The organism is Streptomyces sp. NPDC016469, assembly GCF_040632905.1.
Lineage (GTDB): Bacteria > Actinomycetota > Actinomycetes > Streptomycetales > Streptomycetaceae > Streptomyces.
Map to the genome: position 1 here is coordinate 1 of NZ_JBEYCQ010000041.1, position 51,079 is coordinate 51,079.

41 protein-coding genes and 6 pseudogenes are annotated in these 51,079 nt (G+C 67.5%); 31 read left to right on the forward strand and 16 right to left on the reverse strand.

What is annotated here, in order from left to right; genetic code table 11:
- Positions 1-221 precede the first annotated feature (221 nt).
- The 6 genes from ABZ565_RS31635 to ABZ565_RS31660 all read left to right on the forward strand — a co-directional run bounded on the left by ABZ565_RS31635 (position 222) and on the right by ABZ565_RS31660 (position 10,786).
- Complete coding sequence (locus ABZ565_RS31635) at positions 222-872, forward strand: hypothetical protein (protein ID WP_361034545.1); 651 nt, start codon at positions 222-224, stop codon at positions 870-872.
- 56 nt (positions 873-928) lie between these two features.
- The gene (locus ABZ565_RS31640; RefSeq protein ID WP_361034548.1) at positions 929-3,589 is read left to right on the forward strand and encodes a Helicase associated domain protein; all 2,661 of its coding nucleotides are present in this window, start codon (positions 929-931) and stop codon (positions 3,587-3,589) included.
- Positions 3,590-3,767: 178 nt separating this feature from the next.
- Complete coding sequence (locus tag ABZ565_RS31645; protein WP_361034551.1) at positions 3,768-4,475, forward strand: TnsA-like heteromeric transposase endonuclease subunit; 708 nt, start codon at positions 3,768-3,770, stop codon at positions 4,473-4,475.
- A gap of 53 nt (positions 4,476-4,528) precedes the next feature.
- The gene (locus ABZ565_RS31650) at positions 4,529-6,679 is read left to right on the forward strand and encodes a Mu transposase C-terminal domain-containing protein (protein WP_361034554.1); all 2,151 of its coding nucleotides are present in this window, start codon (positions 4,529-4,531) and stop codon (positions 6,677-6,679) included.
- Positions 6,673-7,692 (forward strand): ATP-binding protein, encoded by a 1,020-nt coding sequence (locus ABZ565_RS31655; RefSeq protein WP_361034557.1) that lies wholly within the window; start codon positions 6,673-6,675, stop codon positions 7,690-7,692. The genes ABZ565_RS31650 and ABZ565_RS31655 overlap by 7 nt, the downstream gene beginning before the upstream one ends.
- 106 nt (positions 7,693-7,798) lie before the next feature.
- The gene (locus tag ABZ565_RS31660; RefSeq protein ID WP_361034560.1) at positions 7,799-10,786 is read left to right on the forward strand and encodes a helicase associated domain-containing protein; all 2,988 of its coding nucleotides are present in this window, start codon (positions 7,799-7,801) and stop codon (positions 10,784-10,786) included.
- A 934-nt stretch (positions 10,787-11,720) separates the two neighbouring features.
- Here ABZ565_RS31660 and ABZ565_RS31665 read toward each other — a convergent pair.
- The gene (locus ABZ565_RS31665; RefSeq protein WP_361034563.1) at positions 11,721-12,596 is read right to left on the reverse strand and encodes a nucleoside triphosphate pyrophosphohydrolase family protein; all 876 of its coding nucleotides are present in this window, start codon (positions 12,594-12,596) and stop codon (positions 11,721-11,723) included.
- An 88-nt stretch (positions 12,597-12,684) separates the two neighbouring features.
- On the opposite strand from ABZ565_RS31665, the gene ABZ565_RS31670 reads away from it, so the two are divergent.
- From ABZ565_RS31670 to ABZ565_RS31685, 4 genes are read left to right on the forward strand one after another with little or no spacing between them, the layout of a single operon-like run.
- Positions 12,685-12,978 carry a phosphopantetheine-binding protein gene (locus tag ABZ565_RS31670; protein ID WP_361034565.1) on the forward strand — a complete coding sequence of 98 codons (294 nt, stop codon included), beginning with the start codon at positions 12,685-12,687 and terminating at the stop codon, positions 12,976-12,978.
- Positions 12,975-13,388, forward strand: coding sequence for a helix-turn-helix transcriptional regulator (locus ABZ565_RS31675; RefSeq protein ID WP_361034568.1), 414 nt, complete (start codon positions 12,975-12,977; stop codon positions 13,386-13,388). Before ABZ565_RS31670 ends, ABZ565_RS31675 begins: the two co-directional genes overlap by 4 nt.
- Positions 13,385-14,278: an ImmA/IrrE family metallo-endopeptidase gene (locus ABZ565_RS31680; protein WP_361034572.1), complete on the forward strand. Its 894-nt coding sequence runs from the start codon at positions 13,385-13,387 to the stop codon at positions 14,276-14,278. Before ABZ565_RS31675 ends, ABZ565_RS31680 begins: the two co-directional genes overlap by 4 nt.
- 50 nt (positions 14,279-14,328) lie before the next feature.
- Positions 14,329-15,117 (forward strand): hypothetical protein, encoded by a 789-nt coding sequence (locus tag ABZ565_RS31685; protein ID WP_361034575.1) that lies wholly within the window; start codon positions 14,329-14,331, stop codon positions 15,115-15,117.
- A gap of 6 nt (positions 15,118-15,123) precedes the next feature.
- On the opposite strand, the gene ABZ565_RS31690 is transcribed toward ABZ565_RS31685, so the two are convergent.
- Entirely contained in the window at positions 15,124-16,146 is a 1,023-nt protein-coding gene (locus ABZ565_RS31690) for a nucleotide kinase domain-containing protein (RefSeq protein WP_361034578.1), read from the reverse strand.
- Positions 16,147-16,194: 48 nt separating this feature from the next.
- On the opposite strand from ABZ565_RS31690, the gene ABZ565_RS31695 reads away from it, so the two are divergent.
- From ABZ565_RS31695 to ABZ565_RS31705, 3 genes are all read left to right on the forward strand, one after another.
- A complete protein-coding gene (locus ABZ565_RS31695; RefSeq protein ID WP_361034581.1) occupies positions 16,195-16,485 on the forward strand; it encodes a hypothetical protein in 291 nt (96 codons plus the stop codon).
- A 571-nt stretch (positions 16,486-17,056) separates the two neighbouring features.
- On the forward strand, positions 17,057-17,614 hold the full coding sequence (locus tag ABZ565_RS31700) for a sigma-70 family RNA polymerase sigma factor (RefSeq protein WP_361034584.1): 558 nt from the start codon (positions 17,057-17,059) through the stop codon (positions 17,612-17,614).
- Positions 17,611-18,531, forward strand: coding sequence for a hypothetical protein (locus ABZ565_RS31705; protein ID WP_361034587.1), 921 nt, complete (start codon positions 17,611-17,613; stop codon positions 18,529-18,531). The genes ABZ565_RS31700 and ABZ565_RS31705 overlap by 4 nt, the downstream gene beginning before the upstream one ends.
- Positions 18,532-19,266: 735 nt before the next feature.
- On the opposite strand, the gene ABZ565_RS31710 is transcribed toward ABZ565_RS31705, so the two are convergent.
- From ABZ565_RS31710 to ABZ565_RS31720, 3 genes and pseudogenes are all read right to left on the reverse strand, one after another.
- Complete coding sequence (locus tag ABZ565_RS31710; RefSeq protein ID WP_361034662.1) at positions 19,267-20,079, reverse strand: helix-turn-helix domain-containing protein; 813 nt, start codon at positions 20,077-20,079, stop codon at positions 19,267-19,269.
- Positions 20,080-20,283: pseudogene (locus tag ABZ565_RS31715) on the reverse strand (helix-turn-helix domain-containing protein); the annotation flags it as partial.
- A gap of 68 nt (positions 20,284-20,351) precedes the next feature.
- Complete coding sequence (locus tag ABZ565_RS31720) at positions 20,352-20,570, reverse strand: hypothetical protein (RefSeq protein ID WP_361034590.1); 219 nt, start codon at positions 20,568-20,570, stop codon at positions 20,352-20,354.
- A gap of 922 nt (positions 20,571-21,492) precedes the next feature.
- Between ABZ565_RS31720 and ABZ565_RS31725 the strand changes: the two genes are divergently transcribed.
- From ABZ565_RS31725 to ABZ565_RS31745, 5 genes are all read left to right on the forward strand, one after another.
- Positions 21,493-21,966 (forward strand): hypothetical protein, encoded by a 474-nt coding sequence (locus ABZ565_RS31725; protein WP_361034593.1) that lies wholly within the window; start codon positions 21,493-21,495, stop codon positions 21,964-21,966.
- Between the two features lie 225 nt (positions 21,967-22,191).
- Complete coding sequence (locus ABZ565_RS31730; RefSeq protein WP_361034596.1) at positions 22,192-23,961, forward strand: hypothetical protein; 1,770 nt, start codon at positions 22,192-22,194, stop codon at positions 23,959-23,961.
- A complete protein-coding gene (locus tag ABZ565_RS31735) occupies positions 23,958-25,199 on the forward strand; it encodes a hypothetical protein (RefSeq protein ID WP_361034599.1) in 1,242 nt (413 codons plus the stop codon). The genes ABZ565_RS31730 and ABZ565_RS31735 overlap by 4 nt, the downstream gene beginning before the upstream one ends.
- Positions 25,200-25,591: 392 nt before the next feature.
- A complete protein-coding gene (locus ABZ565_RS31740; protein WP_361034602.1) occupies positions 25,592-27,133 on the forward strand; it encodes a hypothetical protein in 1,542 nt (513 codons plus the stop codon).
- An 817-nt stretch (positions 27,134-27,950) separates the two neighbouring features.
- The gene (locus ABZ565_RS31745; RefSeq protein ID WP_361034605.1) at positions 27,951-30,881 is read left to right on the forward strand and encodes a tetratricopeptide repeat protein; all 2,931 of its coding nucleotides are present in this window, start codon (positions 27,951-27,953) and stop codon (positions 30,879-30,881) included.
- A gap of 180 nt (positions 30,882-31,061) precedes the next feature.
- Here ABZ565_RS31745 and ABZ565_RS31750 read toward each other — a convergent pair whose 3' ends face one another.
- From ABZ565_RS31750 to ABZ565_RS31760, 3 genes are all read right to left on the reverse strand, one after another.
- Positions 31,062-31,541, reverse strand: a complete 480-nt coding sequence (locus tag ABZ565_RS31750; RefSeq protein WP_361034665.1) for an HIT family protein — start codon at positions 31,539-31,541, stop codon at positions 31,062-31,064.
- 91 nt (positions 31,542-31,632) lie between these two features.
- Entirely contained in the window at positions 31,633-31,809 is a 177-nt protein-coding gene (locus tag ABZ565_RS31755) for a hypothetical protein (RefSeq protein WP_361034608.1), read from the reverse strand.
- A gap of 285 nt (positions 31,810-32,094) precedes the next feature.
- A complete protein-coding gene (locus ABZ565_RS31760; protein ID WP_361034611.1) occupies positions 32,095-32,721 on the reverse strand; it encodes a hypothetical protein in 627 nt (208 codons plus the stop codon).
- 534 nt (positions 32,722-33,255) lie between these two features.
- Between ABZ565_RS31760 and ABZ565_RS31765 the strand changes: the two genes are divergently transcribed.
- On the forward strand, positions 33,256-33,543 hold the full coding sequence (locus ABZ565_RS31765) for a DUF6355 family natural product biosynthesis protein (protein ID WP_361034614.1): 288 nt from the start codon (positions 33,256-33,258) through the stop codon (positions 33,541-33,543).
- Positions 33,544-33,596: 53 nt separating this feature from the next.
- Here the strand turns inward: ABZ565_RS31765 and ABZ565_RS31770 are convergent.
- Together ABZ565_RS31770 and ABZ565_RS31775 are read right to left on the reverse strand one after the other, a co-directional pair.
- Positions 33,597-33,919 (reverse strand): annotated as a pseudogene (locus ABZ565_RS31770) (transposase); the annotation flags it as partial.
- Between the two features lie 165 nt (positions 33,920-34,084).
- Positions 34,085-34,765, reverse strand: a complete 681-nt coding sequence (locus ABZ565_RS31775) for a DUF5701 family protein (RefSeq protein ID WP_361034617.1) — start codon at positions 34,763-34,765, stop codon at positions 34,085-34,087.
- 251 nt (positions 34,766-35,016) lie between these two features.
- Here ABZ565_RS31775 and ABZ565_RS31780 point away from each other — a divergent pair, with 251 nt between their 5' ends.
- The gene (locus ABZ565_RS31780) at positions 35,017-35,418 is read left to right on the forward strand and encodes an AMP-binding protein (RefSeq protein ID WP_361034620.1); all 402 of its coding nucleotides are present in this window, start codon (positions 35,017-35,019) and stop codon (positions 35,416-35,418) included.
- A 237-nt stretch (positions 35,419-35,655) separates the two neighbouring features.
- Positions 35,656-36,459: a class I SAM-dependent methyltransferase gene (locus ABZ565_RS31785; RefSeq protein WP_361034623.1), complete on the forward strand. Its 804-nt coding sequence runs from the start codon at positions 35,656-35,658 to the stop codon at positions 36,457-36,459.
- A gap of 1,066 nt (positions 36,460-37,525) precedes the next feature.
- On the opposite strand, the gene ABZ565_RS31790 is transcribed toward ABZ565_RS31785, so the two are convergent.
- Positions 37,526-38,623 carry a relaxase domain-containing protein gene (locus ABZ565_RS31790; RefSeq protein WP_361034626.1) on the reverse strand — a complete coding sequence of 366 codons (1,098 nt, stop codon included), beginning with the start codon at positions 38,621-38,623 and terminating at the stop codon, positions 37,526-37,528.
- 335 nt (positions 38,624-38,958) lie between these two features.
- Between ABZ565_RS31790 and cspE the strand changes: the two genes are divergently transcribed.
- A complete protein-coding gene (gene cspE, locus ABZ565_RS31795; RefSeq protein ID WP_361034629.1) occupies positions 38,959-39,168 on the forward strand; it encodes a transcription antiterminator/RNA stability regulator CspE in 210 nt (69 codons plus the stop codon).
- A gap of 582 nt (positions 39,169-39,750) precedes the next feature.
- Complete coding sequence (locus tag ABZ565_RS31800) at positions 39,751-40,626, forward strand: IS5 family transposase (protein ID WP_361034632.1); 876 nt, start codon at positions 39,751-39,753, stop codon at positions 40,624-40,626.
- 18 nt (positions 40,627-40,644) lie between these two features.
- On the opposite strand, the gene ABZ565_RS31805 is transcribed toward ABZ565_RS31800, so the two are convergent.
- The gene (locus ABZ565_RS31805; RefSeq protein WP_361034635.1) at positions 40,645-41,130 is read right to left on the reverse strand and encodes a DUF1877 family protein; all 486 of its coding nucleotides are present in this window, start codon (positions 41,128-41,130) and stop codon (positions 40,645-40,647) included.
- Between the two features lie 158 nt (positions 41,131-41,288).
- Here ABZ565_RS31805 and ABZ565_RS31810 point away from each other — a divergent pair, with 158 nt between their 5' ends.
- The gene (locus ABZ565_RS31810) at positions 41,289-41,714 is read left to right on the forward strand and encodes a Tn3 family transposase (protein ID WP_361034638.1); all 426 of its coding nucleotides are present in this window, start codon (positions 41,289-41,291) and stop codon (positions 41,712-41,714) included.
- A gap of 245 nt (positions 41,715-41,959) precedes the next feature.
- Here ABZ565_RS31810 and ABZ565_RS31815 read toward each other — a convergent pair whose 3' ends face one another.
- The 3 genes and pseudogenes from ABZ565_RS31815 to ABZ565_RS31825 all read right to left on the reverse strand — a co-directional run.
- The gene (locus ABZ565_RS31815) at positions 41,960-42,763 is read right to left on the reverse strand and encodes an NAD(P)-dependent oxidoreductase (RefSeq protein ID WP_361034641.1); all 804 of its coding nucleotides are present in this window, start codon (positions 42,761-42,763) and stop codon (positions 41,960-41,962) included.
- A 307-nt stretch (positions 42,764-43,070) separates the two neighbouring features.
- On the reverse strand, positions 43,071-43,763 hold the full coding sequence (locus tag ABZ565_RS31820) for a hypothetical protein (protein WP_361034644.1): 693 nt from the start codon (positions 43,761-43,763) through the stop codon (positions 43,071-43,073).
- Between the two features lie 118 nt (positions 43,764-43,881).
- Positions 43,882-44,068 (reverse strand): annotated as a pseudogene (locus tag ABZ565_RS31825) (hypothetical protein); the annotation flags it as partial.
- A gap of 217 nt (positions 44,069-44,285) precedes the next feature.
- On the opposite strand from ABZ565_RS31825, the gene ABZ565_RS31830 reads away from it, so the two are divergent.
- The 3 genes and pseudogenes from ABZ565_RS31830 to ABZ565_RS31840 all read left to right on the forward strand — a co-directional run.
- Complete coding sequence (locus ABZ565_RS31830; protein ID WP_361034647.1) at positions 44,286-46,076, forward strand: hypothetical protein; 1,791 nt, start codon at positions 44,286-44,288, stop codon at positions 46,074-46,076.
- 34 nt (positions 46,077-46,110) lie between these two features.
- Entirely contained in the window at positions 46,111-46,356 is a 246-nt protein-coding gene (locus tag ABZ565_RS31835) for a HEAT repeat domain-containing protein (RefSeq protein WP_361034650.1), read from the forward strand.
- Between the two features lie 119 nt (positions 46,357-46,475).
- Positions 46,476-48,515, forward strand: a pseudogene (locus ABZ565_RS31840) (Helicase associated domain protein); the annotation flags it as partial.
- 52 nt (positions 48,516-48,567) lie between these two features.
- On the opposite strand, the gene ABZ565_RS31845 reads toward ABZ565_RS31840, so the two are convergent.
- The gene (locus ABZ565_RS31845) at positions 48,568-48,747 is read right to left on the reverse strand and encodes a hypothetical protein (protein WP_361034653.1); all 180 of its coding nucleotides are present in this window, start codon (positions 48,745-48,747) and stop codon (positions 48,568-48,570) included.
- Positions 48,748-48,900: 153 nt separating this feature from the next.
- On the opposite strand from ABZ565_RS31845, the gene ABZ565_RS31850 reads away from it, so the two are divergent.
- The 4 genes and pseudogenes from ABZ565_RS31850 to ABZ565_RS31865 all read left to right on the forward strand — a co-directional run.
- On the forward strand, positions 48,901-49,104 hold the full coding sequence (locus ABZ565_RS31850) for a cold-shock protein (protein WP_361034656.1): 204 nt from the start codon (positions 48,901-48,903) through the stop codon (positions 49,102-49,104).
- A 244-nt stretch (positions 49,105-49,348) separates the two neighbouring features.
- Positions 49,349-49,882: pseudogene (locus ABZ565_RS31855) on the forward strand (helicase associated domain-containing protein); the annotation flags it as partial.
- 142 nt (positions 49,883-50,024) lie between these two features.
- Positions 50,025-50,369, forward strand: a complete 345-nt coding sequence (locus tag ABZ565_RS31860; protein WP_361034659.1) for a hypothetical protein — start codon at positions 50,025-50,027, stop codon at positions 50,367-50,369.
- A 43-nt stretch (positions 50,370-50,412) separates the two neighbouring features.
- Positions 50,413-51,079, forward strand: a pseudogene (locus ABZ565_RS31865) (transposase); the annotation flags it as partial.

A 51,079-nucleotide genomic window follows, 5' to 3' on the forward strand; every position in this document is an offset into this window, starting at 1 on the left:
ATGCCCTGATAGGCAGCCACTTCGTGGCTGCCTATCAGGGGTTCCGCTTCGCTCCACCCCGGTCCGTCCGCTTCGCTCCCGGACCAAGAAGCCCGCTTCGCGGGCGGCTGGCTACGGGGAGGGGTGGCCGCTCGTTGGTGTGGCTTCCAATGTAGTGAGCGCATCAGAGTGATGCAGCATGTAGGTTTGGTGGAAACACGAGGGATGCTGAGGTGGGTGTCATGGTGATCGATCAGGAAATACCGGCAGGCATCACGCGCAGGGCGCGATACTTCATTCGAGCCCACGGTCATTGGGCTGGCCGTACTGACATTGAGCAGTACAGAGCCAAATGGATGGAGCACGGCGTCCCCAAGGCGCAGATCGACCGGGTGTCCGCCTATGAGGCCGTCTGGGGTGGCCTCGTGCTTCCTCCTTCTCCCCACTACGACGGTGGGCCTCGGACTCTCAGCGGAGACGTACCTGAAGGGCCTGAGCCGGACTGGCACTTCAGCGCCGGCCAGCAGCGCACTGCGCTCCCCTACGCCTTCATGATCGGGCCCAGCGGAGAGTTCGGGCTCCATGCCGGTACTTGGGCCCCCCTGCACGCCAGCATCGAAGGGTGGGTGGAGGCACTGGCGCTGGCTGACCACGCCCGCCGGTGCGCTCGCAGCACCACCACGTTGACGGGTGAAGAGGTGGACGGCCTCGATCTCGACAGCTTCGATGCCGTCCCCGAGGTGGCCGGCATCGCGGACACCTGGTGGCGCGGCACCGACTCGCTCATCGCCATCTACCGCGGCGAAGCCGAAGTCATGCACGCACCCCCATGCCGGACCGCCACGATCTACGCCGGACTCGACGCCTGGGGACTCAGAGGACTCGACACATAAACAGACCCAGATGACCTCACCACCGAAAACCGTGCCCACAAGAAAAGGGACCCGATATGTCGAGAGTCTCGCTCAGGGAACATCAAGTCGACCAGAAGTCGGCGTTCAGAAAATGGGTGGGATTTCCTGCAAGGTCATCCGTGCCCCCGCAGGGTGCCCGAGGCACGATCGTGTCAGCGACCGGCTCGGGCAAGACAATCACGGCCGCCGCGTGCGCGCTGGAGAGCTTCGCGGACGGCCGGATCCTCGTAACCGTGCCGACCCTGGACCTGCTCGCGCAGACCGCCCAGGCGTGGCGCCTGGTGGGCCACCGAGCCCCGATGGTCGCGGTGTGCTCGCTGGAGAACGACGCGGTGCTGAACGAGCTGGGGGTGCGCACCACCACCAACCCGATCCAGCTCGCCCTCTGGGCCGGAACCGGGCCGGTCGTCGTGCTCGCCACGTACGCCTCCCTCGTAGACCGCGAGGACACCGACACACCCGACGAAGGCCAGCGGAAAGTTCGCGGGCCACTGGAGACCGCTCTGGCGGGCGGAGAACGCCTGTACGGGCAGCGCATGGACGGCTTCGACCTCGCAATCGTCGATGAGGCACACGGAACCGCTGGTGATCTTGGCCGTCCGTGGGCAGCGATCCACGACAACCAGCGGATCCCCGCGGACTTCCGGCTCTACCTCACCGCAACCCCGCGCATCCTCGCCGCTCCCCGGCCCCAGCGGGGCGCGGACGGCCAGGAGCAGGAGATCGCGAGCATGGCCGACGACCCGGACGGCACCTACGGGGCGTGGCTCGCGGAGCTCGGTCTGAGCGAGGCCATCGAGCGCGAAATCCTTGCCGGATTCGAGATCGACGTGCTCGAAATCCGCGATCCCACGCCGGTTCTCGGGGAGTCGGAGGAGGCGCAGCGGGGCCGGCGACTGGCCCTGTTGCAGACCGCCCTGTTGGAGCACGCGGCGGCGTACAACCTGCGTACGGTCATGACGTTCCACCAGAAGGTCGATGAGGCACGCGCGTTCGCTGACAAGCTCCCCGAAACGGCCGCGGAGCTGTACCTCAACGACGCCTCCGATGAGGACCTGGCGAAGGCGGACAAGCTCCCCGCATCCTCAATCGACGCGGAGTTCTACGAGCTGGAGGCCGGCCGCCACGTCCCCCCGGACCGGGTCTGGTCAGCGTGGCTGTGCGGCGACCACCTCGTCGCCGAGCGGCGTGAAGTGCTGCGGCAGTTCGCCAACGGCATCGACGCCACCGGCCACCGGGTCCACCGCGCCTTCCTCGCCAGCTGCCGCGTCCTCGGTGAGGGGGTCGACATCACCGGCACACGGGGAGTCGACTCGATCTGCTTCGCCGACACCCGCGGCTCCCAGGTCGAGATCGTCCAGAACATCGGCCGCACGCTCCGCCTCAACCGCGACGGCTCCACCAAAGTCGCCCGGATCATCGTCCCGGTGTTCCTGGAGCCCGGGGAGGATCCGAAGGACATGGCCGCCTCGTCTTCATATGCCGGACTGGTCGCTGTGCTCCAGGGCCTACGCTCGCACGATGAGCGCCTGGTCGAGCAGCTCGCCTCCCGCGCACTCACCAGCGGACAGCGCAAGGTCCACGTCCAGCGTGACGAGGACGGGCAAATCGTCGGCGTCAGCGGCGAGAACGACGTCGACGGCGAGGCCCAGGAGCACGAGGGCGCCGACGCCGCTGCCGAGTCCGCGCTGCTGCACTTCTCCAGCCCCCGCGACGCGGCCACCATCTCCGCGTTCCTGCGCACCCGGGTCTACCGCCCCGAGTCCCTGGTGTGGCTGGAGGGCTACCAAGCCCTGATCCGCTGGCGAGCGGAGAACGAGATCACCGGCGTCTACGCCGTCCCGTACGACGTCAAGGTCGAGGTGGGAGTCACGAAGGACTTCCCGCTTGGGCGGTGGGTGCACCAGCAGAGAAAGGCACTGCGGGCCGGGGAGCTGGAGGAACGGCGCAAAACCCTCCTGGACGCGCCGGAGGCCGGAATGGTCTGGGAGCCCGGCGAGGAAGCCTGGGAGAACAAGCTCGCCATGCTCCGCTCCTACCGGCGGACCATGGGACACCTCGCGCCCCGCCAGGACGCGGTGTGGGGCGAGGGCGAAGCCATGGTGCCCATCGGCCAGCACCTCGCCAACCTCCGACGCAAGGGCGGCCTCGGCAAGGACCCGGACCGGGCTGAGGAGCGCGCGCAGCAGCTGGCGGCGGTCGATGAGGACTGGAATTGCGCGTGGCCGCTGGACTGGCAGCGGCACTACCGCGTACTCGCCGACCTCGTCGACGCCGACGGCCACCTGCCGACCATCGAACCAGGTGTCGTCTTCAAGGGCGACGACATCGGACGGTGGCTACAGCGGCAGAAGAACCCGGGCACCTGGGCACACCTGTCGACCGAGCAGCAGGAACGACTGACCAAGCTGGGCGTGGAGCCCGCCGAACCCCCCGCCCCCGCCCCAGCAGCCGAGGGCGCTGGGAAGGCGTCATCCTTCCAGCGCGGTCTGGCAGCCCTGGCTCAGTACATTGCGCGGGAAGGAAGAACTGTTGTCGGAAGAGCACACGTTGAAGAGCTGCCGGACGGTTCGCTGATCAGGCTGGGTGTGTTTCTGAGCAACCACAAGGCCAGACGTGACCGCCTGGATGTTCAGCAGCGAGCAGCCTTCGTCGAGCTCGGCTACGCCTGGGCAGCAGATCCCGAAGACGACTGATGGCGGTCGCCCGCCCCCGTGGTCACGGACGCCCGGGCAAAGCCGGCGGACGGGCCTGCGGCTGGCGCGCCCGGTTGGCTTGTTATGCCCATTACCGGATGAGCCGATAAGCGTTTGGCCCTGTGTGCGAAACGTGGAGTGGGATGCGACAGGAGCGGGGCCGGGCGATATCGGGGCCGTGGACGTGCGGTTCATGGCTGCGGGCGGCACGACGGAGTGTTCGCCGTGGTCCGCGGCGGCCGCCGAAGTGCCCTTCGAGCAGTGTCCGCCCCTGAAGCCCTTTCCTGTCCGCAAGGGCAAGCACACGGCGCCGGGATGGTGGTGGTCGGCGACCACCGGACGGCTGGTGCACTACGGCTCCGGGCCGATGCGGCTGCATGTGATGCTGCTCGACCGCGACCCACGCGTGACGTATCTGGCCAGCCAGCCACTGGAACTGCGATGGCGGGAGCGGGACGAGGTGCGCACACATGTCCCGCAGATGATGCTCCGGCTCACTGACGGCCAGGGGGTCTTGGCGGACTGCATCGCCGGCGAGGAGCTTTCGCCACGGCAGCGGTCCCTGGCAGCGGTGCTCGGCGAAGTGTGTGCTGCAGTGGGCTGGCGGTACTGGGTGCTGGGGCCGGTCGATCCGGTGTACCGACGCAACGTGGCCTGGCTGGCCGGGTACCGGCATCCGCGGTACTACGGGGGACAGCAGCTGGCGGCGGCGTTGGGGGAGTCGTTCGCCGGGCGTACGCCGCTGTGGGAGGGAGTGCGCAGGACCGCCGGGGATCCGATGGTGGTCCTTCCTGCGCTGTTCCATGCGCTGTGGGCGGGGCGGCTGTCTGCGGATCTGGGCGCTCCGATGCATGAGCGGATGCCGGTGTGGGCGCGGTCGGCGTGAGGAGGGCAGGAGGCCGGGGTGTTGCCGGGCCGGTGGTCGAGGTGGGGTCGCGGGTGCGTTTCGAGGGCCGGACCTGGACGGTGGCCGCCCTTATTGGCGGGCAGGTGCGGCTGACCGCGGAGAACGGTGAGATGGCAGCGCTGCTGCTGTCGCTGTTGTTCGCCGGCGAGGGCTTCGAGGTTGTGGATGGGCCCGGCGCTCACCGGGTAGCGCCGCTGGGCCTGCTGGATTCGTTGCCTGCGACGGTGCGGGAGCGAGCGCTGGCCTGGGAGGGGCACGTGCGGGAGGTGGAGACGGGGCACCCGGGCGGATCGAATGAGGTCGACCCTGCGCGGGCCGAGTACGACCCGGAGGTGCGGACGCTGGCGCAGCGGGAGGAGGCGAAGGCGGCGGAGCTGTCAGCGGCGGGCTTGCCGACCAGTGCGGTGACGGTGCGGCGGATGCGGGCCCGCTACCGCGACGGCGGGGTGTGGGGGCTAGTGGATCAGCGGACCGTGCGGCCCCGGTCGGCGCTGGGGCGTGCGGACGAGCGGGTGGTGGCCGCTCTGCGGGAGGTACTGGAAGCCGGGCAGGAACGCTCCAACGGAACGCTGGGGCGGCTTCGGATGTACACCGAGCGGCTGCTGGCCGAGCGGTACGGCCCAGGGGCGGTGGCGCTGCCCTCGACTGCGACGTTCAACCGGCTGGTGCACGCCCTGGCCGACGGGCGCGGGCTGCTGGGCAGTGCGCGACAGCGCCGCTGGCACTCGGCGCGGCCGGCTCCTCCGTTCGTGCCGACGACGGTAACGGCGCCGGGTGAGCTGGTGATGATGGACAGCACCGTGCTGGATGTCTTCGTGGTGCTGGACGACGGGGTGGTGGAGCGGCCCGAGCTGACCATCGCGCTGGATGTGGCGACCCGCAGTATCTGCGCTGCTGTGCTGCGGCCGAAGGGGACCCGCAGTGTGGACGCGGCGCAGTTGCTGGCGCAGATGATGGTTCCCGCGCCGATGCGGCCTGACTGGCCCGAGGCGCTGGCGATGGAACGCTCGGTGATCCCTTACCAGCGGCTGCAGAGCGTGGACGCCCGTCTGGAAGGGGCCGCGGCGCGGCCGGTCATCACCCCGCAGACCGTCGTGGTCGATCAGAGCAGGGTGTTCGTCTCGTCCTCGTTCGTCGCCGCCTGCGGATCGCTGGGCATTTCCCTGCAGCCGGCGCCGCCTGGCAACGGGCCGGCCAAAGGGCAGGTGGAGCGCACGTTCTCCTCGATCAACACGCTGTTCGCCCAGCACGTCGCCGGCTACACGGGCTCGCACACCGGCGAACGCGGCCGGGACGCGGAAGGCGAGGCAGTTTGGACGCTCGCACAGCTGGACGAACTGCTGCAGGAGTGGATCGTCTGCGGGTGGCAGGAGCGCGAGCACGACGGGCTGCGGCACCCGATGATGCCCCGCCGCGCCCTGTCACCGAACGAGATGTGGGCGGCGCTGGTCGCCGTATGCGGGTACGTCCCGGTACCGCTGGGGCGCGAGGACTACATCGAGCTGATGCCCGTCAAACGGCAGAAGATCAACGACTACGGCATCCGCATCGACTACCGCACCTACGACCACAAGATCCTCAACCCTTACCGAGGCGAGGCCTCCCCCACGGCGGACGGCCTGTGGGAGATCCACTACAACCCGCACGCCCCCGGCCAGGTCTGGGTGCGTCTGCCGGATGCCGACCTGCCGCAGGGATACCGCTGGGAGGCGGTGCCCTGGATCCACCGCACCCTGGTCACCGCCACGTTCACCGACTTCACCTGGCAGCACGTCAGGCGCACCGTCGCCCAGCGCGGCAGCCGCGTGAGCCACGAACACGACCTGGCCCTCGCCCTGCGCGAACTGCTGGAACGCGCAACCGCCGGACACGGCACCCGCCGGGAGAAGATCGTCGCCGCCCGGGCCCGCGCCGGTGCCGCCGCGAACGAGGACGGCGCAGTATGGGGGATCCTGTACGGCCAGCAGCCGCCGGCCGGGGTGCTGGAGCCTGATGGTGAGGATGTCTTCGCCGATGACGGCGAAGACAAGGAGGCTTGCGCCGGCGACGGTGGCGTGGGCATCGGGCCGGCTGACGGCGCGCTGTTGAGCGGCCCTTCGGCCGGCCTGGCGCAGGAAGCCGATACGCCTGTGCCTCCCCGGGTCACGGTCTACGACCCCGTCGAGGAGTCCCTGCGATGGTGAGCCTGTCCCCCAACGACACCGCCGGGTTCGCCCCGCTGGCCCCTCCGACCGTATGGCAGGGCTGGGACGCCTTCGTTCACCGGACGCCGGCCCCCGCCCGGGATGCCGCCGACCCGGTCTGGTCGCAGACGGAGCGCGAGGACTACCACTCCGAACTCGCCGTCATGCGTACCCCGGCCATGGACAGTGTCTTCACCGCCGTGCGGCGGCTGCTGCTGGTCAACCGCCGCCAGCAGGCCGGCGCCCGCCGCGGTCTGATCATCTCCGGCCCGGCCACCACGGGTAAGACCACCACGATGATGGCGCTCGGGCGGTCCTTCCAGCTGGCCGACGCACGCCAACACCCAGGGCAGGCCGCGCGCAGGCCTGTGCTGTTCATCAGCGTGCCGCCGGCCGCCACCCCGAAGATGCTCGTCAGCGAGTTCGCCCGGTTCCTCAACATGCCCATCACCGACCGCCTCAACCAGACCCAGATCACCGGCGCCGTGTGCGACCTGCTGGGCGAGCTGGGCACCCAGCTGGTCCTCGTCGACGACGTCCACCTCCTGGACACCCAGCGGCGCGCCGGCGCGGAAACCTCCGACCAGCTGAAGTACCTCGGCGAACGCATCCCGGCCACGTTCGTGTACTCCGCGATCGACATCGAGACCTCCTCACTGCTCAGCGGAGTGCGCGGGGCCCAGATCGCTGGCCGGTTCAAGCTCTTCAGGCACCGGCCGATGGCGTACGCGACCGAGCAGGACCGGGCCGTCTGGAACGACCTCGTGCGGGCCATGGAGAACCTGCTGCGGCTGCGCGCACACCGGACCGGAACCCTGGTCAAGCACGCCGCCTACCTCCACGCCCGCACCGCGGGACGGATCGGCAGTCTCTCCCACCTCATCCGTGAAGCCGCCCTGATCGCGATCACGGAAGGCACCGAGCGGATCACCAAGCAGCTGCTCGCCGAGGTCGAACTCGACGCGGCCGCCGAAGCCCAGGCCAGGCCGTCCCGGCCCGCACGGCGCACGTAGGGCATCCGCAATGGCGCACCGGTCCAGCACGCCCGCACCCGCACGCCTGCCCCGGAACAGACGAGCGGAGCGCGAACGGACGGCATCCGGCAGCATCGTGCCCGACATGAGCGGCGGCGCGGCAGGACGCATCGCCGCGCTGAACGGCGAGCTGACGCTGTCGTTCCTGACCAGGATCGCCGCTCGGTACCACCTCGGGATCCGTGACGTGCTCGCCGCCGTCACCGACGTCGGCGGCCTGCAGAACCTCACCGGGATGCTGAACCCGGACAGCGAGATCCACCTTAACGCCCAGGCACGCGACCGGGTCGCCGCACTCTGCCATGTTCCGCAGCACGTGCTCGAGCAGGCGCTGCCCGCGTGGACGCGGGAAGAGCCGAACGGCAAGTACGGGACGGGCCCGGTCGGGCGGCTACTGCGCGGTGAGGAGGTCGTCGCCGCATGGGGGCCGGCCTGCCCCGCATGCACCGCCGCCCGTACCGGACGAAAGGTGCCCGCGCGCCGGTACCTCGCACCCGAGCAGCGCGTCTGCGCACGCCACCGGTACTGGCTCCTGTACCTGCCCCACACAGGCGGGCTGACCGTCCCCCTCGGCCGGTGCCCGGAAGTGATCGAAGCCCAGCGGGGGCACGCCAGGCTGCTGCACCGCTCCCCCATCGGGGCACAGGCGTTCGAGGTCGCTCGTGCCGCCACCAACTCCTGGTGGGAGCAGCCCTGGCCCCGTCAGGAACGCGCCTGGCCGGCGCGACTCGATGCCACACGCCCGGACGGCGCCGATCCCGGCTGGTGGAAGGTGGCCGCACGCGACCTGATCACCTATCCCGAGACCGTCGCCCTCGCCCGTCTGCTGGCCAGCCGCCCTTTGCAGCAACGCGCTGTCGCCGAATCGGGCGGCCATCTCCCCTACCGTCTTGGTGAGCTACCCGCTCTTCTGACCGAGGTCGCCCATGAGCTGCAGCGGTCGTGGCTCGTCCACCGCCTCGCCTCCGTCACCCACGGACCGCTGTTCACCTGGGCCCACTCCTGCGTGAGGACCCGCGTCTCTGGTGAGGCCACCGCGCACAAGGCGCTGTGGAGGGTGCACTCGGCACACCGGCCTCGCCCTCTCAGCGACCTCCTGCCCCATGTTCCGGCCGCCGACGGCACTCCGCCTCTCCCAAAGCCCGTCATGCGGCTGCGCGGCCACAGCCTTCAAGCCGAACGCGCCTTCGAGAGAAGCCTTGTGTATGCCCGTGTCTACCACCAGCAGCACGGGCACCTGGCCGTCCCCAAGGAAGGCGCTTCGGGGGATTACCCGCTGGGCACGTGGCTGTCCAACCTGCGCACCCGCCACACCCGCTTGCCCACCCACCAAGCCGCCGCCCTCTATGCGCTGTATCCGTGGTGGAACGCGCCCTGGAGCACCCTGTGGCAGCGCACCTGGCACCAGGCCCGCCATCACATGGAAGCCAACGGCCCGCTCGAGCCCGCCGGCGGATTTCCCACCACCAGCTACAGCCTGGGCGAATGGCTGTACCTGCAGTGCACCCGTTACCCGGCCCTCCACCCCGAACAACAACGCCTCCTCACCCAGATCGGGATCGACGCCGCGGCGGCGGCCGCCGCCCACCCCCGACGGCGCAGCTACGCAGAACGCTTCCAGGTAGGCCTGGCGCATGCCCGCACGTTCGCCGACGTCCACGGCAACCTCGCCGTCGTCGCCCACGCGGCTATGCACGACGGCTATCCACTGGGCCAGTGGCTGGGCAACCAGCGCAGGGGCCGTCGCTCTGATCGCCGACCCCTGCCCGCCGAACGGGCTCAGGCCCTCGCAGACATCGATCCCTGGTGGAACCCGCCCTGGGGCCTGTCATGGCAGCGCCACTACTACCGGGCTCGTGACGCCGCAGTCGGCAGTCTCCTCCAGGCTGAGAACGGCTTCAGTGACCTCGCCGACCCGGATTCCGCCGACTGGCTGTGGCGCCAGAGCGCTACGTACGACGAGCTCAGCGAGGAGCAGCGGCAACTCCTCACCGACATTGGCATCACTGCCGAGGTGGCACGCAGCGCCCGGGAATACTCACGGACGGCACCGACGAGACCGGCTGCCGCCCCGGCTCCGCAGACAGACAAGCCCAGCCCGGCCGGAAAGGGTGCGGATCCTGCCGCTTCCACCCATCGACGCCGCACACGACGCGCCGCCGAACCCAAGCGTCCCCGCGAGCCCCGCAGCCGCCTCAGGCACCGCCCCGACCTGAGGCCGGGCTTCGAAACAGCCGTGGCACACGCCCGCGCCTACGCAGCCGAACACGGCCACCTCGCAGCCCCTCGCGACACCCGGCACGACGGGTATCCGCTGGGGTGGTGGCTGATCAGCCAGCGCAACCGGGCCAAACAACGCGCCCGCGACGGCCTGCCGCCCTCACCCCACCTGACCGAGCTGGCCGCAATCGACCCGTGGTGGAACCCGCCCTGGAACAGCGAGTGGCAGCGCAACTACTACCGCGCCCGCAACCACATCGAAGCAGGCGAACCGTACGACCCCGTCGCCCGCATCCCAGCACCGGGCACCGTCCTGGGCAGCTGGATCACCCGCGCCTGCCTCCAGTACAACCAGCTCCACCCAGATCAGCAGCACCTGCTGAACGCGATCGGCATCACCGCTCAGACCGCCGGACAGTGGCCGGCAAGCCCCCGCCCCCGGCCCCACGCCGAAGCACTCCAACACGCCCGCACCTGGGCTGGCGGACACGGCCACCTCTGCCCGCCGATCAAAACCGTCCACGACGGCTTCCCCCTCGGCGAATGGCTCAACCGCCAGCGCGAACTCGCGAAGAATCGGGCCAGCCCCTCCCCCACCCAGCAGATGCTCGCCATGATCGACCCCTGGTGGAACCCGCCCTGGCCCATCCTGTGGCAACGCACCTACCACCACGCCCGCACCCACCCTCGCCACCCAGCAGCCCTCCGCTGGATCAACAAACAGCGGCGTTCCTGGCCGCTCCTCCACCCCGACCAACAACACCTCCTCACCACAGTCGGCCTGATCACCAGCCCTCTGGCTAGCACCACCGACCTGGTCAGCCGAATCCTTCAGCCAGCCGCGATCGGGTAGAACTTCTGGTACTGATCTGCTCGAACAGGCCCCAGACGGTGCCGCGATGACCGATACTGGTGAGCAGGTCTGGCGTGCCCGCAAGAGGACGCACGAGACCAACGAGTAAGAGAAAGGCGGCGCGGAAAAGGTTCAATGAACCGGCTTAAGGGCTTTATCAGCAGTCTTTTTGTTAGCTGCTTCTCTTGACCCGCCCTGCCCAAAAAGCCGAAGAAAACCTCCGCTAAAACCGCCTAGCAAATCCTCTGACAAACCCCACGGGACCAGCGAACCGGTCCCCCAAGGGGCTGGCAGGCCTGCCGTAAAACACCACCGGCCGCCTTATGGCGACGCCGGCCCTCGGCATGCCCTCACACCACGGCACACCAGTGCCGTCTCTCCCCGTCCCAGCCGTCCACGCACGGCTCGTTCAGGCATGAGGCGGCCCAGCCGTCACGTGCTGGAAGGGCATCCACGCGATGAACTCGTCCTCCCTCGCCCCGGTCTCCGGCCTCCTGGCCGGACTCCCCGCCGTCCTCACCGGCGCCCTGGGCGGCGCACCCTGGTGGGCCGTCGGAGTGATCGTCATCGCGGCATACCTCGCCGTCCCCCTCACCAGCCTGATTCTCGAACACTCACGCCAGCGAAAAGGAACACTGGTCGATGAGAAATTCGCAGCCACACTCGACCAGATAACAGACCCCGAAAAAAGAATCCAAGCCATCATCGACTACCGCCAAGCCACAGCCGTCGGCACTACTCCCCAGCCACCACCCGACCCGCCGCCAGGAGCACTACCGCCCACCGACCCTGGTAGCGGCAGCCAATCGCCAGCACCCGCATAGACGAGGGGGTGCGAGGGGCTCTCGCCCCCTCGTCTATGCAGCACTGACATGTATCGCTTCAGGACCTCAGCACTCGATGCGCAGCGGGTGTCTTCCGTTGGGCCCTTAGGTCATAGCGGGTCGACGGTAAGGAGGCGCCGGTCGAGGTCAAGGTGGACAGTGCCACCGTCTTGTTCACGCAGCTGCCGCCAGGTGGTGTAGCCGGTGAGGATGGCCTGCTCCCAGTCTGCGGCGCGACAGACGCTGGCCTCGAGGTGAGCAGTCATCTGGCTGATGGTGGTGAGCAGTTCGTTGTCAATGTGCTTGATGTCGGCAAAGTAGCGGTGGCGTGCGGCGTAGGAGAAGACGAGGGCTGAGATGCCTTCCTCTATGGCGATGGCACGGCCGCCGTCTTCGGCTTCGTCGGTGCGGAGGTCGCTTTTGCGTTTGCGGCCGAGCAGGAAGCGGGTGACGGGGGACCATCCGAGCACGGCGGCGTGGGCGAGGTGGAAGGCGTCGTGGAAGCGGTAGTCGTCTTCGATGTGGGAGGCGCTGGTAAGGGGGCTACCTGCAGGGGTGCCGTCTTCTCGGGTGAGGACGATGACGGTGCGGCCCTCTCGGAGAGTGGGCGTGAAGGTAAGGGTGGTCTGGCGCGGAAGACGTTCATGGCTGGGGAAGTGGTCGTCGAAACGAGTGTGTTCGGTGTCAGGGGTGGGGCGCCAGCGGTCTTTGGTCTTTTCCAGGCTGGCGGCGGCGATGTCGTCGAGGTCGAGATCGAAGCGGTGGGCGACGGCGGCGACGTACCACAGGACATCGCCGAGTTCTTCGCGCAGTTGGTGCTTGCCCTGTTCGTAGGCAGGCCCGTCACGCAGGCGCTTCTTGTAGGCGGTGGCGAGAGAGCCGACTTCGCCGGTGAGGCCGAGGAGAGGTACGAGCACCGCGTCGGTGTCTTCGGCGGGGGGTTGGAGGGTCTTGATGGCGGCTTGCTGGTAGCGCTTGAAGTCCATGCCTCACCCTTGTCTGATCCTGGGACACTACTGTCGGATCGGCCGACATTGTCGTATCCTAGGACAGCGACGTTGGAAATACAGACGATTGGAGGGAGTTCTGAGTACCGCCACACCGGACATCGATGACATCGTCTCGGTCGTCATCGAGTTCCTGGCAGAGCTGCAGGAGAAGACCGCGGTCGAAGTGAGGGTCGAGCTTGAGGACGGTGGAGCAGAGCTGCCGGTCGACTCGCTCCTGATCGTGGAGATCCTCACGCGCATCGAGGAGCGCTACTCCATCGTCATCCCGGCCGACCGCCAGTCCGCCCAGGCCACCCGATCCGTGCATGCCTTCGCCCGCGCGGTGCAGGAAGCCATCCTAGAAAGGCAGCAGCCATGACCCCCTCCCCTTCCGAGGCCCGCACCCGCGATCCCGAGCTCGTCCAGCTCGGCGAGCGGCTGAAGAAGACTCGTGACTACCTCAACATGTCGCAGCAGTACGTCTCCGACAACACCGGCATTCCCCGTTCGGCTATCAGTGACATCGAGCGCGGCGAACGACGTGTGGACAGCCTGGAGCTGAAGAAGCTCGCCCGCCTGTACCGGCAGCCGGTGACGTACTTCCTCGCCGAGGAGGAGGACGCTGACGCAGGCGAGTATGCCCTGGCGGGGCTGCCGCGCGCGCTGGCCCAGCTGACCGACGGCGACCAGAAGACGGTGATGGAGTTCGCCGAGTACCTCTCGCTGCGGCGCGCGGCCGAGAAGGAACAGGAGCAGGAAGACTCCGCGGAACAGGCCAACCGGCGGTGAACTGGACGGTGGCGCACCGCATCGCCGGAATCGCAGCCGCCCAGGCCCACCGAGACCTTGGCATCGACCGTACCCGCTACGTGCCCGTGCACCAGGCCTTGAAGAGGGCCAACCTCATAGGGATGGCGCAGCCGATGCCGCGCCTGTTCGGCGTCTATATCTCCCCCGCCGACAAGGGGCCAGCCGTCCTGCTGAACGCCAACCTGAACATCGTCACGCAGCGGCATACCGCGGCACACGAGCTCGGGCACCACCAGCTGCGGCACCGCAGCGCGGCCGACGACGACCTCAGCCCGGCACTGCGCTGGGGCAATGGCAGCTGGCCGGACGAAGAGAAGACCGCAGAGGCGTTCGCCGCCTGGTTCCTCATGCCACGCCCGGCGGTCCTGGCAGGGCTCGAAAGAATCTGCCAGGGGCAGCCGACCAGCCCGGAGCACGTGTATCTACTGGCGAGGGAGCTGGGCACCTCCTACACAGGCACGCTGCGGCAGATGCAGAATCTTCGTCTACTGGAAGCGGACCGTGCCCGCCGGTGGGCGAAAATCTCTCCGGCCGCGCTCCGCAACTCCCTGGTGGGCGGAGCGGTCTTGCCTGCTAACGCTCACGTTCATGTCGTCACTGCTACCTCCCATCTGCGGCAAGTGCATGCCGACGTCGGCGATGTGCTGATCGCCCAGGGGAACAATGCCTCCTTGATCTCCGTGCCTAAGGGGTTGGTCCGCTGGACGGGCGATGGGCAGGCGCCTGAGGCCGAAGCAGTGGTGGTGACCGACGAGTTCTGTGGATCCGCCGGGCTGGAGGTGTCGATATCCGGCCTGGACGAGCCGGTGCAGCTGACGGTAGTGCGTGATGCCCCACGCGCCGGTGTGCACGACGTCTGGCCGGACTGACGCTCTGCCGCCGGCCCCCTTGTTGACCCTCGACCGCGCTAGGAGGATTCATGAACAGCTTCGAGGTCACCGGCCGTGATGTCACTCGCGCCTGGATCGCCGCCTGCAACGCTCTGGACCGCAAGGACAACCCCTCACGCACAGGCCTGCACACGGTGGTGCGCATCACCGCTCCCACCGTCGACGATATGGACTTCCGTCAAGAGTTGGATCGGCTGCGTCTCGGCAAGCGTCACGAGCCGATCGAAACGGTCGCCGGCACTCTCTTCCCGGCCGGCCTCGCAGCCAAAGCCGCCGACCACGCCGACCTCGTGGCCCGATACCGGGCCATGTACTCGCGGCTGAAGAAGTTCCCGGGAAACGCCCACGGCACCTACTTCGGGCGTCTGGTCGCCTATCCCGGCGCGAATAAGACCGACATCGATCAGATCGGCAACATCATCAACCGCCTACGCAAGCAGGCGTCGGGCAAAGGGCCGATGACCGCCGCCTACGAAGCTGACCTCGCACACCCCACCGACGGCGACGTGCCGGCCGAGCTGCTCGTGCACGCCGCCGACCGCGACAACCTCTACCGCGGCTTTCCCTGCCTGAGCCACGTCTCCTTCCAACTGGACCGCGACGGCCGAGTGCACGCCGCAGCGCTGTACCGCAGCCACTACATGTTCGAACGCGCGTACGGTAATTACTTGGGCCTGGGCAGACTCCTGGCCTACATCGCAAACCAGGCCGACCTGTCCCCCGGCACGCTGACCGTAGTGGCCGGGCACGCCTACCTGGACGGGCCGATCACCGCCATACGGCCGTTGCTGAGCGACACTCCGATCCTGGCCGCATAGGGGTCGTCAACAGGAGCCGTTGAGGCCCCACTTGGGCGGGAACCAAGCCGGCACCGGCGCCGTCGAGGAACGGTAAGTCTGCTTGATACGGCTGCGGCCGCTGATGCCGGCGATGTCCGGGTGGGCGACGCGCGCGTACTTGTCGACCTCGCAGAACAGGTTCTGGCAGTCGATCAACTGCAACGAGCGTCCCCGCAGCCCGGAGAAGGGCAGCCCCAAGCGGGCGAAGTGCTCGTCCTGGGTATCGGCCATGTACCGGATCACCTCGGCCTCAATACCGTCCGCCGCCGGACCGAAACACTTGCGGATCCCGTCCCGCGCTCCAGGGCCGGGAACAACAAAGTCCATCTCCGAGAACGACATCTCTGCTGCGTAGTTGAGGTCGATCACAAACTGATACGCCAAAAACGGCCCGATGGCCGGATAGCCCAGCAGAACCTCATAAGCCTCCCGCAGCGTAGACGCGCCCAGAACTTTCTCCGGAGCCCTGGACATCATCATCATCTCCAGCAGCCGCAGATGGTTACGGTGCTTTCGCTCCTCACCCAACTGCGGCGGAGGCACGATGTAGGCAGCCGAGTACAACCGTTCCCCCCGGCCGAACGCGGCTGACAGCACCTGGTCGTATGCCCGGTAGTCGTACGCCTCCCAGCACACCTCCCCCACCTCACGCGAAATCAGCCGCCAGGTGGACTCCTTGTTGAAGATCTTGAACAGCAGCGTGCGGAAGAACACGTCCTCCCATTCCTGCGGGCCCTGGTAGATCACATCGCCGATCACGGCCTGACTGACCCGGTCAGCGGCGCGGTAGCAGTTGGTGAACCGGTGCTTGGCCAGGATCGGATCATCGGTCCACGGCTGCGCCCGCCGGGCCAGGCGAGCCTCATAGACAGCTTGCCGGGCAGAAGCAAATCGCCAGTAGGTGTCGAAGACCGGCGTCGGCCGCAGTTCCCTGCCCGCGACCCGCACCCTTCCCAGCACTGGGCCGGATCGCGAGGAAGCCTTACGGTCTTGCAGCAGCGTCACCATGCACGCAATATATATTTGATATACACCCGCTGTCACCGAGGAGGAGCCATGGAGCTGCTGTGCCATCAGCAGCGGCGCGCAACCTCGGTGCTCTGGCCCGAGGACATCGACCGCAGGCTGAACATCCTGGTCCGCGCGGCCGCAGCAGCCGGTGAACGTACCTCCCGCGCCGAACTACTGGCCGCACTGGTGGCTGCCATCGAGGTCGAGCCCGAACAAGTGGCAGCTCTGCTCCACCACTACCGCCGCCTGCCAGCCGACACACTTGCCGACGACGAAGACCGAGCCGATCTACCCGCCGTACGGACCCCCGGCCCACGCCGCACCACGCCGGCCTAACGACCCGTCGCCCCCACAGGTCACCCCACACAACGCCACCCAATACCGCTCGGCATCCAGTCCTCTCGCCTCAAGCCCAAGCGCGCCAGTCCCTCACCGCCATGGCCTGCCCCAGACTCAGGCAGCTCGTCCGAGCTCCACCACATAGCAACGATCACTGAACCGCATCAGGCCGGCGACGGGCTCCAGCAGCGGGGATGGCGGGTCTCCCAGCCGGACGGTGGGCGAGGGCCGCCCTGGCCTGACCTGGCTGACCGCTGTGGGACGCCGGATCTTCGTCACGTCCGGTGTGAGAGGAAAGCTAGTCGTCGTGCAATCTGTGAGAGGAGTTCACGCTCACCGGTTCAACGCCCTCTACCTAGTATGGACTTCTCAACTCTGGGCCTATGCGCGGGCCTTGTGACCGGCCCGTTGGCCTTGTGGCTTCGCCTTCGCTGGCGCGTGCGGCAAGAGCAGGCGCGGGGTGCCTACCTCGTTGGTATCGCACAGGCCCTCCCGCGGGGAGGGAGATTCGACGGACAGTGTGGGGATGGAAGCCGTCTGCGCCTGGTCGTGAACGGGAGCAGCGAGCATGAGCGATCGTGAACCTCGGGAAGCCACGGGCACGGCACAACCAGCCCGAAGCGCTTCTGCCTCCCTTTCCACCGCACAGTTCGAGGCCTTCTACAAGGAGTTCACGCCCACACTGGTCGGCTTCCTCATCCGGCAGGGAGCACGCCTGGCGATAGCCACCGAGCTCACCCAGGAGACCATGATCAAGGTGTTCCGAAAGTGGGAGGAGATCGACAATCCTCAGGCCTGGGCGCGGCGAGTCGCCTCCCGAGAACTCGTCAGGTATATCAGCCGCGCTGAGGCGGACCTTTGCGAGGAGGTTCCGGAGCCTTCTCCGCTTCTCTCCTCACCGGATGCTGCTGCGGCATGGGAGCAGCAGCAGGACCTTCTGCGCCTGCTGGCCGATCTTCCTCCTCGCCAGCGACAAATCATGGCCTGGAAATACGACGGCCACTCTCCTGCGGAGATCGCTGAGGAGCTGGGCATCAGTTCTGCAACCGTACGTGCCAGCCTCCTCAAGGCCCGCCGCGTGCTTGCTGCTCGCCTGCAACAGCGTGAGGAGCGTGAAGACCGGTGACGGACGTGTTCGAACAGTGGTGGGTGGAGCAGAACACGGAGTTCGACACGGGGCTCGCAGACCTCCTTGACCTCAATGCCGGCCTCAACGAGATCTGGGTGGAGAGGGACCAGGCGCAGCTCGAATCTGGACTGGCCAGCGTTCTGGACCTGTCTGGCGGACTGGCGGCCATTCTGGCGGGAGGCGTTGACTCGCCCGAATTCTTGCCTAGGGAAACCGCTCCGACACAGCTAAGCCAAGGCTCCGGCCTGTGGTTCGAGGCGGTGCCGGTGGAGGCCCGTCTGGCTGTGCGGACCTCTCCTCTCGCGCACGCCTTGCACCTGGCGCAGGCAGCGATCCGCTCTCTCGAACGCGCTCGAGGCCTTGCACAGCAAGAGGAAGCCCGATACCTGCGCGAACCGCAGAGGGGAGGCCCGAATCACCGGTTCGACACCGACAGGATGATGGCTGACAACTGCACTCGTGCGCTCCTTGTCGAGTGCGATGCCGAGGCACTTCCCGCTCAGGCCACCCTGTGTGCACAGGACCTGCTGTGCGTGCTCGAGTACGTCGAGAAGCATGGGGGCACGCACTACGCCCTTGCCCTGGAAGGCGCCGTCGCGCGGGCTCAGGACCTGCTGCGAGCTCTGACCGCAGAGGTGGTCGCCCAGCTTGGTCTCAGTGAGAATCTCCGCCCGGACTACGAGGCCCTCCTGAGCCTCCTGGACGACTTCATCGGCGCGGACCTGCGTCAGGCGAACCTCGCAGGGGTCAAACTGGACGGGCTGTGGTGGTCAGAAAAGACCACGAGCTGGCCGCCCTACGTCGATATCGAACTACTCAAGCTCGACTCGATCGAATCGGCACCGGGATCAGGGATCTACGTGATCACCCAACGCGGCATGACTAACATCCCCGACCACCTCACGTGCGCGTGAATCGGGACGGTGCGAATGCTGCACGGCCGTGGGCATCGCTGACGGCGAGCAACCCCTGAGCCGGGCCCCCGGGATGTCATGGCTGATCCCCCGGGCCCGTGGTGTGTCCGGCCGGTCAGATCTTCTCAGCGACCGTGGCGGCGGCCCAGTCGGCGGCTTCGGTGTCGGTCATGAGCAGAACCTGCGTCGGGTGGGCGGTGGCGCCGGTCGCCCGCTACGAGAAACGCGGCTACATCTACCTCGGGACCATCGCCCTCGCAGTCCTCGCCATCTGGCTCAGAACGTGATCCGAGCAACAGTGCCTAGCGAACACGGCCACCTCTGCCCGCCGATCAAAACCGTCCACGACGGCTTCCCCCTCGGCCAATGGCTCGACAGCCAACACCAACTCGCGAAGAAACAGGCCAACCCCTCCCCCACCCCACCAAACACTCGCCACGATCGACCTCTGGTGCAATCCGCCCTGGCCCATCCTGTGGCAACGCACCTACCACCAAGCACAGGCCCGTCCCCGACACCCCACCACCCGCCAATGGCTCCAAAACCAATGCCGCATCTGGATGCTCCTCCACCCCCAGCAACAACGCCTTCTCACTCACATCGGCATCCACCGATCGCGCAGCCACTACAGCGCTCCCTGCCGAACCGTCCGCTCGTATCGCTTTGAGCCATCACCCAGCACTCCCCGGCGTCGGCGATCAGACCACCTAACCTGCTGGTCGCAACACCGTGGCGTCATGCCGGATTGCGGAAGACGGACTCGACGAGAGGGTCTATATCGGTGTAGCCCAGTCTCTTGGCTTCGCCTACCAGTCGGTTGACCTCTACGAGTGTGAGCTCCCACTCGCCGCGCTCAAACAGTGAGAGGTCAACAGAGTTCACTCCATAGCGCTTCTCGAGTCGCCGGAACATGGCGCGCTTCTCTCTATCAGAGAGACTCACGGAAAGCCATTCTCGAAGTTTTTTCGATCTTGCCTGCAGGGAGAACTTCCTGAGTCGCACAATCTCGGCACTCACTGGCAGCGCCCCAGAGCGCCAAGTCCTGGAACTTGCACTATTTCGACCATTCATAGCCAAGGCCATCAGGCGGGTACGAGCTGCATCATTTTGGTGCTCAGGGCTGGCCATAGTCAGGAGGTCAAACCAACTGATCAGTTCGGTGGGGGCGGTCACTCCGCAGGCTTCCAGATAGTTTCGCAGGAAGTACGGCGACACCGGCCGCGCTCCTGACAGCACCGCTGCCACGCTCGAATGGGAGTAGGGCATCAGGTGGGCAAGCTGTCTCAGTGACAGCGAGCGGTAGGCACGAATGGACTGCAGAGCAAGCCTGAGGTCCAGATATGTCTCGGCACGGTGTGAAGGGAGGATGAGTCCTGTTCTGTCCCACCGTTCCCAGATGCGGGGCCAAGACGCCCTCCGCCGCTCCTCAGGGCTCAGATGCAGTGACTCCACAGAGTCTTCATTGACGAACTCCCTGGGCCGGATCTCGCGGCGGGCCTCTTCCCAGTCTTTACGCCACCGCCTTAAATCGCCGGAGCATGCATCCACGTAGGCCTTCGTAACTCGCCACGATGGCAGCTCATATCCCCCTGAGGCTTTGGATAATGAAGCCGCAGAAACGCCGCACCTCGTGGCCATGTGCGCGAGGGTTGGGCTGCCTGCCCGCTCGCGGAGCTCGCGAAGTGCGGCAGCGAATTCGAGGACCCGTGGATTTCCCTGCCCGGTAGGTAGTTGGTTGATGCGACGTCCCACGTCTTCTCCAGAGGACCTTGAAACTGCCCGCGGGGGCCAGCCTCAGCCGCTGACCCCCGCGGAGGACATCAGGCGAGATCCTGGCGAAGCTTTGTTGCGATCAGGCTTCCGCCGGCCACCACCGTGACAGCGGCCGGCGGAGCACACCCGACCACCACGAGCGCGATGACCGAGAGAAGAACCACGATCACCAGCCATACTGTCGCGGCGGTGATGTCTCGACTCTGCAGGATCGTCAGCGGACCGATCGGGATCGGAAAGCTGCTGGACGTCACGACATAGGTCATAGCGTGGGCACCTCAGTCTCTTAGTGGAAGCGTGAATTCCGCTTCGTTGACCCGGACTAGTTCGATGCCAGGCCCCGGTTGGCGCCAAGGCTGTTCTGGCGCCCTCATGCTGGCCGACTCGCGAGGGTGATGTCCATTCCGATGTGAACGATTCCTGAACAATTCGAGGCTCTTTTTCAGAATCCCGTACACAGCACATAGAGGGTCTGTACTTAAGAACCGTGACGATCAGGCACGTTTGCGCAGGCCAAGGCATCATTCTTCAGAAGATGTATCGCTAACGCGGTCAGGGGCGGCACCTTCGGTGCAGCATCACCCGACGATGGATGACATGCTGGGCACGAGCCCGCAAGGGCTGTGACCTTGGTCGACGGGCACCTCAGTCTCTGACCCGGACTGCGCACCGCGATGCGAGGTGAGCGTGCTGTTGGCGCAGGACGCTCAAGCGATGGGGTTTGCCGTGATCTGGCCGGCGAACCCCATTGCCTTTCCTCGGAGTCCCCAGCGAAGTCTCCGCCCGGCGCTAACACGGCAGGCATGCCCAGCGTCGCATCCTCCGGTGTCCGAGCTCGAAGCACTCCCTTGCCATCCGCGCAGCACACCGCTCCGGGATGCTCCAAGATGGGACCTCAGCATCGTCACGGAGGGGAATCAGTGCCCGGCCTTGGATGGGAAGACTGGACTGTCGCGAGGGTGGACCAAAACCGCCTGCCGGCCGACTGGGGCTGGAAGGTTACGCGCCCTTCAGGCCGCGGCTGCGACGACGACCCGATCGACTACGCCGCCTCCCTACGTGATCACCGTCGCATCCTCATCGAGGAGACACCCGGCGTGCCGCTAAGGCGCCGCAAGCAGCCGTGGCACCGCTCAGCACCACATGCATCAGGTGCCAGCTATTTGCCGTTCACGACCGAGATCCCATTTGGGCTGTGGATCCCCACTCTCGTCCCGAACGACGATCAGGACCGCTCGGGACGGACCTGGAGCCAGCGAATATGGTTCCGGGGTACCGGCCTGGTGGGCGCTGGGTCCCCAAGGGCGAACAGCGGCAGCACTGCTCACCCGACTGGAGAAGCTGACCTGGGACGAAGTCCTCACCCTGCGCCGCTCCTACAACAAGGCATGGCCCACCGATCGCGAAGACCCCGCTTGGTACGAGGCGCAGGAACTCGCCAGGACCACCGGCCGAGCCACGCTGAAGAACGCGCTGATCAAGCACACGCAAGCAGCACTGGACCAAGCAGCCCGCACCCACGGCAAACGCGTACGGGACTTCTCAGACCTCGCCATCGAAGACCTCTCCCCCAGCCTCGCCCACCGCCTCCTCGGCCCGCTCCGTCTCGCACTCGGTGACGCCCACACCTACCCCGTCCCCTTATGGGCCGACAGCCTGTAACCCGAGGCAACCTTACGAACACGTGCCCCGAGCCCGGCAATCACATGATCGTCAGCAGGGGCGATAGAGGTCAGCGTCCGAGCATCGCAGTCCAGCTCAAGCAGGTGGCTCGTCCGAGCGCCGCCGCATACCAACGAACGCTTTCCCCTCGCCTGCCTTTCTTGGCCTCATACATCGCATAGGCTGCTCGGCCTCTTTGTTTAACGCGAGCGCAGGAGAGCTGCATTGTCCAACGGACAGGTTGACCCGGTTGACTGGCGGAGCATCCGGTCCTGGGCGGGGAGTCAGGACCGTGCCTTCGAGGAGCTGTGTTTTCAACTGCGGGAGCCCGCTCGGCCTGGCTGGCGGACGATCAAGACGGCCGCGCCGGACGGCGGGGTGGAGTGGTACAACCTGGCGCCGAACGGGCGGGTGCACGGCTTTCAGGTGAAGTATGTGCACGAGCTTGATGATCTCCTGCCCCTGGCGCGGGAAAGTCTCAAGGCCGTGGGGAGAAACCGGCCCCGCCGGAACGTGACCCGCATGGTGTTCATGGTCTGCATCGACCTGCCGGACCCCGCGCATCTACGCAAGGGCAAGCCTGTGGTGGGCGCCCGCCAGAGGTGGGAGCAGGCGGTCGCCGGCTGGAAGATGCAGCTGGAGGGGACCGAGGACATTGAGGTGGAACTCCTGGGCAGTGGGGAACTGCTGGAGCAGCTGCTGGCTCCGGGGAACGAGGGCCGCCTGTGGTTCTTCTTCCAGCGGCGTGCCCTGGGCGCCGAGTGGCTGAAGGAACAATTCGACCGCGCGGCTCGTATCGCCAGCGACCGCTACACGCCCCAACATCACATCCCGTTGCCGATCGCCTCGACATTGGACGCCTGCGCCGCGGCGGGATCGTTTATCGAGCGCGTTAAACAGCGCGTGGAGATCTTCCGCACGACCGTGTCCGACGCGCAGTTCGCGTGGCAGTCACGGTCCGCGCCGGCGCCCGATGCGGATGCTGGGCGGCTGGCGTCCGTGGCGGTCAGAGTGGAGGGCCAGCTCGCCCGGCTGTCACATATCGCTGATGAGCTGCACCTGGCGGTGGAGTCGGTCACTGCGGCGGGTCTGCCCGCGGAGCGCATAGCCATGGCGGCCGAGAATGCCTCCGAGGTGGTCTTTGACGTCCGGCAGGCGCAGCGGGAGTGGTTCGAGCTCGTCGGCGGCGAGGAGGACAAGCGGGCCGGTGACACGGACCCGATCCGGTTTCTGCTGATCACGCTCGACCGGTTGTCTGCACTGTGCAGGTCGGACGAGGCACGCGCCGCAGAAGCCAAAGCGTGGGTGCTGCTGGGCGAAGCGGGACAGGGCAAGACGCATCTGCTGGTCGATGCCACGCGCCGGGCGCTTGAGGCCGGCCGGCCTGCTGTGACCGTCTTCGGTGAGCTGATGGCGGCCGAGGATCCGCTGACGGAGATCGCACGGCAGCTGGGCCTGGGCGATGTGTCGCACACGGTGCTGCTGCAGGCGATGGATGCCGCCGGAGCTGCCAGCGATACGCGGTTCCTTCTGATGATCGACGCGCTCAATGATGCGGAGGAGCCGGGCAGATGGCGCAGCCGGCTGCCGCAGCTGTGGGCAGAGGCGGAGCCGTATGACCATGTGGCCGTGGTGGTCTCGTGCCGGTCCTCTCTCAAGGACGTTGTGCTGCCAGCTGACGTGTCGGCCCATCATGTTCCGTGTTCGGATCACCCAGGGTTCGCCGGGCATGAGGTGGAGGCGCTGGAAAGCTACCTGCAAAAGGCGCCGTCGGCGTTGCCGCGCACGCCGCTGCTCGCGCCGGCCTTCTCTAACCCCCTGTTTGTGAAGCTGTACTGCGAGAGCCTGGAGGCCCTGCCGGAGAAGCAGCGGGGCATCGCCGCGCGCACCCAGCACCGCAGCGCAGTGTTGACAGCTTCCTTCAGCGCAGGGCCCACCAGATCCACCTGGCGCTGCACCTGGATGCCAGTGAGCGGGTCGCGCAGCGAGCGGTGAAGGAACTGGCCTGGCAGATGGCCAGCGCCGGCCGGGAGGGCCTGTCCCAGCAGCAGGTGCGGGAGATCACCGCGCCGTTCGCCGCGCACCTGACCCGGTGGCCGGACACCCTGCTCGGGCAGATGGTGGTGCACGGAGTGCTGGCCAGCGAGCGCTTCCGCACTGTCGACGGGCAGCCGAAAGCGGGATACGGGTTCGGCTACCAGGCCTTCAGCGATGACCGCATCGTCGACGCGATGCTCACCGAGCACGCCGCCGAGGTGGAGGCCGCCGCCTCTGCAGGCACGCTGGCCCCCGCATCACCGCTGCGGACCTGGCTGGAGGCGGCTTCCCCGAACCTGGTGGAGGCGGCCACCGTGCTGCTCGCCGAACGCACCGGCCACGAGCTGATCGATCTCCTTGGCGCCGGCCAGGACGCCGAAACCGATGATCACGGCGAGCGTAATAGGTTCGCACTGTATGTGAGCCTGGTACGCACGCTGGCATTGCGCGACGCCCGCAGCGTCAGCAGGCGGACTGCCGTCCTGCTTCAGCAAGCAGCCGACCAGTTCGACCTGGGACCGACGGTTCTGGAGGCAATGCTGGGCGTGAGTGCCCAGACGGGTCACCTCCTCAACGCCGACTACCTGCACCGGACGCTGTGCGCGATGGTGCCGGCAGATCGGGACGTCAAGTGGGGCATCCCGATCTACGACGTGCTCGACCGGTCAGTTGCGCTGCACCGCCTGCTGCGCTGGGCCGAGCAGCTGCCCACTCCACCGCAGCTGCGCCCCTCCCCCGCGACGGCGGCCGCACCGTGGGCACCGCGACGCGCGGGCAGCACCAGGACGTCGGCGGTGGCCCATCAGCCCCCGCAGGAGGAGGTGGTGCGACTGGCAGCCACCACCTTGGTGTGGACCCTCACCTCCTCCAACCGTTTCCTGCGAGACCGGGCCACCAAGGCGCTAGTGCAGCTGCTGCTGGGATACCCGCAGGTCCTCAATACGCTGCTGGACCAATTCCTTCACACCGATGTCCGTGCGATCGATGACCCCTACGTCTTCGAACGGCTCGCCGTCGTGGCGCACGGCGTGGTGGCCCGCACCCGCTCAAGCACCGGCCATCACACCCTGCTGGCAGACGTGGCCATACGTCTACTAGCCCACGTCTACGGCGACGTCACCTCCCCCGCCACGCGTCCGTTAACGCCCTGCTGTGCGACGCCGCCTCCCGCGTCGTCCAGGACGCGTTCGAGGTAGGCCTCATCTCCGAGGACGACGCCGCCCGCTGCGCCCACCCCCACCCGTGCCCCGACCCCGGCCCGGCACCAGACCAGGAGACCATCGACGCCCGCTACCCGTCACGGGACGCGGACGACGAGCGGCTGTGGGGAAGTCTGCGCGCCTCCCTGCTGGGCCTGGCGGACTTCACGAGCTACGAAATCAAGCCGGCTGTCAGAACCTTCAGCCAGCTGCCCCTGGCCACGTCCGCCGCCCCGGCGCCGGCCTACCAGCGGCGTGAACAGCCCCCGCTGCTGGTGCCCGACAAGGTGGAGGGCTTTGCGCAGAGCCTGCCCGCATCCGTTCGCGACGCACTGGGCACACCCCAGGCTGTCACCCGACTGCTGAGCGAACGCTGGCGTGCCCGGCGCGTGTTGACGGACGAACAGCAGCGGCTGCTTGAGCAGTGCGCACAGCCGCCGACGCGCGAGGAGCAGCTCGCAGACACGCCGGTGGACAAGGACTGGGCCAGCCGCTGGATCTTCGACAACGCCGCACAGCGCGGATGGACACCTGAACGGTTCTCCGCCTTCGACAACATGCGCGGCGCCGGCCGCGGACGCGAGGGGCACAAGGCCGAGCGCATCGGCAAGAAGTACCAGTGGCTGGGCCTGCACGCGTTGGTCGAACGCCTCGCCAACCATCGGCACATGATCCAGACGCACGCCGGTGACCCGGCACAGTATCCAGGCGCCGCAGCCCTGCTACTCCTCGACATCGACCCCACCCTGCCCCCTGGCGCACACCCGCTCTCCCCGACCTCGACAACTGAGCCCGAGGACACTGCCGCGGCGAACACCGCTCACGCCACGTTTCCTCTCACCGCTCCCGACGGTCGGTGGGATCCCCCGCCGCCCATGCTGCCGGCATCCGACCAGCTCGCCGACTGGCTGCAACAGGACACCGGGCTGCCCGAACTCGGCACGCTCGCCGTACGCGAAGACGGCCAGGGCCAGCAGTGGGCCGTCCTATACGAGTACGTCGCAGACAGCGTCGGCGGGCCTGAGTGGAAGGGACAGGCCGAACAGTGGCACCTCATCCACAGCTGGCTCCTGGAGGAACCCCACTACGAGCCCGCGATGGACTTCCTCGCCCGGCGCACCCTCATGGGCCGCTGGATGCCCGAGATCCCCTCCTGGCACGGCATCTACCTCGCCGACATCCCCCGGCACGCCTCCGAGCGGGACGGCCTGGACAACGAGATGCGGTTCATCGACTACGGCGCCGACACCGACACGCCGCCGTCGGCCTCCTCCCCCGCACCGCGACCGCCCGCTAGCCGCAGGCGCATGGCCAAGACCGGTGACGATGCCACCCAGGTAAGCGAGTACCTCGACGTTCTCCTGGGCGAGCTCGGACTCGCCCGGAGCTCTACACGGGAACAGCAGCTGCACGAGCTGGCCGAACGCTGGAGCCGTCCGGCGAGCACGGACGCCACCGACCCACAACCTGACACAAATTCAGGCGACATCGCCTGCGATACCGATGGTCGGCCCCTGCACGCGGTGCCAGCTATCCAGGAGTACAACTGGAGCGCCAGCGGCCACGACTGCTCCCTGGACGCACCCGTCGGCCTGTCACTGCCCTCCCACCAGCTCCTGCACGGCGCAGGCCTCACGCGCGACCCCGACAACGGCGACTGGTACACCAGCGACGGCTTCCGGGTCGTGCGGGCCCTGACCGGCCACCGGCCTACCGGAGCCGTCGACACCCTCCTCATCCGGCGGGACTGGCTCGAACAACGCCTGCACACCCTCAACGCCACCTTGATCCTCGGCCTGTTCGGCGAACGCCAGCCCCGCACCACCGACCTCACCCAGTGGCGCGAATACAGCCAGACAGTCGGTCTACGTCCTGGCCATGAACCGGCCGTCCAACAACAACTCACCCGCGTCAGGACCAACCGCACCTGATCCCGCCGTCAACCACAGAAGAACCTACTGCGGCACGGCTGCCGCCTGCGTACGAACGCGCTCGAACCCGTGACGGCAGACGGCTCGCCAAGCGCCTCCGCATACCAATGATCACTGAACCTGAACCGTACGCAATGCAGATGACACGAACTGATGATTCACCCAGACTGGCCGACGAATCCGCAGGTCAAACCCCCTGCCCAGCCCAACGCTCACGTAGTCACTGCCCTGCTGACGCCCCACGATTACCCACCCGCGAACACACCACAAAATGATCAATGCAGGCTAAGACCCCAACTGCTGATCAGAAAGACCGCTCCTGGACATCACCACCCTCGCCGACCTCGGGCTGGAGTGGGTGCGTAGGGATTTGGAGCGGCTGGCGTGAAAGGGGAGCTTCCCTCCGTCTGCCTCTGCGGTCCCGCTCTGCTCACAGTGCAGGCGTTCTTTTCGGCTTGGCTGACAGACGTGAGCTGCGGACTAGAAACTGAAGGGCAGGCGTCTGGTACGGATCGAAGACGGGCGCGAGGCTGATTATTTAGAGCGCGGCAGACGAGTAGTTGGGGTGGCGGGGATGTCGGGGTCTGGCGCGCAGCGTGTGTCGAGGGGTGCGTTGATTCGGCAGCGTGCGCGGGCGCGGTTTGTGGGGCGGCGTGCTCAGCTGGCGCTGTTTGCGGAGAACTTGTCGAAGGATCCTCTTTCTGAGGAGGATCCGGCGGACTTCTTGTTCCACGTGCGTGGTGTGGGGGGTGTGGGGAAGTCAACGCTGCTTCGTCAGTGGCAGGAGGCGGCCCGGCGCGCTGACGCGGTGACAGCGGTGGTGGACGAGAACGACGTCCACGGGGTGCAGCAGGCGTTGGTCGAGCTGGCGCGGCAGCTGGGGGAGCAGGCGGGGCCGTGCAAGGAGTTCGACAAGGTGGTCGAGCAGTTGCGGCGGGAGCAGGCGGCACAGGCGGAGTCCACCCCCCTAGAGGGTGAGGCATCGGTATCGAGTCGGATGGTGACCCAGGCCGCGCTGAGTGCAGCCTCGTTGATCCCAGGCGCCGGTGTCGTGACCGCGATGGCGAACCCGGATGCCGCGGCCCAGGGGCTGGACCGGCTTCGATCGGCGTCCCGGTCTCGTGCCCACAGGCGCGGTGGTCAAGGTGACGAGACGGGGTTGAGCCGTGCTTTTGTTGGCGAGCTGGAGCGGTTGTGTCGTCGGCAGCGGTGGGTGGTGCTGTTCTTCGACACATGGGAGCAGACCGCGCAGTACTTGGACGGGTGGCTGCTGAGACTGCTGAGTGAGGAGTTCGGCCCGGTGCCGGCGAACGTCATCGTCGTCCTGGCGGGCCGGGAGGAGCTGTCGGAGCGGAAGTGGGCGTTGCTGAGGGATCAGGTCGCGGACGTGCCGCTGGAAGTGTTCACCGAGGCGGAGACACGCTCGTTGCTGGCCTCGCGGGGGGTGAACGAACCGGGGGTGGTTGAAGCGGTGCTGCAGTTGTCGATGGGGCTGCCGCTGCTCGTCGAGCTCCTTGCTCTGGCCCGCCCGCACACGGCTGAGGACGTCGACGCCGACGGGGACCTGGCCGATGTGGCCGTTGAGCGCTTCGTGCAATGGATCACCGATCCGGAGAAGCGAGAGGCCGTACGGGCGTGTGCGTTGCCGTTGCAGCTGAACAAGGATGTCTTCGGCGCCGCGGCAGGTCCTGAGGCGGAGGGGCTGTGGGAGTGGCTGTGCGGGCAGCCGTTTGTCAGTGGCCGCGGGGACTACAAGCATTACCACGCGGTCGTCCGCGCCAGCATGATCCGCCAGCAACGCGCTCAATCCCCCCAAGACTGGGCCTCCGCGCATCTGCGACTCGCCGACATGCATGCCGCCTGGCGGGTAGGTATCGAGGAACGGCTCCCCGAAACGCAACGGTGGGAGGACGCTGAATGGCGTCGGCACTGGCTGGATGAGATGTTCCACCGTCTGTGTGCCCACCCGGGAACGCGTCTGACGGCCGCCCTTGAACAGGTGGTTCGTGCGGCAGGCCAGGAGACGGCAGTGCTGCGGCAATGGGTCGAGACATTGGAACAAGCCGCACATGACACCACCGACACAGCCCTGCTCACCTGGGCGGAGCGCCTTCAAGACGCTCTCACCAGCGACGATCCCAATCTCGCCTGTCTCGGTGCTCTGCTGTCTCACGGCCAGCTGAGCTCGGAGAGCAGGAGCTGGGCGTACACCTACCGAGGCATTCATCTCTACCTCGGTGACCAGAATGAAGAGGCCCTCGCCGAGTTCGACCGAGCCATCGCTCACAACGTCCGCAACGCTCTCGCCTGGGCTCGCCGCGGAGAAGGGCAGCGCCGACTGGACAACTACGACCAAGCCATCACCGACTTCACCGCTGCACTCGAACTCGACCCCACACTCGCCTGGGCACTCAGCAGCCGCGGCCAAGCCCACCACCGAGCTGGCCGGTACGACCAAGCCGTCGCCGACTTCACCGCCGCACTCGAACTCAACCCCACCAACGCCTGGAGACTCGTCTCCCGCGGCCTGGCCCACCTCCGAGCTGGCCGGTACGACCAAGCCGTCGCCGACTTCACCGCCGCACTCGAACTCGACCCCACCTACGCCGTGGCACTCGGCTCCCGCGGCCTGGCCCACCGGCAGGCCGGCCGGTACGACCAAGCCATCACCGACCTCACCGCCGCACTCGAACTCGACCCCACACTCGCCTGGGCACTCGGCTCCCGCGGCCTGGCCCACCGGCAGGCCGGCCGGTACGACCAAGCCGTCGCCGACTTCACCGCTGCACTCGAACTCGACCCCACCGACGCCGTGGCACTCGGCTCCCGCGGCCAAGCCCACCAGCAGGCCGGCCGCTACGACCAAGCCATCACCGACTTCACCGCCGCACTCGAACTCGACCCCACACTCGCCTGGGCACTCAGCAGCCGCGGCCAAGCCCACCACCGAGCTGGCCGGTACGACCAAGCCGTCGCCGACTTCACCGCTGCACTCGAACTCGACCCCACCGACGCCTGGACACTCGGCTCCCGCGGCCAAGCCCACCAGCAGGCTGGCCGCTACGACCAAGCCATCACCGACTTCACCGCCGCACTCGAACTCGACCCAGCGTACGAGTGGGTAATCGGCTTTCGCGGAGAAGCCCACCGGGAGGCCGGCCGGTACGACCAGGCCGTCGCCGACTTCACCGCCACACTCGAACTCGACCCCACCGACACCTGGACACTCGGCTCCCGCGGCCAGGCCCATCAGCAATCCGGCCGGTACGACCAGGCCGTCAGCGACTTCACCGCTGCACTCGAACTCGACCCCACGCTCACCTGGGCACTCGCCTACCGCAGTCAGGCCCACCGACAGGCAGGCCATTACGAGGAGGCGCGCGTGGATGTTGAGCGGGCTACGGAAGCGCACCCTGACGATCTCGACTGCGTATTCGAGAAGCTCATGCTCGAGACAGTGGAAGGGCGGTTCGAGACGTTCAGGGAGCAGTGGCGTCAGCTCCTCACGTCTTCCGTGAATCCGCAAGACGAAACGAAGGCGAGCTATCTGTCCCTTTTCCGGGCCGTACTCATCGAACCGGAAAACGTGGTGCCGGAGGCGACTACGGAGGTGCTCGCTGCGCATCTAAGTGCTGGCGATATGGCAGAAGTAGTCCGATATCTGACCGAGTTGTCCGTGTTGGAGGGTGAGGTGGGTGAGCGGGCACGGCAGTGCCGTGGCCTGATAGCCGAACGTGCCTCAAGCTGATCTTCTGAAGGTTGGCCGTCCCCTCCCCCGGCCGCACGCCGGTGCACGGCCCGCAGCCTTCTGCCAGCAAGTCGGCCGGCGTACGGCCCACGCAGCCGCCACGGTGCCTAGTCGCGGAGGACCAGCGGATCGGGGGCTGGACTGGAGCCGCGCCCCCCGTGAGCAGTGCAGGACCGCACGTCATGAAGCTCGCCCCTCGGCGAGGGTGGCGCGTAGGCGCTCCCCTAGGGCGGTTGCCTCCGCGTCCGTGTTGGACAGCACGCCGTTCTCGGTCATCAGGGCGTGGAACTGCTGGTCCCCGTACGGCGTTCCCTGGGGCAGTCCGGCGATGTGCCAGTGAAGGTGCGCGTTGCCCTGCTGGCTGCCCAGGGACAGCAAGTAGGTGCGCTCGGGCTCGACGACCGCTTCCACCGCGAGCGCCACCTTGCGGACCACCGACATCAGTGCGAGGTAAGCGGGATCATCAAGTTCGCGTACAGCGTGCTCGATGTGGGTCTTCGGAGCCACGAGCACCTTCCCCGGCACGGTTGAATACCGGTCGAGAAAGGCGATGTGCTGGTCGTCCTCGTACACCGTCACATGGCCGGGCTCGCCCGCCACGAACGCGCAGATGAAGCATGGGCCGTTACGCACCCTGGCCTCGTACGCATCCAGGTCCATGGGGCGCCGATCTGCTGCCACAGGCTCTCCTTTTCGATGCGGTCGCCGGGCGGCAGCCTGTCACGGCATCACCGCAGGCCTTGGGACTCGGTCAGATGCGCCGGCGCGACAACCAGCGCCCCAGCTTCCGGTCCGCCACCGCCTCGCTCTGGCCCGGGTGCTGCTGTTGGTCCTGAAGCCTGGCGTGGTCGCGGATACTCCGGGCGAGGAGTTCGGCCGCGAGGGCTCGGGCCTTGCACCGGTCGCAATGCGTGGGATGGGGGTCCACCGGGGTGCCCCAGCCAGGGGCCTGTGCCGCCTTCCAGCGTTCATCACTGAACTTCGCTCCGCAGCGCGCACGCGGGTCGTTGTGCTTCCCGCTCGGCCGCGCGCTGTTCGGCCTCCTGGCGCTTGCGTTCCCGGATCTCCCGCTCACGCGCCCGCTGCTCCTTCCAGCGGCGTTCCAGGGCGGCCTGCTGGCGGGGGTTGCCGATCGCGTGAAGGAGTGTCTGCGGGCCGGGCCGGCCGAAGCGGCGGAAGACCGCCCCGTGCGGTCCGTGGGCTTGGAGGTCGGTCAGGGTGGTCGTGATGACGGGGATCTTCTTGTCGTAGTGGTGGAAGTCCTCTTCGTAGCCTTGGTCCCGGCCCAGAGGTGGCGGGTGAGGGCTGCGAGGCGCGGGATGGTGCGTTCGGGGTTACGGGCGCCGAGCTGGTTGAAGACGAGCAGCACCGGCGGGTACGAGTCATCGGACCCCGGCCCGGGTGAGGTGGTCCAGCGGGTGCGCCACATCGGCTGCGCCTTGCCCTCGGTGTCTTTCACCTTGCGGTGGTAGAAGCGGGCGTACTTCTCCAGCTTGTCCGCGAGCTCCTCCGCGGTCTCGTGGCAGCTGTCGACCTCCACGAACAGCAGCGGGATGGCGTCCTGGGGCGCGGTCAGGACGATGTCGGCCTGGGCGCCGCCCTTGCCCGGCGTGCTCCAGGAGCCGGAGACCGGCAACGGGACCTCGGTCCAGTAGGAGCCGATGCTCCCCACCCCGCCGGGCGAGTCGGCGACGGCCTGGACGGCCGCCCGCACCCCAGGCGGGTCCGCGGCCAGCTTCGCCAGGTCCGGCTTCGGGCGCAGCAGGCCGGCCACGGTCTCGTTCACGGCCATCGGGTGGGAGGCGCCGGCGGCCCCCGCACCGCGCGCGGTCGCGCCCATCTCGGACAGGGGCGCTGGAGCTCGGTCGCGGCGCCCCCCAAGCCCTTGAGGGTCAGATGGCGCAGGGCCTCGCCGGTGAGGGCATCGTTGCTGCGGCCCGGCTGGGAGCGGCGCAGTCACCAGCTCAGAGGCGAAGGCGGGCTCTTCGGGCCGCTGCCGAGTGCTGCTCCATGCCGAGTGCCGCGGCTGCTGACCCAGCTGTGCGGCGTCGAGGAGCAGGTGCTGAAGTGGCGTGGCCGTCCAGGGGCTGGGGGTGTCAGGCTGCCTGCCGAAGCGCTTTGGAAGGCGTGCGCACCGCCCGCTGACGTCGGTCGAGGGCGGGCCGGTGCGCCACGTGCTGCCGTCCAGTGACGTCGTCCGTGAACCAGAGGAGATCAACTGATCGGCGCAGCAGTGAATCGATTCGCCGGGTGAATGGGGGTCTTCGTTGATCAGGACGGCTTCCCGGAGCTGCGAGCCTGGGCCTCGCATTGGCAGCGGATCGACGAACATCAGCAGTTCGGTCGACGATCCCCTCACTGAACGGAGCTCACCTTGTCACCTCGTCGTGTCGTGAACAGCGTCCTTGCCTCCCTCGCGCTGGCCCTTGCCTCTGTCGGCGCCGTCACCCTGAGCGCCGGTCCTGCCGCGGCCAATCCCTGCGGCTTCTATGAGACCTCCTCCGACGCCTACTACAACCACTGCACCTCGGACGGCTCGCATATCGTCATCGAGGTCGACGACTGGGGACCCAACAGTGAACGGTGCGTGGCGCCCGGCGTGACCTGGCTCGGCTCCAGCTCCGACATCGACGACGCCTGGTACACCGGCCGCACCTGCTGAGGCGTCCTGCCGTCCCGGGCCGCTCGACGTTGTCCCGTGAATGCCCTCCGGCATCATCCAGTGAGGTTGTGCAGGCGTGCCCTGCCGAGCATGGCGTGGTGGACGCCGTCGCCTTCGAGTCGGCAGTCGCGCAGGATCTTCCAGCTTTTCACGTGGGCGAGGGTCTGCTCGACGCGGGCGCGGACCATGCGTTGGGAGGCGTTGTGGTCCTCCTTCCAGGCCGGTAGTTCTTCGTTCTTGTGCCGGCGGTAGTGCGGGATGGTCAGGCCCCGGTGCCGCGGTAGCCGCCGTCGGTGATCACCGTGGGAGTGGTGCCGGCGGCGGCCTTCGCGCCGGAGTCCTGCCGGGCCAGGCAGCCGTTGCGGTTACCGGGCAACGTCATGCTCCTCGCGACTGTTACCGAGATGCCGCACAGACCACGACCGGAGCCGTCAACGTGGTGCCGGCCGGCAGCGGTCCCCCTTGAACCGTGCAGCCTCGCGCCTCCGCCGTGTGGAGCTCCCGCACCGACCATCGCGCGCTCCGGGGTTGCGAGGTACTTCTACGGGTTGTGGGTTCTGCGGCCTGTCGTGGAAGCGATGCCCAGCCAGGTGTGTCGGTTGTTTGCCCAGCACCAGCCGACCTTGGGGGCGTTGCGGCGCTCGCGGCCATCGCGGCCGGTGCCGTTGCTGATCCAGAGTGCCGGCGTGCGGGCGTCGAGTGCGCCGTTGTCTTTGCGCAGGCGAGAGCCGATGGTCATGAAGCAGTGGTTGCGTTCGAGGACGGTGGGCTGCTGCAGCACCCAGTGGATGCCTTCGGTGAGCAGCAAGGGGGTTCGGGTACCTGCGGTGATGGCGGGGAGCGCCTCTTCCGGGCTCCAGTTGGCCATCTGGTCGCCACGGTCGAGGCCGGTGAGGAGGTAGAGCGGAGTGTCGGGCAGCGCAAGCGTGTCGAGTGGGGCGAAGCGGTCGACGTCCGCCATGTCGGTGACGACAAAGCCCTCCTTGCCGTCACGGCGGAGCAGCGGCGCCAGGGCGGAGGCGGGTGCGTGGTCCGGGTGAACGGCGAGTAGAACGTCTTCGTCGCTGGTGTGGGTTTCGGCGGCTGCCGCGAAGGTGCGGAGCTCGGTGGCAGGTAGCCCTGCCAGCTCGTGCACCTCCAGTTCGATGAGTCGTTCCGCCTGCGCGCTGGGCGTCGGGAGTGCGGAGGCAAGAGTGGAAGTGGCGGGCGTGGTTTCGGGCACGAGACTCCCAAAGGTAGCAACGTGGATGAGCTCAGGGGCAACGAAACGCCTCACCGGAAAGTTCCTGCTGCTGCTACCTGAGAGCTCACGTAACTGAGGCGGCGTCACCCCTCACCCACAACTCTCCACGACAGCGACGCTCTGATCGCGCACCTCCAGAACCCCCTACCGACGCCCATCGATCTCGCCCTCGCGCCGGTGCGAACCGGGGCGACCGCGCGGCCAACCGGGCCGAACTCGTCGTCACGGAGGTGGCCCTCTTCAAGGCCGGCCCGGCGCGGGCGTCGATCAACGCCAGGCTCGGTGCCGCCGAGATGGCTTCTCTGCTCGCCGAGTCCGACGCGTCGGTCCTCCTGACGGATGCCGCGCACCTGGACATCGTCCGCGTGGCGGTGCCCGGCACGGGGGTGAAGACCGTTCTCGGCTATGACGGCCCGAGCGATCTCGGCCCCGGCTATGCCGAGGCCCTCGCGGACGCCGAGCCGGAACCCGTCGACACGGAGTGCGACGAGGGCCACGTCGCCGTACCGCACTTCACCTCGGGCTCTACCGGCAAGCTCAAGGCGGCGGTGCAGGGCGTACGGCAACCGGCTCGCGCTGATGCGCAAGTCGGTCATGAGCGCCGACACCCGGGTCGGGCCCGGCAGCCGTAAGGTCCTGGTCAGGCACCGCAGCTTGAGAAGGGTTCGTTGTCCCCATCGTGGCCGATGGGGTGCTGGTGAAGTGGGGACCTACGTCGGTGCGGCGTGCCGCGGTTTCCCATGAAATCCGGTGGAGTCTCAGCGGCCGGAGGTGGTTAGGTCCTGCTCAATGCTTCGCTGACACGCCCGGAACAGTGCGAGGCGCAAGGTCCCAGTCGCAGCGCGGTCCCGCCCGCGTGTCGTCGAGTGATGGAGGTTATCGCGGTGGCTGGTTATGGGGCGCTTTCCGATGTATACGAGTGGCTGATCGGGGACGACAGGTTGACCCCCGCCAAGGCAGCCGCGGTTTACTACAGCGATGTCGTGGGCTCTGTGCCGCCCAACGCGCGTGTCCTCGACTGCGCATGTGGAACCGGCCAGCTCGCCGTCGGGCTGGCAAATCTTGGCCTGGACGTGGTCGCCGCAGATGCCAGCAGTGGGATGGTTCGCCGGACCGAGAAGGTCGCCGACGAGCAGGGTGTCTCGCTTCGAGCCCTCCGCGCGAGCTGGGACGAGCTGCCCGACCACCTGGAGGACTCCACGTTCGATCTGGTGTTCTGCGTCGGCAACTCGCTCGGGCACGCCGAGGGCGCAGCCGGGCGCCTGACCGCACTGGAAGCGATGTCGCGGCTGCTGACTCCGGGCGGACGCCTTGTGCTCCACTCACGCAACTGGGAGCTCGTGCGCTCCGCCGGCTCACGGGTAGACGTCCGTGATCGACTCATCCGCCGCAACGACCGCGATGCGGTCGTCAGCTACTACTGGCAGATCGAACAGCGCTGGGAGGAGGAACACTTCCTCGAGATCGTGGTCGCCCAGATCGAGCCGGATGGGGCAGTGCGAGCCTGCTCGGAGCGGTTGTCCATCTGGCCCTACCGGTACGAGGACCTCGTGGCGCAGTTGCGGAGTGTCGGGCTCACGGTGCAGACCACCACCTTCGACCCCGGGAGCGACGGATACCTGGTGGTCGCCGGCCGCCACCAGGCGCGAGGCATGTCCGAGCCGGCACGCTGATCCGCCTCTCCTCGTTGTCGGTGCCGACCTGCCGGCTCGCGACCGCCTGCAGCACTTCGCGAAGTGTTCAGCGCTCGAAGCGGTTGCTGCGGGTGCGGTCCTCACCCTGTATCTGACCTGCTCAAGCTGAGGCTGAAAACAGCTCACGGCCTAGCCGAGCCGGGCGTGCAGTGGACGTAGGCGTGTTGGCCATCCGCGCTATCGGCCACGCGGCCTTCTGCCGGCGCTCTCGGTACCGGTTCCAGCACGGGCAGTACCCAGGGCTTTCAGGCACCGACGGGACGGCTGGCAACGGGTAAGACAGGCTTGGCACCCGCCTCCGGCGAGAGCGCCCTTGACGGCTTACAGACGGCGCACGCCGCGGTTCAGAGGGGGCGGCTCCACAACCTGAGCCACGCAGCCTCCGGCTACCCCTCTTGCTGAGCAGCGAATCGAGCGCAGCAAGGTCCGGCCACGCTGAACCGTCGGGGCGCGCAGTCCGTCGCAGATCCCGTGCAGGAAGGACTGTGCGCAAATCCCGCAACGCGCGCATCCTGCTGCTGCCGTCCAGCACCCAAAGCCAATCTTCCCCGTGCCCCCGGCAGCCTTGGCGCCGACCCCCTGCGTCCCCAGACTCTCCGGCCGGTCCTGCGAAGGCATCCACTCGGACAGCTTCCACCGGAAGTACTCGCTGCTTCCGGCCTGACCCGCTCGACGTCCCGGATGTCAGGGAACGCCGCGTCCGTCTCTGTGTAGTCGAGGAAGCGGTAGGGCATCCGCCGCCCTCTCCGTGGGCGCACCGCCCTGGGCCATGGGTTGGACTGGGCTGTGGGAGCCACTGCGCGCTCAGCGGACCGCTCAGCCCGCGCACTGCGGTGGGTAGCCTGCTTACACGCGTCGCTGCAGTACTTGCGCGTACGCCCGCGGGCCTTCTGCACGAAGGGCGGCGCGGTACAGCCGACACGCTGGCACCGATGGACAGGTACCTCTTTGACACCCTCCCAAACCAGGACGGAGTGCTGCGGCTCCGTCCGGCTCATCAGCTCCTCACGCAGCTGGGGCCCGAACTCCGAGTCCCGCAGTCTGATCAGCAGGCGTGGGCCTGGACGGCGGCGGCCCGCTGTGCCGGGGTCAGGGCGGTGTCCCGGCCGGGGTGGTCGACGGCGTGGGGAGCGGACGCCGTTGCGCCCTCGAGGTCGCGGTGACCGGCAGAGGCGGAGAAAGCCGAGGCCGTCGCCTCGGTGGCGGTGGCGGTGTCGGCTCGGATGCGGGCGTCGCGGATAGCGTTCTGCAGAGCAAGGCTCGCGACCCGGGCGCGCTCGTAGCGGCTGGACTCCCTAGGCGGTGCGCTCTGGGCGGGAGCAATCCACCACCGGTGTGGCAGGGGGAAGTCGGCGGTGTAGGTCATCCGGTTCGGTGCCGGCGCCCCATGGCCGGGCTTGGTGGCCGTGTGGCGCCGGGCGTGGCGGAGCAGGGCCCGGTCGGCGATGGAGTCGTCCAGGCCGTGGGGGAACTCGCGGCCGTGCAGGGTCTCCAGCAGGTGTCGGCGCGCTTCGGCCAGGATGTGGCGCCGGGAGAACTTCTCGCGGACGGTGAAGACGACCGCGGCGACGTCGACGGCGGCGAGCGCCACGTCCACGGCGGGATCCACCCGCGCCCGGATCGCCGCCCCCGCTGCACCGCACCGGTCCAGGAGGCCGTCGATCAGCTCCTGGCCGAAGCGCAGGATCGCGGAGGCGCGCCACCACGCGAGCAGCTGCGCGAGGAGTTTCGGGTTTTTCTTCGCGGGCCGGGTCTCCTGCGCCGCCCACCAGCCCAGTTGGTGGCGGCCGCGCTCGCCGGGCAGGTGGCCGTGGTCCTTCACGTACCTGTCGGTGAGTACTTCCAGGGCGTCCTCGATGCGCCGGCGGCGGGACGCGGACCAGTTGATGAGGTCCTCGGGCACTCCGGCGATCTCCATGACGGGGCGGCGCCCGGGTGTCACCTCGCGCGGCGCCCAGGCCCACCCGAGCCGAGTGGACACCTCTTCCATGAAGTGAAGGAGGTAGAGGGTGTCGGCGGCGACGATGTGGGACAGCAGCGTGTCGGCCGACAGGTTCCCCCACTGTAGGTTCCAATTCGGAGTGTCCCATTCCGCTGTAGCGGCCTGGGCTTTCCCGGCTGTCACACTCAGGGGCCACAGCATTCCGTCTCAGAATTTCGTCCCTTGGGGGCTGCTGGGCCTACTGCCGACATGCGGAGTTCCCTGTCGGCCGCGCCCACTGCCGATGCGGCCGACGCAACGGACCGGGGCCACGGCCCGCCGTCCGGGCCGACTGCGCCAGCCACGGCGATCCCGTCTGGTGCGCCCCCCACGTGCTCGCGTCTTGGGCGGAGTGCGGCTGTATGCAACCCGCATCCGACCAATCGCCGCGGGTCCTCGCCATTTGATCACCTGGATGACGACGAGACCTCGGTACGGTGACGCCATCGCAACGCCGCACTCGTGGACGCGGCGTGGTCAAGGAAGGGAAGGCAGTCATGGCCAAGATCAAGGGACAGGTCAAATGGTTCAACGAGTCCAAGGGCTTTGGGTTCATCACCCCGGCCGACGGCAGTAAGGACGTCTTCGTGCACTTCGCCGCCATCCAGGGGAACGGCTTCAAGACGCTTGCCGAGGGGCAGAACGTCGAGTTCGAAATCCAGGACGGCCAGAAGGGCCCGTCGGCCGTGAACGTCACCGCGATCTGACCGTAAACCCCGGCGGGAGCACCAGTCCACGCGCCCCCGCAACGCTCTGCCCGTTGCCGCTCGTTCCCAAAACGGCAGGCGCGGGCGGAGCCCCCTTCCGTGCCGAAGGAGACCGCCTGCGGGATGTGTACGTGGGGCCGGGCGCCCCGAACGCCCTGACGCACAGCGAGTCGGCCCGCCGTACGGGCTGCTGATACCCCCTGCGATGTCCTTTGGGCCGGACAGAGGCCACCGTCAACGAGATAGGGACACGCGAAATGCGAACCTACAATCGGCGTCGGTGCCCGGGCGCTGAACGCGGTTGAGGATCAGACAGTGCTCGTGCAGGAGTTCTTCGCGTTCAGGGTGTCTCATGAGACAGCTGATCGCGACCTTCGCGCCGATCAGCGAATCGCGCGCCGCGCCGCCAGGCGGCGTGAGCCTGTGAGGCGGTGAGACAACGCCGAGATGCTGAACCGGTGCGCCGGCTCCGGCAGAACAGTGAGTCATTGATGAGGCTCCAGGATCTTCCCGCCCAGCTGCTTGGAGGTTCCCTAGGCCGTGTATCGAAAGTGGATCTTGAGCTGTGAATGATCACGGTTCATGGGGCGGGGAGATCTCACGGACGAGCAGTGGGCGACGCTGGAGCCGTTGTTGCCGAGGGGGGCGAAGGCAGGGCGGCCGCCTGCCTGGTCCCGGCGGCAACTGATCGACGGCATACGGTTCCGGGTCCGGACCGGTGTTCCGTGGCGGGACGTACCCGTTGAATATGGGCCGTGGGGCCGGGTCTACGACCTGTTCCGTCGGTGGCAGCGGGACGGCACCTGGCACCGCATCCTCACTCGGCTCCAGTCCCTGGCCGACGCGAAAGGGGCGATCGCGTGGGAGCTGAGTGTCGACTCCACCGTGTGCCGTGCTCATCAGCATGCGGCCGGGGCCCGCAAGCAGGGTGACCTGCAGAAGGAACCGCCGGGGGGTGTGTTCGCCGAGCCCGGAGATCACGGGCTGGGACGCTCGCGCGGCGGGTTCTCCACCAAGCTGCACCTGGCCGTGGAGCAAGGCCAGAAGGTTATGTCGGTCTTGGTGACTGCCGGGCAGCGAGGCGACTCACCACAGTTCGAACCGGTGCTGGAGAAGGTCCGCGTGCTTCGTGTCGGGCTCGGCCGGCCACGCGTCCGCCCTCGCCGCGTGCGGGCTGACAAGGCTTACGCCTCCCGGAAGAACCGCGCCTACCTGCGCCGCCGAGGGATCCGCTGCACCATCCCGGACAAGGCCGACCAGGCGCGCAACCGCCAGAAGCTCGGCTCACGCGGAGGCCGACCTCCATACTTCGACCCGGTCGACTATCGCGAGCGTCATGCAGTCGAGTGCGGGATCAACCGCCTCAAGAGGCACCGCGCTGTCGCCACGCGATACGACAAACTCGCCGTCCGCTACGAGGCGACCGTGCTGGTCGCAGCCATCAGCGAATGGATGTGATCAGCACCTGGAGACATCTCAAGCCCACACCGCTTTGACCACGGCGTGGCCTGCCGAGGCCGCCTGTCGATAGAACTCTCGGAGGTCCCGGTGATGTTCGAGGTGCTCCTGCCTGGTCCAGCCGAGGGCACTGAACCGGACGCCACCAGCGTTCCACAGCTCGTCGAAAGAGACAGTCGTAAGGAAACGCGCGGCCTGTGACACGCCAGGCGGCTCCAGAAGCATCAACGGGGGATCAGAGGGGGCAGCGTCAGTGCTGTGGGGCACGGGGCGGCCGCCGTAGATCGGCAATGTCCAGGGCTTGTCGGCGTCTGCATAGAGGGCATCGGCTGCGGCATAGAGGTCGTTGACGGCGTCCCAGCCCTTGTTGATCGAGTGGGCGATGCCCGCTGCGTACTCCTCGGTGTCGTTTTCCCAAGCCTCGGACATGAACGCAGCGAGCCAGGTGTGGTCGTCCCGGATCTCGGACTCAGGGACGGCACGAAAGTGCAGGTAGATGCTCACTACGTCGAATCCCTCAGCTCAACGACCCACCTGTTGGGCCGAACGGCCAGAACCTACGCGAGGGCACTGACAGCCGTGTCGCCGGCTGTCGACTCGCGGCATCCGGCAGGACTTTCGATACACGCCCTAACGCCGCGCTCGAAGAATTCGGCCGCACCGTGCGCACGGTCTTCGCCTGCGACTACCTCGCCAGCCCCGGCCTGCGCCGGGAGATCCACGGCGGCCTCCAGGTCGTGGAGAACTGGAACTCGGCGAACACTGTGCTGCACTACGGCAAGGACGGCGCCCTCACCGGCCCGGACAAGGAGCACGCCGAGACCTCGATGCTCGCCCTGCACCTGCTCCAGCCCGCGCTCGTGCACGTCAACACCCTGCTGGTGCAGCAGGTCCTGGCCGAACCCGCGTGGGCGAAGAAGCTCAGCGACGAGGACCGGCGCGGCCTGACCGCGCTGTTCTGGTCGAACGTCAACCCGTACGGCACGTTCCGGCTGGACATGGACAAGCGCCTCGACCTGGGGCTCACGGTGCCCCGCCTCCGCACTCCGGCGGACACCGCCGACCGATCAACCGCGGAGATGCGATGACGTGCGCCCCGCACCGACCGGCCGCTTCGTAGGCGGTCGGCCAGGGGTACCTGCGGTCGCCCGCGATCATCTCCGCGAGCACCAGGTCGCGGGAGACGTCGTCCCCGTCGGCGGGTCCTGCTGGTGCTCACCGCCGCACCGCGCAGTGAGAGTGCGGAGAAACTGCGGCTACTGTCCGTCCTGGGACAAAGCCGCTCTACCGCGTCGACCGACCAGGCGCCCACGCTCAAGGGGTAGCTCCAGCGTCAGGGGCGAAGGTGCTTGAGGGTGAATTGCGGTAGGGCGTAGGGGCCGGCTTGAGGCGCGGCCGGGTCGGTCGGGGAGTCCATCGCGGGAATGCCTGCGGCATGGAGTTCGGCGTTGTCGACGGGGGTGTAGGCCAGTTCCGCAGGGTCGGGCAGTGCCCAGAAGCGGCGAGTGTTGTTGGAAACGGCGTATGCGGCGGTGAATCGGATGGAGGGCGGTGCGACCAGGGCGGCCCGCAGATAGCCAACCGCGTCGCGCGGGCTCAACCAGGTCGCCAGGTGCCGGGGTTCAGTAGGCAGGTGTTCGAAGCTGCCGATACGCAGGCAGACAACGGACAGGCCGAACTTGTCGGCATACAGCTGTCCGAGCGCCTCGACGGCGGCTTTGCTCACCCCGTAGAGGCCGTCGGGCCGTACCGGCTCCTGGGGACTCGTGAGGTGCCCGGCGGGATAGAAGCCGGTGACACGATTGGTGCTTGCCAGCACCACCCGCTCGATTTCCGTGCGCCGCGCAGCCTCCAGAACGTGGTGCGTGCCGAGCACGTTGGTTTCGAGCAGATCCGGGAGGGGTGCCTCGTCGGGCACGCCGCCCAGGTGCAGCACCCGGTCGGCTCCCGCAAGGGCTGACTCCACAGCGGCGGCGTCCCGCAGGTCCACAGTGTGCACGTCCTCGTTCTCGGCCTCTGGGCGGAGCGGCACGCGGTCGAGCAGGATCAACCGCTCCACCTCGCCCCGTAGCGCCTCCCTCGCCACGGAACCGATGGTGCCCGCCGCTCCCGTTACTGCCACCGTTCCCAGACTCACTGCGCTTCCCCTGCCTTCGACGACCCGGACATCTTCGCTCCCGTTGATCCACTCAGCAAGGCGGTGGGTAACCCGCGGAACTCCGGGAACCTCTTGAGCGAGGGACGGGGTTCGCAGCGAGCGCCATCAACGATTCAACTTCGGTGGCAGACGGTCCAGGTTCGATGCCAGAGGACAGCTGGAACTCCGAGGCCGAAGCGGGCACCCGTGTTCATCAATCGACACCGAACCCGGAAGGCCCTCACCCATTCAAGATCTCTCAGTCGAGACCTGCATCACCCGTCCACAACCTCCCAGGACAGAACACCTAGGCCGGGCAGGACAGCCTGAAGGCCTCGTGGGCGGCGGTCGACGCCTTCTTGTCCAGCGGTTCCTCGCAGCTGATGAGTCCGCCGCCCGAGCTGGGCCAGGTGACCACGTGCCCCGTGGTCGTCCTCCGGTCCTCACCGCTTCCGCAGGTGTAGCGGAAGTCCGTCTCGACCAGGCGGACGAAGCTGTAGGAGACCAGCCGGACGGTGCGGGCCGAGCCGCTGGCCTCGCCGCCGCCCGAATCGATCTCCGCGTATTCCCCCGGCTCGCCGAGCCCCGACCCCATCTCCGGATCGTCGTCCTTCTCCGTGAATCCGAGGTGCGTGCTCAGCGCGATGAGCACCTGCTTCGGGTCCACGCGCGACCCCTGGGACACCACGGACGCCTGGTCCGTACGCAACCGCCGGACGGGCTCGGTCAGCTTGGTCATTTTGCTGGACCCGCCCGTGACGCGCTGCGGGTCGGCGAGCCCGTTCAGTACGGAACGGTCCTGCATGTTGAACCAGGTGTACGTGCCGCCCCGGCATGCCTGCGGCTCCCGGGCGACTGTCTTGTCCGCCGCCGCCCTCGCCGATCCGGTCGGCTTCGCGTCGGTGCTCCCGCCGTCCGCTGCCGAGCAGCCGCTGACGCACGCGAGGGCCGCCGCGACGATCGCGGCGGCCGCTCCGAGATGCACTCGTGTCCGCTTCATGGTCCCGCCCCCGTGGTCCGTTCTTCCGGTGGAATTCATCGGTGGTCACGGACCACGGTGGCCGTAACGGTCCTCACGGACAAGTGACTTGAGCAGTTCCAGAGGTGCGGATATCCGGCTACTTCCTCCGCTCGGCCGGGGCACCCGCCGCCTGCGGGGCCTTGTAGCCGATGTCCTGGTAGTGCGGCACCCCGAGGCCGAAGGCGCCGACGTTCACGAGTTGCCTGCCGGTGGCGACAAGCTGAGGGCGCTGGAAGGGGGATCGATCCGGCCGCGGCCCAGATGCGGGCGTCCGCCTGTTTCACAGCCGAAGGAGCGCGAAACAGGAGTGGGTTTTACTCCCTGGAACGCGTGTAGAGCTATGGGGCATGTCGGTACGCCATCAGGCGTCGGCGGCCAGCGGACCACGCGAGCCGATAAGTGCCAAACCGTGCGATCGTGTCACTCCGGACGGCGCGGTCCGCGCCGGTGACCGCCGCGCTAGAGGCTGCAGTGCAGGCTGGCGATATCTTGGCGCCCCGCTTGGTGCTGGCAGTCGCCGAGCAGATCCTTGTCGACGAACACCCAGACGATGACCCGGCACGACTGACCGATCTGGCTGCCGGGGTTGTCTCCTCTCAGAGTGGGCTCTTGAAGATCCGGCTGGAGTGCTGTCTGGCGGACCTGGCCGTCCGGGCCGGACGGAGCCCGGAAGAAGCCTATGCAGGCCTCGACCGGCACGCTCTGGGCGGCCGCATACCGGAACGCCCCGCGGTCTTGGTGCACATGCGCCGCGGACGCGCCCTGGCCCTTGCAGACCTCGGAAGCGAGGCCATTGAGGCCTACCGACGCGCTGTACTGGCCGCTACCCGAGAAGACCTGGGCGGCGACGCCCGGCACGCCCTGCGCTCCATTTCCTTCCTGTCCGACCAGTACAACGCAGGTTTCAAAGAATCGTCCCAGGCCATGCTCTCGGCCCGCACGGTCGGCGCCAAAGGCGCGCGGCTCATCAACCTTTCCTTTAACCCGGCCGTCAGCGCCCTGGAAGCCCTGGTCGACGGCAGACTGCCCGACGCCTCACGAGCCGCGCATCAGTGGCTGTGGCAGGACCGGCTCTCCGGTGCGCTGACCGATGAAAACCTCGCTCACCAGCGATACGGGGAAGTCTTCAACCGTGCCGGAGAAGCGAAGTATTCCGTGCGCCAATTCATCCTTGCCGGCCGCCGGAAGGACGCATGTTCCGCAGCCGAATCACTAACCGAGTTCCTCGACGTGAGTAGCCTCCTGGACATCAGGGCGCGGTGGGTATGCAGCGCAGCCGCGGCGGTGATCGGCCAGCAAGCAGATCTCATTCCTGATGACGCCGTCGCGGGCATCGCCGCCCGCCTTGCGGACATCGTCATCACGGGCACTCAGTCGGCGCTGGCGGGTATCCGTCCAGTCATCCAGGCTCTCGGAGCCCTGGGAGCGCTCGATGAGCGACTGCCGGAGGCGCCAGCGCAACAGATCCTGCCCTTGCTGATCGAATGGATTCCACGAGAGCCCGGCATTTCCCGGTCCATTGATGAGCAGATGCTGGCTTTCCTCGCTGCCTGCACCAAGGCCGACTTGCCCGTGGCAGACCAGGCCGCGCAAGCCCTGCTGGATGCATGGAAGCTCGATGTGAACGGAGCAGAGGGTCTGCTGGCCGACCTTCATACCCGTCTGCCGTCGGCTGTGCCGGTGGTCCGCAAGCGGGCGCAACAGGGACACCGCGGGGCCGCAGCTGTTCTGGCGCACTGGCAGGTGGACGACCCGTCTATCGCCGAGACCGCGCGAGAACTGGCCGACGCCGTGCTGGCCGAACCGGTGGGAACCGACCGCCCCTTCTACTCAATGGGCACCATCGCGCCGCAGTGCGCAGCATTCCTTAAGGCTGCCCAGACACCCAGAGCGCCACAGGCACCAGCCTGCGTGAACGAGTGGCAGCGCACCTGCTGTTGTGGGCCGAAGATCGTAGGGACATGGCCGACCGACGATCCGAGGCCGTTCGCGCATTGTCCATCCTCGCCGAGACTCTTCCAGTGCCCGTGCGAGACGACACCTTCGAACGACTCATGGTCCTGTACCAGGATCCGGGGCAAAACTCGGCTGACGCACCCAACACCCCCTGAGCCGCTTCAAGGTCAACACGGAAGGGGAATGGCGTCTGCCCGCAGCGATCCTGCACGCATCCGCCCTTCTTGGCACCACTGCCGAACACGCCATCCGCGTCGAACAGCATCTACTCCCCCTCCTGACCTACCCCGAACAGCAGGGAGGCAACGGCTGGCTGCAGGCACGGACCGTGTGTGAACTCGACCCTTTGGCGCCCGCCCCGATCTCACTGATGGCCACTCATCCATCACAGTTTGTGCGGCAGACTGCCGTGGTCTGCTGGGGCCGCGCCAGCCACCGAGATCCGTCTCTGATACACACCTTCGCCGAGGACTCCAATCCCGGCGTGCGCCGCAACTTGGCCCACGCCCTTGCCAGCTTCACCTCGGACGAACACCGCACGTACGCTGCCGTCACTGCAAAGCTCCGTACGGACAGCAGCGCACGTGTCCGCAAAGCGGCAGCGCAAATCCCATAAGCAGAGTCCCGGCAACAAAAACATGGATGCTGCGCCGACAGCCCATACGTCACAAACATCTACACGACGCATAGGAGCAGCTCAGAAACGTCTCAATCACTTCCAGGATCGGTAAAACGGAGGAAGCGCACCGGACATCGGGCCGGATCGGGAAGCCGTGGGCCGTCGTCCACGACAACACCCGCATCCCCGCGCATGTGGCAGCTCGACGAGGACGCCGGCCGCGGAGTGCTGGCCGAGCTGGTCGTGAGCATGGAAGACGACCCGGAAGGGCCCTTCGGCAGCAGGGCGTACACGCTCACCCTCTCGGCAGCGGTGGACCGGGGCATCTGTGCCCCGTACCAGGTCGTGTGCGTGGACATCACCGACACCCAGCTCCAGGCCGCGCAGCTCCTCGGGGTCGAGGGCCGGTCGGACGAGGTACGCGGGGCCCGGCTCGCCGCCCTCCAGACCGCCTTGGTGAAGGCGTCCTCGAAGGAAGGCTTCCGGCGCACGCTGACCTTCCACCACCAGGTCCGCGAGGCCGAGGCGTTCGCGACCGGTCTCCCCGACGTCGCCGCGCGGCTGCACGCTGCCGAACCCGAGCTCTACCCGCGCACGATCTGGGCCGACTGGCTGTGCGGGGAGCACAAGCCGCTCCACCGGCGCCGGGTGCTGGACGAGTTCGCGGCCGGGATCGCCACCGACGGCGCGGTCGTGGAGAAGAGTTTTCTGGGGTCGGTGAAGGTCCTGGGCGAGGGCGTCGACACCAAGAACTGCGACTCCGTGTACTTCGCGGACGTACGCGGGGCGATGCCCGACCTGGTCCAGGCGGTGGACCGGGCACTGCGAATACAGCCCGGCGAGGGCAAGATCGCCTCGCTCGTCGTGCCAGTGCTCCTCGGTCCGGGCGAGACCGTCGACAGCATGCTCACCTCCCGGGCGTGTTCTGGGCTCGCGAAGCTCTTGGAAGCCCTCCGGGCGCACGACGCCCGCGTCGTGGAGCGGCTTGCCGAGCAGCAAGTCCCTAGCGCCTACACGCCCGCACAGGGCCAGGGGGCGAAACGGGCGAGGCCGAGGAGGGCGAGGTGGACGGTCCGTCGGCGCCGGCGCGGGAGCTGCTGAAGTTCTCCGTGCCGCGTGATCCGGCGCAGCTGGCCACGTTCATCAATCTGCGTGTGCTCAATCCGGAGAACGAGCACTGGCAGCGGGGTGTCGAGGCCGCCGGGATCTATCACCGGTTGCATGGCGATCTGGAGGTGCCGTTCACCTACCGCGCGCCCGCCGCTGACCCGAATGAGGTCGAGGAGGGCTTGGGCGAGGTCGAGGTGTGGCCGGCGTCGCTCGCCGGGTTCCCCCTGGGTCAGTGGACGGCCGACACCCGCAGGTTCTACGCCCGCGGGGACATGGGTGAGGAGCGTGTCGCGCAGCTGGAGGAGCTGGGCATGGTGTGATCGCACTACGACGTCGCGTGGGACGAGGGCCTCGCGGCGGCGCGCGGGTGGGCGGCCCAGGCCGGCCACCTCTTGGCTCCTACCAATGCCGTCCACCAGGGCTACCGGGTGGGGATCTGGCTGAAGAACGCGCGGGCCGCGGCCCGCAGGGCGGCCGCGAACGAACGGCGGCGTGCCGAAGGGCTGCCGGTCCAATCGACGGCCGGGGCCTTGTCGGACTAACGGCGCGAGCAGCTGGAGGAGATCGATCCGTCGTGTTGCCCGGCCTGGCCGGTGGAATGGCAGCGCGCGTTTCATCTCGTCCGGCTCCGCATGGACGCCGGCCACCCGCTGCCCACCGAGCCCGGCGATGTCATGGACCAGGGCGAGGACCTGGGCCGGTGGGTGCGGGCGGTGAGGCTCGGGTGGGACGGCCTGACGGCCGTGCAGCAGTGGCTGTGCGGACAGGTTCTCGGGATCGAGCCGGATACGGAAGATGAGAAGCCGCACCCTTCCCGTACGCAGGCTGGCATGTGGGCGATGAACTACCAGGCGGCCAAGCAGTACTACGAGCGCGAGGGGCACCTTCAGGTCCCGCGGAAGTGGGTCGAACAGATCGTCGGCGAGGGCCAGGAGGGCCGCGCCCACAAGCTCGGAACCTGGATCGGGAATCAGCGGAGCAGGGCGGCAGCGTTGTCCCCGGAGCGGATTGAGCTGCTGTCCGCCATCGGCATGCGATGGACGTAAAGCGTGAACCTGATGCACGTCTCCTGTGGTGCCGCCGAGGAGATGAACGCGATCAACGCGTATCGAAACCCAAACGATTCGGGACATCGCCCATTGTGCCGAGCACCGTGACCTGTTCCACCAAACGGCTCAGGGCGTCCGTGAGGGAAAGTTGGTCGACCCGCTCAATATAGAGAGTGCGGAGATCGGCGCCGAATTCTCCCAGAGCTCGTGCAAGGTCGACATCCATCACGGTTTCAACGATGCACCCGGCCGAGGTGATGTCACACCGGCCGAGAACCGCAGCTCGCTGACGTCCTCCTTGCAGTCCTCGTGTCGCATGTGGCGCTCCTCGGAGAACCTCTAGGCTGGCTGTACAGCATTTGGACCTTGTAAGGGGAAGCGCATGGCAATGGGCACCGTGAAGTGGTTCGACGCGGAGAAGGGTTTCGGCTTCATCGCCCAGGACGGTGGGGGGCCGGACGTGTTCGTCCACTTCTCCGCGATCCAGGGCCACGGCTCCAAGGAACTCCAGGAGAACCAGACGGTCGAGTTCGACGTGCACCCGGGCCCGAAGGGGCCGACGGCCGAGCATGTCAACGTCCTCTGACCGGCCATGAGACCTGATTCGGACCGCCTCTCGCACGCTTTGCTCTCCGAGCGTGCAAGAGCGGTCGCGCATACCGCTCTGCGTTCAGTCGTATGACTGGTCCCACTTCACTGGCACGCGATCCAGATTCAACGGCAGAGGACGGCGTCGATCACAATGTGGTCACGGCGGAGGGGTTTCCAAGATCGGCGTCACACGCGAGCCCAAAACCGGTCCTGTAGAAGGTGAATGGCGGGATAGGCCCGACTGGAACTGCCCCTGGCCGCTGAACTGACAGCGCCACTACCGCGTCCTGGCCGACCTGGTCGACGCCGACGGCCACCTGCCCCACATCGCGCCCGGCGTCACGTTCGACGGCGACGACATCGGCACCTGGCGGTGGCGACAGCAGGAACCCGGCACATGGGCGCAGCTGATGCCCGAACAGCGCGAACGCCTGACCGCCCTGGGCGTGCAGGGCGCGGCCCTCCTCGTGGCGGCCGCCACCCCAGCAAAGCTCCGTCCCGCGCTGGCCGCCGCGCTCAAGGGCCCGAAGAAACCCGGGAGCAAGGCCGAGGCCGCCTTCCAGCGCGGCCTGGCAGCCCTCACCCAGTGGGTGGAGCGCGAAGATACCGGCCAGCCCGTCCCACGCGGGGCGGTCGTGGACGTCGTCGTCGCCGGCGAGACCGTGCCAGTGCGACTAGGCTTATGGCTGTCGAACACAAAGGCGAGGCGGGACAAGCTCACCTCGCAGCAGCTGGCCGCCCTCGCCGAACTGGGGCTCGACTGGGCGGCATAGCTGGATGGCTGGCACCTCAGTACATGACGATCATCTGGGCTGAGTGTCACGACGTTGTCCGGAACCGCACCGCCTTCAGTACCCTTACATCCACGTGCAATGTACGGGTGGCTGGGAACAAGCGGCCGCCAGGAAACTGGGGGTGGTCGCAATGGCGGTAGTGAATCTCTCGGCGATTGATAAGAGCGTGCGTAGCGAGGTAGCAGCAAGGGGCCTGCACCTCGTCTCTGTTGACGAGCATCCTGGACCGCCGCGGGTCTTCATATGTACAGACCCGGATCCGGATGACATCGGCTTCACCTTGAGGGGACACGTGACCTTCGATGCTGCCAGCTGGTACACCGCCTACGGGATGAATGGCCTCCTGCACATGGGGGCGCCAGCTATCGACGTGATTCACAGCATGCCCCCGTTCCCGAGTTGGGAAGCCGGGATCATCGCCGTGCTCAACGCGTTCGACCAGTATGCCGAGAGCACCCACTACTAGAGGTTGTCCCGTAACTGCTGGTCAGGGGTGAGATGATCTTGCCGTGACTGGTGTGATCACGGCGTCGGAGCCCTCCTGGATAGGTCCGTTCACCGGGCTGAGCCCTCGGCAGTTCAGCAAGTTGATCACCGCGCTGCGGCGTGAGGGAGCCGATCCGGTCCGCAAGGGCCGGCCGTGGTCGCTGCCCTTGGAGGACCGGGTGCTGCTGGTGGCCGCGTACTGGCGCACCAACCTCACCCTGCGCCAGCTCGCTCCGCTGTTCGGTATATCCAAGTCGGCAGCCGACCGGAGCGTCGACCATCTCGGACCGGCTCTCGCCCTTCAGCCCCGGCGACGGTTCCGCAAAACCACCGTGCTCATCGTGGACGGCACCCTGGTTCCGACCCGCGACCGGACCGTGGCCGCATCCAGCAAGAACTACCGCTACTCCACCAACCATCAGGTCGTCATCGACGCCGACACCCGCCTGATCGTCGCCGTCGGCCGGCCGCTGCCCGGCAACCGCAACGACTGCAGAGCCTTGGGAGAACTCCGGCGCGAAGGCCGCCGCCGGCACCACTCCCACGGTGATCACCGACGGCGGCTACCGCGGCACCGGCCTGACCATCCCGCACCACCGCAGGCACAAGAACGACGAACTGCCCGCCTGGAAGGAGGACCACAACGCCTCCCACCGCAAGGTCCGGGCCCGCGTCGAGCACACCTTCGCC

Excerpts from the sequence above, each read along its gene's own strand:
- ABZ565_RS31635 (WP_361034545.1), top strand. The coding sequence starts at position 222 with ATGGTGATCGATCAGGAAATACCGGCAGGCATCACGCGCAGGGCGCGA.
- ABZ565_RS31660 (WP_361034560.1), top strand. The coding sequence starts at position 7,799 with ATGAGCGGCGGCGCGGCAGGACGCATCGCCGCGCTGAACGGCGAGCTG.
- ABZ565_RS31835 (WP_361034650.1), top strand. The coding sequence starts at position 46,111 with ATGGCCACTCATCCATCACAGTTTGTGCGGCAGACTGCCGTGGTCTGC.
- ABZ565_RS31850 (WP_361034656.1), top strand. The coding sequence starts at position 48,901 with ATGGCAATGGGCACCGTGAAGTGGTTCGACGCGGAGAAGGGTTTCGGC.
- ABZ565_RS31750 (WP_361034665.1), bottom strand. The coding sequence starts at position 31,541 with ATGGACCTGGATGCGTACGAGGCCAGGGTGCGTAACGGCCCATGCTTC.
- ABZ565_RS31675 (WP_361034568.1), top strand. The coding sequence starts at position 12,975 with ATGACCCCCTCCCCTTCCGAGGCCCGCACCCGCGATCCCGAGCTCGTC.
- ABZ565_RS31665 (WP_361034563.1), bottom strand. The coding sequence starts at position 12,596 with ATGGACTTCAAGCGCTACCAGCAAGCCGCCATCAAGACCCTCCAACCC.
- cspE (WP_361034629.1), top strand. The coding sequence starts at position 38,959 with ATGGCCAAGATCAAGGGACAGGTCAAATGGTTCAACGAGTCCAAGGGC.
- ABZ565_RS31790 (WP_361034626.1), bottom strand. The coding sequence starts at position 38,623 with ATGCTGTGGCCCCTGAGTGTGACAGCCGGGAAAGCCCAGGCCGCTACA.
- ABZ565_RS31800 (WP_361034632.1), top strand. The coding sequence starts at position 39,751 with ATGGGGCGGGGAGATCTCACGGACGAGCAGTGGGCGACGCTGGAGCCG.
- ABZ565_RS31655 (WP_361034557.1), top strand. The coding sequence starts at position 6,673 with ATGGTGAGCCTGTCCCCCAACGACACCGCCGGGTTCGCCCCGCTGGCC.
- ABZ565_RS31700 (WP_361034584.1), top strand. The coding sequence starts at position 17,057 with ATGAGCGATCGTGAACCTCGGGAAGCCACGGGCACGGCACAACCAGCC.
- ABZ565_RS31685 (WP_361034575.1), top strand. The coding sequence starts at position 14,329 with ATGAACAGCTTCGAGGTCACCGGCCGTGATGTCACTCGCGCCTGGATC.
- ABZ565_RS31690 (WP_361034578.1), bottom strand. The coding sequence starts at position 16,146 with ATGGTGACGCTGCTGCAAGACCGTAAGGCTTCCTCGCGATCCGGCCCA.
- ABZ565_RS31820 (WP_361034644.1), bottom strand. The coding sequence starts at position 43,763 with ATGAAGCGGACACGAGTGCATCTCGGAGCGGCCGCCGCGATCGTCGCG.
- ABZ565_RS31695 (WP_361034581.1), top strand. The coding sequence starts at position 16,195 with ATGGAGCTGCTGTGCCATCAGCAGCGGCGCGCAACCTCGGTGCTCTGG.
- ABZ565_RS31760 (WP_361034611.1), bottom strand. The coding sequence starts at position 32,721 with ATGGGCGCGACCGCGCGCGGTGCGGGGGCCGCCGGCGCCTCCCACCCG.
- ABZ565_RS31720 (WP_361034590.1), bottom strand. The coding sequence starts at position 20,570 with ATGACCTATGTCGTGACGTCCAGCAGCTTTCCGATCCCGATCGGTCCG.
- ABZ565_RS31785 (WP_361034623.1), top strand. The coding sequence starts at position 35,656 with ATGGAGGTTATCGCGGTGGCTGGTTATGGGGCGCTTTCCGATGTATAC.
- ABZ565_RS31640 (WP_361034548.1), top strand. The coding sequence starts at position 929 with ATGTCGAGAGTCTCGCTCAGGGAACATCAAGTCGACCAGAAGTCGGCG.